The following is a 57,671-nucleotide window of genomic DNA, read 5'->3' on the forward strand; positions in this document are numbered from 1 at the left end:
ATTCAGCGCGCTCGCAAATGGCGGAAGCTATTTTGCGCACCAAAGCAGGTGATTATTTTGAAGTCTTCAGCGCTGGTACGCACCCTGACGGCGTTGACGAGCGCACTTTGGCGACACTGACTAAATTTGGCTTAAGCACTGATAATTTGCAGTCAAAGTCAATCGAGGATATTGAATCGCTAGCGTTTGATTATGTGATCACCTTATGTGATCAGGCGATGCAGGAGTGCCGCTCATTTGATACCGATGGCGAGCAAATAGCTTGGGACTTCCCTGATCCTAAGTCGCGCCAAGGCGTTGAGCCGTTTACTACAACCTATACCGAATTAACTAATCGTATTGAGATGTTTTTAAAGCTTAACGGCGAGCAGGGCAGTGAGCTGGAAGTTGATAAAGCACAGCAAATGACGCTTGAACCCATCGTTTTTTACAAATGCCTAACCGATGATATTCGCTTAAAAACCTTATTACTCACTAACTACTTTGGTGAAATTTGCGTGTGCGAGTTAATGGAAGCTTTAGACGAAGAAAGCCAGCCGAAAGTCTCACGTAACTTGGCAGTGCTTAAAAAAGCTGGCGTGTTGACGACACGTAAAAATGGTCAATGGGTGTTTTATCGTATCAACCCTGAATTGCCGCTCTGGGCGAAGCAGGTGGTTAGCCAAACCTTGGAAAACAATGTTGAGCTGATTAAGCCTGATCTCACCCGTTTAGTCACCATGGATAACCGACCAGATAAAGCGAGCTTCTGCTGTTAAGCCAGCCAGAGTGCTTAGCAGCTCAATTGCTTAGCTATCTGCATTTAAATAAGCGTCTATCTCTCGCTTAATAAAAGCGACGCGATTCGCCGCTTGCGCTCGTCTATGGTGGCAAATATAAACCTGCTCTGAGACAGAGTTTTCAAGGTGATGAATACGGATCGCGCTCTGCTCACTAAATGCGGATGCTGCGTGTAGCGGCAATACAGTAAAGCCTAAGCCCAGCGCAACGGGCGTTAAAATTAAGCTAATTTGGTTAGACTTACCTCGTATCGAAAACTGACTGATATGCTCAAACTCGCCAAAGTTAGCGGGCAGTAATAGCTGGGCATGATGCTGAGCATCTGGGTGGTCAATAAAGCCTAACGTTTGTAACACTTGCCAATCTGGAGCTTCGAATTGGCTAGGCGTCACTAAGACAATCGGCTCTTGGGTTAATGGTTGCGCGATAATATCACTGCCAATGGGCAGGGCGGTCATTAAACCAATATCTAACTGATGTTCAGTCAGTGCCTGTTCAATGCCACGATTTGATGAAAACTGATAATCAATACTTAATTCTGTGTGTGCTTTTTGAATCGACAAGAGGTAAGGGTACAGTTTTAGCCCCAAGCTGCCGGGCGACATTATCGAGACCTTACCTTGGTAATGGCTATCCTCAGTAAAGCTCGTTGATAGGGCGTTCGCATCGGTTAATAGTTGTTGCCCTTGTTGATAAAGCTGCTCGCCATTTTGGGTTAGGTAAAAACTTTTTCCTTCGCGAATAATCAGCTGAGCTTTTAGCGACTGCTCCAGCTTTTTGATCTGTTGGCTAACCCCAGATTGGGTCATAAACAAACGCTCTGCGGTCTGGGTAAAATGCCCAACCTCAACAAGCGTGCAAAACGTTCTTAGCAAGTTCAGATTAATCATTACAAAATGTACTCAATATCATTAAAAATGATAATTTTTTGTCTGTGATTATAGCCTCTATACTTTTTCCTACCAGTTAATTGTTATCAGTTAGTAGCTAGCTACTCATTTAGACAGAGGACAAGATCATGGCAAATGCCTACCCAAGAACGTTTTCACATATTGGTATTTCAGTGCCAGATGTTGAAGCTGCTGTTAAGTTTTACACTGAAGTACTCGGTTGGTACTTAATTATGGAGCCAACGGAGATCGTTGAAGACGACAGCCCAATTGGTGAAATGTGTACTGATGTGTTTGGTGCCAATTGGAAAAAGTTTCGTATTGCCCATATGGCAACTGGCGATCGTATTGGTGTTGAGTTATTTGAGTTCGTTAATCATGAAACGCCTGACAATAACTTTGAGTACTGGAAAACGGGTGTTTTCCACTTCTGTGTTCAAGATCCTAATTTAGAAGAATTGGTCGAAAAAATTGTTGCTGCCGGTGGTAAAAAGCGCATGGCTGAGCCACGTTACTACTATCCGGGTGAAAAGCCTTACCGCATGATCTATATGGAAGATCCGTTTGGTAATATCTTAGAAATTTACAGCCATAGCTATGAGTTAACTTACTCGGCAGGTGCTTATTAAATTTATCGCTAAACAAGACGATATCGAAAGTTAGTTAAAGGCCACGTTACGATATGCGGCCTTTTCTAGTTCTTTCAGCACAAAAAGAGTGTGCTTTTATTCGCTTTAATTAACCCGCTTCTAATTCAAATCCTTCATCAAGCCAGCCAGTAATGCCTCCGGCCATAAGTTTTACTGATCTGCCAATCTGCGCCAGTCTGACTGCTGCTTTTGCGGCGCCATTACAATGTGGGCCGGCACAGTAGACAACAAACAAGGTTTCTTGCGGCCATTGTTGCATTTTACCCTCGACAATTTTGCCATAGGGCAAATGCACTGCGCCTTTAATATGACCTTGTTGAAACAGTGCCTCATTGCGCACGTCTAATAGCACAAAGCCTGGCTCTGCTTGTTGCAGGGCAAAATGCGTATCCCAACAATCGGTTTCAAAACTAAACATTGCTTGAAAATGTGCTAAGGCTTGTTCGCTGTTTGCCGCTGGTATTTGGGTAACTGGGTTGGTCATTGCTATCTCCTATTGTTTTTAATTTTTTCAGCGCTGTTATGACGATTCTATGGTGAAATTTTATTCGACAAAATTGGCGTAATTGCCAATAATCGATTAAATGCCGCCAAAGTTAATAAGTGTTGAAACGATTAACCGAGGGTCAAATCTGGAGCGCTGAAAATAATGGAAGATTGCGAAATCACTAATTTGCACAATACTGGCGAAACGCTCAAAGCGAGCTCTAAAACTAAGCGCCAACAAAAACGTATCGCCGCTTTAGTTTACGATGGTTTATGTCTGTTTGAGTTTGGCTGTGTGGCTGAAGTTTTTGGCTTAGCGCGCCCAGAGCTGGGGGAGGACTGGTTACGCCATGGTTATCGTTTTGATACTTTTTCGTTTGATGGTAATAGTGTTAATACTCAGTATCACGCGCAAATTCAGCCTAGTTTACAAGCCGATGAGTGGCACGAGTTGGATACGCTGATTATTCCCGGCTGGTGCGGCGCAGAGCAGCCTGTGCCACAAGCGCTTATTGCCATTATTCAACAGGCCCACAATGCTGGTATTCGCTTGGTTTCGATATGCTCAGGCGTATTTGTATTAGCGGCAGCAGGTGTGCTTGATGGCAAAATGGCAACAACTCACTGGCGCTATGCTGAAATTTTGCGAGCAAAATACCCCAAAATTACCGTAAATACCGACGTGCTTTATGTGGATAACGGCTCAGTGCTAACTTCGGCGGGCAGTGCGGCGGGTTTAGATTTATGTTTACACTTGGTTAGGCAAGACTATGGTCAGCAGGTTGCCAATACCATTGCTAGACGTTTAGTGATCCCACCTGTTCGTGAAGGCAGCCAAGCGCAGTTTATTGAACAACCGCTAGCGCGCAGCAATCGCCAAGCGATCACGCCTTTACTCACCCATTTACAGGCAAACCTAATCAAGGCTCATACTAATGCCGAACTTGCTGATTTTATGCATATGAGCGAGCGCAGCTTGCTGCGTCACTTTAAAGCGGCAACAGGTACGACACCCGCGGAATGGTTAATTGAACAACGACTTCAATTGGCAAAAACCTTGTTGGAAGAAAGTCAGTTTTCGCTTGACGCTGTTGCGGAGCAAAGCGGTTTAGGCACAGCCATGACCTTGCGTCATCATTTTCGCCATCGACTTAATATTTCACCTAGCGCCTATCGCAAAAGATTTAGTATTCAGCTAGATAAAACAATAAGTTAATAGCAGCTGCTAGCGAATTAGTACTTGAAATTTAAACGGCTGATACCAACCTCTACCGTTAAACGTTCAAGGATTTATTTTATGAGTCGCTCGATGTTTAAGCGAATGATTAACCTAGTATGGAAGCTATTGTTAGTACTTGCTGTGTTCTGGCAGACCTTTGTAATAGCTGCTGAGCAACAAGTAAACTCTTTTCAACAACAAGCTGTTGTTGAAGCGTTAAGCCAAGTAATTACCCAGAATTATCCAGACAAAGAAGCGGCAAACAAAATGGCTTTGGCGCTAAAAGGGATAACTTGGCAAGCGTCTTACCAAGCGCCGACAAACCGAGAGGAGTTGCTTGAATTACTGCGTCAAACAATAGCCTCTGCAAACCATGATAGTTACGTGGCATTAAGTGTTCATGAGCAAAAGGGTTTAAGCATACTTTCCAATCATTCAATGCTCGCTTCAGACAATTCAACAATTAACGCTGAACAGGCATACATAAATCAAGACGGCATTGGCTATTTTAAACTCAATAACTTTGATTCTGGTGCTCAAGCAACTTTAGCCATTGATAAAGCAATGCAAACCCTGCAAAAGAGCTGTGCACTGATACTCGACTTTAGCACGCTAGATGGTGGCGATATTGAAACGGCTGAATATCTGCTGAGTTACTTTTTTGCATCTGAGCACAGCTTTGGTGGCTTAGTGAATGAAAGCAGAAACGAACAACTAGCCTTAGCGAACAATAAAACAATTGGTGACCAGCGATTTAGCGAGCAAGTCCCTGTGGTTTTGCTAACATCGCCTTTTATGCAAGCCAGTGGTGAGTTTTTTGCCTATCAAATAAAGCAACGGCCACAAACCGCATTGATTGGTCGCTCAACTATGGGCGTCGCCACATGGTTAAAAACTTTCAACTTACCGCTTGGCCTGCAAATAGTACTACCGGTTGCCTACTACCAAGATAGCAATGGCGAAAATTGGCAGCAGATTGGAGTAACGCCGGATATTGATATCGCGATTGAAGATAGCTTGGCTGAGGCACAGCGCTTAACAACGCAGTGGTGTAACGCTTCAAATTAATGAGTCACTACAAGCTGATATAAAACAAATACTAAAGCGCCTTTTTCCGCTTAAACTTTTTAATAATCACTTGCTGCTGATAGCGTTTAAGTTCGTCAAATGAGGCTTTGGTAATGTCCTCAATGGCGGTGCGGTAGCTGATATCACGCAGTAGCTCGATGTTGTAGGGGCATTTATCAATCAGTGATTTGATGCTGTCTAGTGAGTCGGTTTGGTTGGCGATTTGCTGATGAAATAGGGCTTCGGCAAAGGTGGTTGGGGTTACAGCAATTAAGTAATTAGCATCAGGTTTTAACATTTCAGGGAAGTAACTAGACAATGCTAACACTCGTTTTGGATCGGGGAAGTGAACCTCAATTTCACCATTGACCATGACCTTTCCCGTTTTTTGTTTAAAGCCTTGTTGATGGAAAAAGGTTTGCAGGTAGTCCCGTTGGCCGCGCGATAAAATATCGTAGTCGTTACGGACAAACCAGTTGTCATCATAAATGGTCACTAGCGATAAACCCGATTGTGCGTACATGTGTTTGTCTTGCAAAATCGGGTAGATCTCGGTGATATCGACGGTGTTCATTCTAATAAGTTTAATGCGGTATAACTGACATGTTAGTTGTTAATACCAATTTGCTTCACGGAAAGATCAAAGCAAATTAAAACTCAGGCGCTACCTCAAAGTGCAGTCGCTGCTGCGAGATCGGGTGTAAAAAGCTCAGGTGTTGGGCGTGCAGGTGTAAACGCTTGTCGCTAGTGCCGTAAAGCTTATCGCCAACAATGGGGATATTTAATCCGTCTGGGTGTGCGCAGTGCACCCGTAGTTGGTGCGTGCGGCCAGTGACAGGGGTGAGCTTTACTCGCGTGCGGGTATCAGTGCCATGTTCTTCATAACCCAACAATTGCCAAAGCGTTTCAGCTCGTTTGCCATCAGTAAAACAGACTTTCTGGCGCGGTCTGTCGTCAATATCCAGAATCAGTGGTAAGTGAATTTCACCGCTTGCTTGTTTGGTTGGTTGGTTACTTAGCTGCTTGCTCGGTTGCTTGCTTAGTTCGCTGTTAGCTAAATTATCATTAGCTACTTCTTTATTTGTTAGTTTCCCTTCAAGCAATGCGACGTACTGTTTTTGCACTACCTTATTAATAAACTGTTTTTGCAGATGCTTGTGAGCTCGTTCGTTCAGCGCTAATACCAGTAAGCCAGAAGTTGCCATATCCAAGCGATGTAAGACTAAACCACCAGTTGCCTCGGGAAATTGCGCTTGAATACGTGTTGCCACTGAATCGGCAATGGTAACACCTGGCACCGATAGCAAACCCGCAGGTTTGTTGACCACCACCAAATGTTCATCTTGATAGACAATAGGTAGCGGCTTTTCTGCACCAGGGTTGATCAGTAGAGGGTTATCATCTAGCGCTAGCCCTTGCAGCATAAAGGTTAAAATAGGTTGGCATTTACCTTGGCATGCTGGGTAGTAGTGGCCGTGTTTGCGAATTTCTGAGCTAGGTTGTTGGCCCCACCAAAACTCCGCCATACACACGGGCGTTAGCTGATGTTCAAAGGCATATTGCAGCAATTTGGGCGCGGCACAATCACCGCTGCCTGCCGGTGGTGTTGGCGATTTCGTTTCAGCAAACAAGCTGATGAGATCAGCATACTCACCTTTGCTGTTGAGCATCTTGTATTGCTTAAATAACCGCTTTTGCAGCATGTTTGACAGCTTACGACGAGCTTTCTTTAACGCGGCGATTTTGTCTAGCTTTACTTGTAAAGCGGAATTGGCGAGCTCAATGCGTTGTTGCCAATAAGCTTTTAGCGCGGCTAGCGCTTTTTTATCACTAACACTTTGGCGTGAAAGCTCAATACTCACTTGTTTAGCTTGCGCAGGCGATAATGTGCCTTGCGTTAGTTGCGCTTCTATATGCTGGCGCTGTTGTTTACGTTGCTGACGATTATCTCTGTGTTGTTGTTGTAATTGGCCAATTTGCCAATCAGCGGCGGCTTGTTCGGAATCTGCGGTTAGCTGCAACATCTTAACGACTTTGGTGGCACAAAGCGCCGCGATTTTAGCATTTATTTCGTTTACTTCCCGCTGCTTATCCACAAAGAATTCATCTTGGCGTTCGGCATCAAAAACCGGCGGCACAAAGTTGATTGATGGTGAGTTTTCTATGCCTCGCTCTGTACCAGATTCCTTAACTAGCTCTTTACCCGAGAAGGCTGCCAGAAAACCTAGCTGATCTTGGTGATTTCTGACCACCAATACTCCATACATTTTACCTGCTTGTTCACTGGCAAGCGGATGAGTATCGCTTAGGGCGCTTTGCAGTTGCTGCGCCGCTAATATCGCTAATTGATGTGGTTGATAGCAAAATGGATAAGTGAACTTTTTCGGCGGCGCTATCGTACCGAGCAAAGGTTGAAAGGGAATAAAGTAGCTAGGCTTAACAGACAAAGGAAATGCTCGCTCATTGATAACACTGCAAAGCACCATTTTACCTGCATCTACCGCAGAGATCAGCCGGCTTAATTTAATGCAGGCTTAACGCTGGTTAAATAGTGGTCAGTAATTCGCTATCTTGTTAAAGTAATTGAAATTTCTAGCAGCTAGGCTGGTTGTTGAAATAAGGTTATGCGAATTTGATGATGCTACTGGCGATAAGCCAAGCAGCGATAAGCTTACTAGCGATAACAAGAGCTATAAAAAGAATAATAACGCCGACATTCTGCGGCAAAAGAACAGAAAAGTGATATGGGAAGGGATATGCAACAGGCACAAGAAACAGCAGCAAGCGATTCAATGAAAGACAAAACCGTACTGATCACCGGTGCATCAGCCGGCGTAGGTGCTGAAGCAGCGCGCGTATTTGCGGCACAAGGCGCGAATTTGGTATTAATTGCCCGTGGTCAGCAGGCCTTGGATGAGATCACACAAGAATTAAGTGCTCAGGTGAAGGTGATGAGCCAAACATTGGATGTTAATGATCTGAGCCAATTTGAACCCTTGTTAGAAAGTGTGATGCAAGAATTTGGTCGTATCGATGTGCTGGTCAATAACGCGGGCTATCATCAACGTGGCGATGCCATTGGTATTGCGCCGGAAGATATTGCGCAAATGGTTGATGTGAACTTACGTGCACCACTGGTGTTTTCACGGCAAGTTATCCCTTATATGAAAGCCAATGGTGGTGGCGCGATTGTCAATATCGGCTCGCTTGCTGGTCGTATGCCTCTGCAAGGTGGAGCGGCTTATGGGGCGACCAAAGCGGGTTTACGCTCATTTACCTATGCACTGGGTGACGAGTTAAAGCCGTTTAATATTCATGTGGGCGTGGTGTCGCCAGGGCCAATTGATACAGGCTTTATTATGTCGAATATCGACCAAGTGGAGGATATTGTTTTTTCACAGGAAATGAGCAGCGCTCGACAAGTGGCTGACGCTGCACTGACCGTGGCACAAGGCAAAGAGCGTGAAGTCTGTTTGCCCGCAAGTGGCGGCTTACTGACGACTATCTCGTATTTGTTTCCATGGCTGCGCACTAAGTTACGACCAGCTATGTATCGCAAAGGCGCGAAACTCAAAGCAAAGTATAAAGCTCGCAACCTAGCGCTTAAACAAGCACTTAAGCAAGCCAATAAGCAGGCCTAGCCACATCAGCTAGCTGCAGCTTTCTTACTAAACACAAATTCGACGATAGCAAGGTTAATCGCAATTCCTAACAGGCGATCATATTGATGATGAAGCGAGGCGGCTGTTGAGAAGAGTTGGTCAAACGAACTAAACATTAGCATCACCACCAGCCCAGTAAATATTGGGGTGACAGCTGCTAAAATTATCGCGACAGCGCGCGCCATCCAACGTTGATGTCGCGTGATATTGCGATTAACGATATGCCAAACAGCCATCAAGAAACATAAACAGATAGCAAAGCTCATGATTATTAATATGAAGTAGCGTGCGCCTTGCTCGTCTGGTGTTAGTTGCTGGTGCATCCAAATACCCGAAAGCGCCATCACACAACCCGCAATAACGGCAATGCGACCAGCGACTTTATGCCAACTAACATATTGCTGGCGTAACCTTGGCGAAAATTGCCAAGGCATGGTTAGGAAAAACAAAATACCTGATCCACCGTGAACATAAACTGCTGCGGGTGCATCAAAATAGGCGCTGTTGATCATGGCGGCAAGTTCCGGATTGTTACCTGCGATAGCAACAATGAGCAAAATAAATATCGCCGGAATCGCGGGAATGGCAGTGAGTAATGCTAACGTACTTACGACTGGCCAATTAAATGGAATAGTCGCTTTGTTTTTTTGGGCGATTGGGTTTTGGTTGATTGATTTACGGCTATTTGGTTTCTGGCAGCTCGCTTGCCTAGTTGCTGTTAATGCTTGTCTCATTATTTTCCCGCTTTCTATCAGTGAATCGGTTAGGCTGTTTATTTACCTAACGGATATATTTCGCTAGGGTGAATTTGATTATCGAGAAAACGACGTGTTTAGGCGTCCGAATGGGTTGGCGCGAACGGCTAAATACTTATTTTTTGCGCTTGTGACAAAGGAAACGTACTAGCCAGTAGGATCGGACACTCACGATTCACTAACAGAATAGACTGTCAGAGTGGTTGATTTTAAAGGGAGAAGTAGAGTTTATGGTTGCAGGATCCGGAGTATTTGCTCTAAACCTTATCACGCTAACGGTGATTGTTTTTAGCGCCCATTTATTATTGTTGCGGGCAACAAAGTTGCAAGCCTATTTGCCATTAGCCGTCTGTTTAATCTCTGTTGGCGTGGTATTAAGTCAACCTGTGCTGGCCAGTTTAGCAACGCCTTGGCGGGTCAGTTTTTTAATATTATCACTACCCGCGCTGATGCTGATTGCCCCGAGTTTTTGGTGCTATGTTTGTGGCATTACCGCCCAGTCGCCATGGCAGTTTAAACAACTCTCTAAGGTACATTTTCTGCCTTTTGCTATTGCTGGCGTGGTTGCATTGACTGCGCTGTTAATGCCCAGTGAAATCCAATATCAACTATTGGTTTTGGGGGATGATAGCCTGCTTACCAGCTTATCTACACCCATGCAATGGCTGGTTGGTGGCACCTTAATTGTGACCTTTTTGCTGGTCATTGCTTGGGTAATTCAATCAGGCTATTACGTTTATCAAGTTGTTGGTCGGTTACATCAGTATCGCCGCCATCTAAAGGATTTATTTGCCAGCACTGAAGAAAAGGAAGCACGCTGGTTAACTTGGTTATTGTTGGCGATTGGCGTTGTTTGGGCTTTAACAGCAATTAGCTTGTTGATTGATAATCTGCTGTTCTCCTTTCACTTTGATGGCTTGATAAGCGGCGCTGTCACCTTAGTGATGGTGTGGAGTGTTGCCCTGTGGGGGCTGCGTCAAAAGCCGGGTTTTGAAGAGCTTTACACGAGCCAAATGGAAGTTGAACAAGTATTAACAAGCAGTGAGCAGCAAACTAAATACCAACGTTCAGCATTAAGTAGTGAGCAGGCAAATACAATTGCTACTAAAATTGAACAGGCGATGCAGCAAGACCAGCTATATTTAGATTCGTCGTTATCCCTGCAAAAGCTGGCCAGTCATATTCATACTTCGCCTAACTATATTTCCCAAACCCTTAATGAATCCTTGGGTGCGAACTTTTTCGATTATGTAAATCGACATCGTATAGAAGCGGCCAAGCAGACATTACAACAATCCAATGATACCGTTGTTGATATCGCCATGGCGGTTGGTTTTAATGCCAAATCCTCCTTCTATACCGCCTTTAAAAAAGAGACTCAGCAAACTCCAAGTCAATATCGAAAATCAGTGCATGTTGAAGCCGCTAATTAGTTAACCTTTAACTTTCTTTATGAACAACACCCACTAACTAGTAACTTTATCAACGCTTAATCTCTGACGATAGTTATCGAGAACAGATGGCATATGGGTGATTAAGCCGCCCAGTAAAATTAACGTTAGTGCCGCCGCCATTTCGATTGACCAGGTAGCCATGGCAAAGATAGCTAATAGCAGTGACGCGCAAAGCGGGGTAAAAAAGCTCAGGCTGGCTAAAAGGCGATGATTACCCTTGGAAAGGCCATATTCCCATAGATAAAACGAACCACCCAGCGGACCTAAGCCAATCAGCAATAAGTAGAGCCACTTTACTGTAGTGAGCTGTTCGATATTGATGGCAGGCTCAAATAATAGGTGACAAATTGCTGCAAGCAGAGCAACCGCGAGTGACAACCAACCAATGTCTGCAGTATTACTCTTGCCTTTTGATAGATAAGCGGAATAACTTGCCCAAATAATAGCTGCGCCTAATGCCAGTAAATAGCCGACAAGGTCTTGCTGTGTGAATGTCGCTTGTCCGCCAGACAGCAGAACGACAATACCGATAAAGGCGGTGATACCGCCTGACAAGGCAAATAGTCGCTGTCCACGTTGAGCTAGAAGCAATGTCAGCAATAACGGCCATAAATAGTTAATTAACGTGACTTCCAATACAGGTGCAAACTGCAATGCGAAAAAGTAGCAGAAGTGATAGCCAAACAAACCTACTATGCCGAACAGCCATTGCTTAACGGTTAACTTGGGGCTGGCAAACCAATGTTTTTCTTGTTGATAGCGCCATAGTAGCGACAGACCAAATGAAACAAAGAAAGCACAACTTAAAATAAAAAAGGCGGGAATATTGGTAGTTTTAGCCGCCAGTAATGCTAAAGATGACCACATGAACAGTGCTAGGGAGCCTAAAATACTTGCCATAAGGTGTATGTGACTTAGTGAGAAGGTGATAAAAGTGGTCATTAGTGTACTGGATTTAGCGAGATATAATGTGCCCAAAAGCCGGTTTATTGTTTGATTTAGCTTTAATTCAGCTTTAATTTTCTTAAAATTTTGTTAGGTGAAGTCAACATATTTGTATAGTGTTGAATCTTTCAGCAGTTGCTAAATCTAGTCGTTGATATTTGCCAACCTGATATTGACAAGTTCAGACTTTACCTTGAAGATTAGTCGCCTAATCAATTGCTTAAGAATGTCTATTAAATTTTAAGGTAGATAGCGGTTGATCGTATATATCAATTAGTTTTCAATTTTTTAGTAGGGGTCAAGGATGACGGGTCGTACCTATTTTCATTCTAGTATTGTATCTATTTCTCTCTTTTTACTAACGGCTTGTGGTGGAGGTTCGGATTCGTCTGGCGAGTCTGTGCAAACTCAAACGGTCGTAACACCTAGCACGAAGACATACAGCGTCACGGTTATAGATGGCTATCTTAAATTTGCAACGGTTTGGTTAGATGTTAATGGCAACGGTGTCAAAGATGACGATGAGCCGAGCGCGATATCGCAAGACAGGGGAATTGCCAATCTGGAGGTGCCAAGCAATATTAATCCTGAAAATCACAGCGTCCTAGCATATGCAGAAGCAGGAAGAACTTTTGATGAGTCACTTAACACGACAATTAGTCAGAGTTATGTTCTAGCTACACCTAAAGGGGAAACAGTTGTTACGCCAATAACAACACTCATCTATATCCAAGCAAATGAGTCAGCAAGCATTGAAACTGCCAAATCGCAAGTCGGGCTTGCATTGAATATGGTAGCCGAAAACCTGTACCAAGACTTTATTGCTAACAAACATACCGGGCTGACTAACGCAGCGGCAGATCTAGTTAGGTTATCGATTATGCCGACAAGTGAACAAGAGCTATCAGAAATGCTTGTAGCCCCAAGCATGGTCATTGAATTAGTAAAGACATACGCGAAAATTGCGGCGAGCGGCGAAAATGGTACGCGCGTAATTCGAGATAGTAAGCAACAACTTGCCGGTGATACGGATCTAGATGGTATTGCAGATACAGATGATAGTGATATCGACGGCGATAATGTCACCAATGATCAAGATGCTTTCCCTTATTTAGCTTCTGAGTGGCAAGACCTAGATGGTGATGGAATTGGTAACAATAGCGATAGCGATATAGATGGCGACAACGTAGAGAATAGCAGAGATAAATTTCCGTTAGATGGTGGCGAATCTGAAGATTTAGATGGCGATGGTATAGGAGATAATAGTGACTCTGATATTGATGGAGATGGTATTAATAATGAGCAGGATAATGATCCTTTTGAGGCTGACTTTAATACCTTAAAAAACCCAGGAAACGTTATTGTTGATGAGACATTAGCTGGCAGTATAGTGCGTAACGAGTGGCAGTATTTCACTGTTGAAGCGCCAGCAGAGGTAATGCTCAATATTCAATTGTCGAACTTAAGCGATGATGTAGATCTGTACGTTGGTGAATCAGAATTTCCAACTAAATTTGACTACTTATGTCGTTCTAATATGAGTAGCAGCACAGATGAGCACTGCAGTATTAGAACTGAAAGTGCCGCCACCTACAAAATTGGTTTACTAGCGCGAGCTAATTCGAACTTTAGCTTGTCTGCCACAACAGCTGAAGTTGTTTATAAGAGGGCCTTGCTGTTGCTACACGGACTCGCTTCTGGTCCTGATACTTGGAACGGCATGATTAATGACGACAGCTTTTTCAACGGTTTATGCCATACCTTGACGTTTGATGAAGAGCCGCTTTCCGTGCTTGGTACGAACAATGATGGTATTAGTTGTTTCAATCTAGAGTTTGGAGCACTTGATAGAGGTTCTCAATATTCTGCCACTGGCCTAGACGGTAAAACATGTAATAGTGTGTTGGGGTGCGATGGAGATTATACTACTTTTGAAGGGTTAGGCTTTGAGGTCGAAGCGGCAATTACCCGTATTACTGAGTATTTAGGACAAGATGTTGAGATCTTTTTATTTGGCCATAGCCGAGGTGGCCTTGCGGCACGCTCATATCTTCAACATTCTGATACCCGCTTGAAGAGCCTTGTTAAGGGCTTTGCCACTACAGGTACGCCACACCAAGGTTCGCCACTGGGACGTTTTTATCAATATATGCAGGATAATTGTGTACCGGAAAGTCTTTATCGCCAAGATGGCAGTAAATGCGAGGATAATTGGGAGTTAGTAGAGCTATTAGATGGCACTCGTGAGTTTTTCGGATATCCAGTAGGTGAATATCTATTGGATCTGCAAGCACCTAGTATTCACTTTCTTTCGCCAGAGTCAGAAGCAATAAATCGTTCCAATGAAACTTTAGCTGAGTTAAATGAATTGATAATTGGTCAATTAGCTTACGAGGGTACTAGATTTGGATTATTGGCAAAAGATGTAGTTTTCTTGTTTGACTACGATTTGTACCGTTACCAAATTGGGATAGGCGACCACCCACATCCAGACACATTACGTTATGTTGAAAATGGTCAGAGTCGAGAATTTTATGTTGGCGATGGCATTGTCCCCGCCTTTAGTCAAAAATTAAGCTTATTGTTAGCGCTAGAGGGGATAGACATAAACCGAGCCAGAACCCAAACCGCTGAAAATATCTTACATACGGAAGAAACACAGCAAGTGTCAGATATCCACTGGTTATTTGAAGGCTTGTTTCAAGCGTTGGAATGGAACTAATCTTGATGACTAGAGTAGTTGTTGTTCTAGCTGTTTTGCTGGCAGCCATCTCGGCTGCCTGGTTTTTTACTTATCAGGCCGGTAGCGCTGAGGTGACAGAAATCACTATGCCGGATGATACTCCAATTATCGGTCATAAAACGGTAAGTGGTGGCGGTACAGTGGCAGAAAACACAGTTAACCCCAAAACTAAGCTTGCGAAAACAAAGCACCCAAAGAAGCCAGAAACTGGCGAACAAGGTAAGAGTTTAACCAGTGACGATGCACTGGGCATTCTGACAGAACTCTTGGACAATATTGCCTCTGGAACAGCAGTAGATATTGCTTCAGAAACATCACTTATTGCGTATTTAAAAGAAACGAGTGGCAAGCGAGCGTTAACGTATCTGGTAGAGCGACTTAAAGCACTCGATTTAGGTGCGGCTTATGGCAATAGAGTTATTGAGTATGGGCTAAGCTTACTAGCTGCTGTTAAGTCTACAGGTTCTACAGAGCTAATGCTTGAGATCATTCGTGAGCAAAATTGGCAAGGCTCGGACGCTATCTATTTAGCAAAAAAATCTATCACAAAAGTGAATCGCCAAGGAAATTACACTGCACTTATGCAACAAACTTTTGAAGAGATAGATGGAAAAAGTCCGTTTCTAGATGAGTTGGCTAGCTCAATTGCTAAAAATGCTCAACAGGAGCAGGTCAAATTTTTATTTAACTATGTAGATGAGCAGGCATCAGCCAAGGGAAACTCTGCAACTAATGCATTAAAAGCAATACAGACAGAGTCGCTTGTACCTGTTATTAGCCAATACTTAGTGGGGAATTCGAAGCCCAAAACCAATGCTGCACTCAATACGTTGGCGAATATGGGGCAATATGAGGCGGTTTCGATATTGATCTCTTGGAGCGCGGGGCAACCAAAAGCAAACACAGCTCAGATAGCGGGGTTATTTGATATTGCTACCCGTCGAAGCCCCTCTGCTGTAAGAGCCATAGAAAAAGAAGTTAACTACCACAGCTTTGTTAGTGCTGATATCAAAAATTTATTATTGAGCTACCTTGATTAAGGTTCTAACCCTAACCCATTAGTTTATCGCTGGGTAAATGCTTTAGGAGATTGGCCATAAACTTGTTTAAAGCGCCGACTAAACGCAGAAGCGTTTTGATAACCCACTTGCTCTGCTACTAGGCTGATGGGTAAATCGGTATAGCTGAGCAGGGCTTTTGCTTTTTCCATTCTTAGATTCGTTAAATACTGTTGCGGGCTGGTACCAAGTTGTTGGTGAAATACTGCTTTAAATTGACTCAAGCTTAAATGCGCTTGCTTGGCAAGGTCACTTAGGGTAAGTGGATTGGCAAGTTGTGTTGCCATGGTCTCAAGCACTGGCGCAAGTCGCTTATCGATTGCATGTGTGCTGGTTTGCGTAGCAAGTAGTGACCAAAATAACGGCGTTAGCGTATCGGATACGGCATCAAATTCAGGTTGAGCAAGCTGCTTTTCTACATACTGAATAAAGGCGTAAAAAGCGTCAGAAATACTAACATAGTGCTGATACTGTGGCAGATATTTGCTGGGCAAGTCGGTGAGATCGGCAACTAAGAAACGAGCACATTCATCGGCAGCAAAACTATGTAACTCACCTTGATAGATAATCGCACAACACTTTGGCCCAATAGTTTGTTTGTCGTTTGCGATGTCTAATTCAATATTGCCGTGCAGCGGCAGCACTAACTGGTGATGATTGTGGTGATGCTGACTAAGCTGTCGCGTATACGAGCGAATCGATAACGCTATGCCTAGGTTGCTGCTGACGCTTAGCTGACTTGTATTGTCTGAAGGCAAATTAATATGAATACTAATAATGTGAATAGTTAATTGATAGCGTTAACCATAACTATTAGCGGGTTTTATGACAACCTCGCGTTCTACTTAGAACACTGCTACTAATACCAAGGCAACTAGCACCTAAACCATCAGCACAGAAGCCACTAACTCCAGAGCCAAGCAGGCTATTGAAAACAAAAAAACAGCAGCCAATCGACTACTGTTTTCTAGGGGGCTCTGTTTTTGCTATTTGCTTTCACTGTCTGTTTTCGAGAGTAGCTAAGTAACAGCGTTATTTATACCATTCAATCTATTCGGTCAGCTGCGCTACGGCAGTTTTTAACTGATCATCTAATTCAGCATTGGTTAACTTCTGCGTTTCCATATCAAAGTTATCGTAAAAACTTGGAATAGATAACGATGCTTTTACGTCGGCAGCAAAGTACTGTGCTGAATTGGTTGCAGCTGCTAGCACGCTGGCGGCACCACCAGGGCCTGGAGACGTTGCCAAATACACGACAGGTTTATTTTGAAAAACTTTTTGGTCTATGCGTGAAGTCCAGTCAAATAAATTTTTATAGGCAGCGGTGTAAGTACCATTGTGCTCTGCAAAAGAGATAATAATCGCGTCTGCTTCACCGAGTTTAGCGAAGAAATCTTTTGCTGCTTGTGGCTGGCCTAATTCTTCCTCTCTGTCTTGGCTAAATAACGGCATTTCGTAATCATTAATATCAAGCAACTCGAACTCGGCGCCTGTGACTAGTGATGCGGCGTAGTTGGCCAAGGTTTTGTTGATTGACTTGGTACTGCTGCTGGCGGCAAAGGCTAAAACTTTCATATTGAATCCTCAATTTTCTGTTGCTGTTACCTGCTGCTATTCGCTAGCAGCAGCTGGGTAAATTTATGGTTAGCGATTGAGTTAATCACTAACTTGAAATGCATTCTATATTGTTTATATTTGATTATTAATCACGTAAAAGTTTAAAAACTATTTCCTAATGACTTCTAATAGCGCGACAAATTCTTCATTAAGTAGCACCGCAAATACCAAGTTATTTGATGGTGTGGTGGTATTTACCCAATTAATTAACAGCGGCAGTTTTACCGCTGCTGCCGAAGCAACCGGCCACTCGACTTCTTATATCAGTAAAGAAATTAACAAGCTGGAGGCGCGACTTGGGGTTAGATTAATTAATCGCACTACGCGTTCGCTAGGCCTAACGCCGGAAGGCAAACTCTATTACGAACAATGCGTGCAACTTGTTCAAGATGGTGAGCAAGCATTAGGCTTGATGCATCAGCATGATATGGTGCCACGCGGTACGCTAAGAATTAGCTGTCCAGTTGCGTTGTCGAACGATTATTTGCAGCCAATTTTGTCCCGCTTCATGGCCAAGTATCCGCAGGTAGAGCTGCTACTCGATCTCAATGATCGCAAAGTGGATGTAATTCAAGATGGCTTCGATGCGGTGATCCGCGCCACCCATCAACTGGAAGAGTCCAGTTTAATTTGCCGAAAAATTATGTCAGGTAAGGCATATACGGTTGCTTCACACGACTATGTGCAGCAGCGCGGCGAGCCTCAGCATCCGGACGAACTAAAACATCATCGTTGCCTGTGCTACTCCAACTTAAAACAGCCAACCCGTTGGCAGTATCTAGATAAAGAGGGGCAAACCTTCTCGGTGGATGTTAACCCCAGCATGATGTGCAACAACTCAGACATGGAATTGGCAATGGCGCTAGATGGTCATGGTATCTGTCGATTGCCAGCCTTTACCATGCAATCGGCGCTAGATGAGGGCAAACTCGCGATATTATTTCCAGACTATCCACAAGCTGATGTTGATGTTTATGTGGTTTATCCATCGCGCAAACATTTGTCGCCGAAAGTGCGCGCTTTTATTGATATGCTGGTGGATTGCAGCTCGGTTCACTCGCTGCCTTAATCACTACTCTGTCTTTACTTTTACGGATTTAGCCTGCTGAATAAAATTTATACTTGATAACTTACCTTGAGGTAAGTTATCGTAATTTTATGCAAACACGTTCCAAAAATCGCAAAGAGCAAATTATCTCAGTGGCTATGGATTTATTACAAACCCATGGTTTTGAGAATTTTAGCTATTTAGATATCGCCAATCGTCTTGCCATTACCAAGGCCAGTATTCATCATCATTTTCCAAAAAAAGAAGATCTTGGCGTGGCGCTATGTCAGGCCATTCAAGACTGGCACGAAGTGGAATTTCGCAAAATTTTACTGGCAAATATCAGTGCGCAGCAAAAGCTTGATACCTACATTAATGCCAATCTTCGCTATGCCTGTGGTAAGAATAAAATTTGCCCATTAAGTAGCTTGCAAGTAGATATCGCCTCCTTGCCAACGGCGATGCAGCCGGGATTAAAAGCGCTGGACGAACACGAGCTGGATTTTATTACCCAAGTGCTGGCGCAGGGCAGGCAACAAGGCGAGTTTAATTTTGCGGGTGAGACTAAAGGGCAAGCCATGGTGGTTGTCTTAGCTTGCAAGGCTGCGCTGCAATATTCACGCGTGCATGGCGATGATATTTTTGAACAAACCATGGCGCAAATTATGACGCTACTTGGCGTAACATCAATTGCCCAAACGGGCTTACAGCAAACCGGTTAAAAAATTTTACCCTGCTAACTTACCTTTAGGTTAGTTAAGAGGTTAGTTAGCTGGTTTACGGCGTAGTTTAAGGCGCAACAAGAAGAATAATAGTGAATTACATTGGATGCTCGCAAGTTGCCAATGAACATCACTCAGTATTACTAACAGGTATATAAATTAAAAACAAAGGAAGCAAACATAATGAGCAATGCACAACTTTTTGAACAAGTGTCATTAGGGCCATTAACCCTAGCAAACCGCACCGTAATGGCGCCGATGACCCGTACTTTTTCACCTGGCAATGTGCCAAATGACTTGGTGGTTGAATACTATCGTCGCCGCGCTCAAGGTGGTGTCGGTCTCATTATTACCGAAGGTACTTGTGTTGGTCACAAGGCAGCTTCTGGTTATCCGAATGTGCCGTTTATTGCCGGTGATGAAGCATTGGCAGGGTGGAAAAAAGTGGTTGATGCGGTACATGCTGAAGGCGGTAAAATTGCCCCGCAACTATGGCATGTTGGCGCCATTCGCAAGCCGGGCGTAGAGCCAGGTGGTGATTTACCGGGTTATGGTCCGTCTGGTATGGCATTCCCAGGCAAACAAACGGGTCATGAAATGACGCAAGCGGACATTGACGAAGTGATCCAATCCTTTGTACAAGCGGCAGTCGATGCCAAAGCCATTGGTTTTGACGCAGTTGAAATTCACGGTGCACATGGCTACTTAATTGATCAATTCTTCTGGGAAGGTACCAACCAACGCACTGATGAGTACGGCGGCGACTTAGCGGCGCGCTCTAAATTTGCAATTGAATTAGTCACTAAGATGCGCGCAGCTGTCGGTGATGACTACCCAATTATCTTCCGTTGGTCGCAGTGGAAGCAACAAGATTACAGCGCACGTTTAGTGGAGACACCTGAAGCACTAGAAGCCTTCTTAAAGCCATTAGCTGATGCCGGTGTTGATATTTTCCACTGTTCACAACGCCGCTTCTGGGAACCGGAGTTTGAAGGTAGCGAATTAAACCTTGCCGGTTGGGTGAAAAAAGTCACAGGTAAACCAACCATTACTGTTGGTAGTGTTGGCTTAAACCAAGACTTCCTGCCAGAAGATGGTACTAGCAATTTTAAAGATGCAGAAACTGTTAGCTTAGATAACCTACTAGATCGCATCGGTAAGCAGGAATTTGACTTAGTTGCGGTTGGCCGTGCCTTAATCTCTAACCCAGACTGGGTAAACAAAGTGAAAGCTGGCGAATTCGACAGCCTGAAAGCTTTTGATAAAGCCCAGTTGGCAGAATTAGTCTAGCGGAACTAGTGTAGCAAAATTAGTCTAGCTCATTTGGCTTCGCAAAACTCGTTTAGCCATAATCTTGAATTGGTTTAGTGAAGGGTTAAGCAATGCTTAACCCTTTTTATTCTACTAAACAAAATCATGTGGTTATTGGCAGTAAGAGGCTGAATAAAGCCTCATAACTTTACTTTTTTGGGGACACAGTTTATTTTGGTTGTTTAAAGCAACATCGACGAATTAGTCGACTTTGATAGCTTAACAAGCCTTTGCAAATTACACGGAAGTACGGAATGAAAAGGGATAGTTTACTGGTCGTCCTAATGACCATTGTATTGTTTAGCACTAGCATTTTTACGGTTAATGCTAATGTGCTTTCTGCCTGCCAAACCGATCTATGTATCGACTACTTTAAGCAATATAAAAAAGCGGCTAAGCGCGGTCATGCGCAAGCAATGGCGATGCTGGGTGAATTTTATTACCAAGGTTATGGTGTGAATCAAGATAAAGTCATGGCTTTAAAATATTATGAACTTGCAGCAAAGAAGGGGATAACTTCTGCGCAATACAAAGCAGGCTTAGTCTATCTAACCAATCAAGACTATTCGAATCACAAAAAAGCAATTCACTGGTTAACCAAGGCAGCAAAAGCTGACTACAAAGAAGCGAACTATTTATTGGGCCGAATTTATTTGTCGAATGAATTTGGCCTCAAAGATTTAGACAAAGCAGATCAATTTCTTACACATGCCTACAAACAGAAACACAAGGACTTACCTAAAATATTGGCAGCACTAGCGAGCCGCTATCCAGAAGACTTTTCAACTAAATTTCCTCTGCTCGATAGAGCCTATAGCCTGCAACCTTTAGTGGCTAACGGTGAGACACTAACTTGGCCTATCACGGCTAATGTTGAAGTGATAGAAGTGACGGGTTATGCACCGGAATCATTGTTTGAAGCACAACTTAACAGCTACCGAAAACCAATAAAAAGCTTAGGCAGCAGGCTGAACGGTCATTCCTGTGCCGATACGGCAGGCTGTTATCAAGTTAATAATATGCAAGAGCTAGGTGACTTTCTGTTTTAAGCGGCTCTCGCTTTGTTTTCTTGTTTTATTCTATTGTTTTATTCTACTGCTTTAATGTCTAGTGACTAAATAACGGGTGATTATAATGTTAATGATTGCCCAACCACCTCCCTTGATCACTTTACTTGCGTATTCAGTGAAGAGTTTTGCTGTTTTAAGGCTAGTTTAATAACACTCGCACCAAATCGGTACCAAAGTACTAACTTTAGTAACTTAGACTATACTGAAATCCGTCTTATCAGTCCTGACAGTGAAATAATTAACAATAAAGCCTCTTCGTGGGACTAATACCAAGCTAGTCCCCGTGCCATAAATACATACGACCCGACTGCGGTATTGTCGCTTCCAGTATTTCAAATTGGAGAGCAAGCAGGGAAAAGGGATCGCCATGAATAACCGCCTTGAGTCCGCTTTAACTAAACCAGCCATGAAACTAACAGTGTTAGTTTTTTTCTTTCTTTTATTAATTGTTAACTTGAACGCCGCCCGTGCGCAAGCCGTTGGGCCAGCAGATATTGTTGGTACCAATGGCAATGATGTGCTCAGCGGCGACAGCACCGACAATATTATCGACGGTTTGCAAGGAAACGATCAAATCAACGGCAATGGGGGGAATGATATTTTAATCGGTGGTTTAGGGAGTGACACGCTTAATGGTGGTGAAGGTATTGATACGGTGAGTTATCACAACGACATAGCCGCTGTAAGTGTGAACTTAGCGACAGGTGTTGGAGGAAATGCCTTTGGTCAGGATGCGTTAATTAGCATTGAAAATATTGTCGGCAGTATGTTTAACGATGCTTTGGTTGGTAATAGTCAAACCAATCGAATTTATGGCTTAGCAGGCGATGACGCATTTAGTTATTCACCAGGCAGTGATTTTCTCGATGGCGGAGAGGGAATTGATACCGTTAATTATTCAGCAGCAGCTGAAAGTGTGAATGCTAACTTGTTTAATCAGCAAGCAATTGTTGGCTCAACTACAGATACCATTGTGGCAATTGAAAATGTTATCGGCACTAATGGCGATGATGTTCTTGGCGGTGACAATGGCAATAATGTGCTGCTTGGGCTAGCGGGTAATGATGTGTTTCTCGGCTCACGTGGGCAAGATGTTATTGATGGTGGGCAAGGGATTGATACGCTGACATTTGCCAGTTACTTCGAGCCGTTTCTCGTGACAGGTTTGACGATTGATCTTTTTGCAGGCACCGCGACAGGTTTTGAGGTAGATACTGCCTTTACCGGTATAGAGCGAGCTACTGGCAGCATCTATAACGACACCATAACCGGTAATTTGGGAAATAATTTGCTGAATGGCGGCGCGGGTAACGATGTCCTTGATGGGTTGGCGGGTAATAATTTCCTCGATGGTGGTAGCGGTAACGATCAACTTACGGGCGGCAGCGGTCGTGATGAGTTACGCGGTGGTATTGGCAACGATCAGTTAAATGGTGGAGAGGGGCAAGAGAGGCTGTTCGGTGGCGAGGGAAACGACATCTTGTCCGGTGGTTTAGGCAATGACGTACTCGATGGGGGAGAAGGCGAAGATACGGCAAGTTTTCAGTATTCAAGAGTAGGTGTCGACATCAATCTATTGACGAATGTTACCGTTGGCGATGTTGGCGACTTTAGCGACTTTATATCGATAGAAAATATTATTGGCAGTAATTTTGATGATGTGATTTACGGCGATAACCTTCGCAACCGACTGTTTGGCGAGGATGGCAACGATACGATTATTGGCGGGTTAGAGCGCGATGAAATTGATGGTGGTGGTGGAATTGACACCGCCAGTTATATCGATGCCTTGGCCAGCGTAACGGTAGACCTTTCAACTAGTAGAGCAAGTGGCGCAGATGGCCCAGACGTCCTGATTTCGATTGAAAATGTTACGGGATCTGATTTTGCTGACACCTTAGTCGGCGACCAACACAACAATGTTTTAACGGGCGGGCGTCATGGCGATACTTTGGATGGTGGCGACGGCGAAGATACCGCTAATTATGCTCAAGCAAGCGGCGGGGTGGATGTCAACTTAAGCACTGGTCAATCATTTGGTGCGGATGGCAGCGATACCTTAATTTCAATAGAAAACCTTGCTGGCAGTGATTTTAACGATAACTTAACGGGTGATAGTGGTAACAATAAACTGCTGGGCGGTGCCGGTAATGACGTTTTACAAGGTAACTTGGGAGATGACCTATTAATAGGCGGCACAGGCAATGACACCGCGCGCTATGCCGATGCCAGCGACAGTGTCACTGTTAACCTAGCAGCAGGTACTGCCAGTGGTGCAGATGGCAATGATACCTTATTGCAGATTGAGAATGTTATTGGCTCAAGCCACGACGATACCCTTATTGGTAACGCGAATAATAACCAGCTGTTAGGTGGACAAGGCAATGATATCTTGGCCGGACAAGGAGGAGAAAATCTCTTAAATGGTGGTGATGGCTTTGATATAGCCTCTTATCAAATGTCAGATAACGCCGTGCTTGTCGATCTGCTCTTGGGTCAGGCCAATACTGAAGGCACCAGTAACGATACCTTGGTCTCGATAGAGGGTGTATTGGGCTCACAATTTGACGATGTTCTGATTGGCGACAATGGTAACAACCTACTAGAAGGATTGGGTGGCAATGATTTATTGATTGGTCGCGCAGGCAATAATGCATTAGTTGGCGGCAGCGGCAATGACACTGCCAGTTATGTTGGCGCGACCAGCGGCGTACTCGTCAATCTAGCGATTGGCGAAGCGACTAACGGTGATGGTCGCGATTCCTTAACTAGCATCGAAAATGTCAGTGGTAGCCAATATAACGATATTTTAATTGGTGATGCGGGTCGCAACAGCTTATTTGGCGATGCTGGTGATGATTTGCTCATCGGTGGTGGTGGCAGCGACATTTTCAGTGGTGGCGATGGCTTAGATACAGTGAGTTATCAGCAAACGGTTAATAGCGTGGTCGTCAATCTCGCTGATGGCACGGCGCAAACCGCGACAGGTATTGATTTACTGGTCGAGGTTGAAAACGTCATTGGCACGGCGCAAAACGATATTTTAATCGGCAACAACCAAGATAATGTGCTTACTGGCGGCCTAGGTGACGATGTGATTAATGGTGGCGCAGGTACAGACACGGCAAGTTACCAACAAGCCAGTGGCAGTGTGAGCGTTAATCTAGCAAGCTTTAGCGCAACGGGTGCCGCTGGTAATGACAGTTTAGTGCTGATAGAGAATGTGATTGGCTCTGCTCACAATGACATCTTGATTGGTGATAGCCAAAACAATGTGCTTACTGGCGGCCAAGGCAATGATGTGATAAACGGCGGCAGCGGCGCAGATACTGCAGACTATCAAGATGCTGTTGGTAGCGTGAATGTGAATTTAACGGCTGGCACAGCTTCAGGCGGCGCGGGCAATGACGCCTTAATTGCCATTGAAAATATCACAGGTTCAGATTTTGACGATAGCTTGGTTGGCAACAGTCAAGACAATATCTTACAGGGTAATCTGGGCAATGATGTGCTCAACGGTCTTGCTGGTAACGATACGGTTTCCTATATCGATGCTGCTGGTGGCGTGAATGTAAATTTAACCACCGGGCAAGCCGCTGGCGCGGATGGCAATGACACCTTAATTTCTATTGAGAATATTATTGGCAGCCAGCACAACGATACGCTGATTGGCAATGATCAAGACAACACGCTAATTGCAGGCGAAGGCAACAATATGCTCGAAGGTGGTCGTGGCAATGATGTTTTACTGGGCGGCTCAGGCATTGACACCGCAAGCTATGAGCATGCAGCTGGCGCAGTTTTGATTAACCTAGCCAGCAATACAGCAACAGGTGCAGATGGCAATGACACCTTAGTGCAAATTGACAATGTTATTGGCTCTGCGCATAACGACATCTTAATTGGTGATGCCACTAACAATGTGCTCTCTGGTGGAATGGGTAACGATATTTTAGTTGGCGGTGCAGGCATTAACACGCTTGATGGCGGTGCAGGCAGTGATACCGTGAGCTATAGCAATAACGATGGGCAAGTCACTGCAGATTTAGTCACAGGTGTGGTTACTACTGCCAATAGTGTCGACTTGCTGACGAATATTGAAGGGCTGGTCGGCTCGAAAAATAATGACACTTTATTGGGGGATGATGCTGACAACGTGTTTGATGGCAGAGATGGCGATGATCTGTTGATGGGGCGTGGTGGCAACGATACGTTATCAGGTGGCTTGGGTAATGATACTGCCAGCTATGAATTTGCCAATGGCGGTGTTGTCGCGAATCTATCGACAGGACAAGCGAGCGGCGCAGATGGTACAGACACGTTAAGCTCAATCGAAAACCTCATTGGTAGTCAACATAACGACCAGCTAACGGGCAATACTGCAAACAACCTGCTAGTTGGCGGCGATGGCGATGACATGCTCACTGGTGGTCTCGGCAACGACAGTTTAATTGGTGGTACTGGCAATGACACCGCCAACTATAGTTCGGCCACAGGCAGTGTTGTTGTCGACTTGGTTGGTAACCTTGCACAAGGCGCAGATGGCACTGACTTACTGAGCAGTATTGAAAACATTGTCGGCTCAGCTCATAACGATGTGTTGTTGGGAAATGATGGCGATAACCTACTTACTGGTGGTCTCGGGAACGACAGTTTAGTTGGCGGTGCTGGCAATGACACCGCGAGCTACCAAGACAGTATCGGTGGTGTTGCTGTTGATTTAGCCAATAATAACGCGACCGGCGCTGCGGGTAATGACACCTTAGTACAAATCGAAAATGTTATTGGTTCAGCGCATAACGATAAGCTTATTGGCGATAGTCTGGCCAATACGCTCACTGGCGGACTCGGCAACGACATTTTAGATGGTGGCGATGGTATTGATACCGCTAGCTATCTTGAGGCAGGCACTGGTGTTACGGTTGATTTGTCCACTGGGCAATCATCAGGTGGGTCGGGTAATGATACCCTCTCGGCCATTGAAAATATTACTGGCTCGAATTTCAATGATCAGCTTAGTGGTGATGGACTAGACAATATGCTGACAGGGGGACTTGGCGATGACGTGCTCAATGGTCAAGGTGGCATTGATACAGCCAGTTATGCCGATGCCAAGGCAAGTGTCGCAGTGAATTTAGCGTTAGGTAATGCATCAGGTGGTGCAGGCAATGACACCTTGATAGCGATTGAAAATATTGTTGGCAGTGAGCACAGCGATAGCTTGCATGGTGACAGTGGCGATAATCGACTGGATGGCGGCGCTGGCAATGATGTATTACAAGGTGCGCAGGGTAATGATGTATTGGTCGGGGGGCTTGGCACGGACACGGCGAGCTACGCTAATGCTGACGGAGCTGTTGTCGTTAATTTAGCTAACGGCTTGGCTTCTGGCACCGATGGCAGTGATACCTTATTTTCAATTGAAAATGTCGTCGGTTCAGCCTTTGATGATCAATTAACCGGTAACGGCGCCAGCAATGTGCTGCGCGGTGGTTTAGGGTCGAATGTGTTAGACGGCGGCGCAGGCATTGATGAAGCTAATTATGACTGGAGCACTAGTGGCGTTGAGATTGACCTGCAAGCAAAAACAGCAATGGGTACAGGCTTTTCTGATCAGCTGGTAAGTATTGAAACCGCACGAGGAAGTGAGCATAACGACATATTGCGTGCAGGGCTGAACAGTAATCTTGTCGGGGGCAAAGGAAATGACGAGCTTTACAGTGGTACTTGCATTAATAGCCTCGATGGAGGCGAAGGAAATGACGTTATTAACATCCAGCTTAATGCGGGCGATGAGAGTACCAGTAAGGCTGCCGGCGATGAAGGGAATGATTGGCTCAAACTGACCAGCGATGCTGGTGCTGTTATTAATCTCACATCTGGCGAAATCACTATAGATAACTCACTTCGCTACAACGTTAATACCATTGAAAACGTCCAAGCAACGGCTTTTGCCGATGAGATTGTCGGCAATGAACAAGACAATACCTTGATGGGCATGGCAGGTAATGACCGCCTGATAGCAACGGCAGGTAACGATATGCTGGATGGCGGCGAAGGCAATGACTGGCTCGATTACTCTGGAGTAAATAACAGTGCCAACAGTGATAATACTGCTAACGATCAGGGGGTATTTGTTAGCTTAGCGAGCGGCCAAGTTATAAAAAATAGTGGTGTCGACACTGTTATTAACGTTGAAAATGTTAAAGGCACAGCGCAAAACGACACTTTAATTGGCGATCAAGGCAATAATCAATTACTTGGCATGGCTGGTAATGACACGCTAATTGGTGGTGCTGGCGATGATTTACTCGAAGGTGGCGAAGGTAATAATCAACTTGATGGCGGTAGTGATCAAGATACGGTTAGCTACGCGTGGTCAAACATCGGCGTGACTGCGGATCTGTCAACCAGTCAAGCGCATGCAGAACATCTAAGTGATAATTATCAAAGCATTGAAAATCTTATGGGATCGCAATCAGGTGATACTTTAATTGGCGATAGTCAAGCCAACAGGCTTAGCGGTTTAGCGGGTAATGATACCTTGCAAGGTATGGCGGGTGATGATTGGTTAAGTGGTGGCAGTGGCAATGATCACTTGCAAGGCGGCACGGGAAGTGACGTGTTACTTGGTGGCAGTGGCGACAATATACTTGACGGTGGTGAGGGAGTTGACTGGGTAAGTTATGCGAACTCGGACGAGAGCACCCATGTCGACCTACTAAATCGTGGCGGTGGCGGCGTTAACAGTAATGATGTGTTGATAGCCATTGAAAATATTCGTGGCTCTAGATTTGATGACACACTTATTGGCGACAATACCGATAATCACTTAGCCGGTTTAGGCGGTGATGACATGCTTTATGGTGGGCGCGGTAACGATACTTTAAATGGTGGCTCGGGTATAAATATCATAGATGGTGGCGAGGGCAGCGATTGGGTGATCTATGTTGATGCAACCAGCGCAGCAAGCGTCACATTAAATGAGAATGAAGTCAGCTTTGGCAATGCCGGCGGTCGCTCAGATTTATTGACGGATATTGAAAATATCAGAGGCTCTGCATTTAATGATCGACTAACAGGGAATGATCAAGACAATATTTTTGAGGGATTATCAGGTATCGATACATTAAATGGTGGCGGTGGTCGCAACATACTTTACGGCGGTGAAGGCAACGATAGGTACGTTGTTGAACTTGGCCGCGAAGGGCAACATACCATCCGCGACAGTGCTGGAGAGGATAATCTATTGCTTTATAGCCCAACTGTTGCCCTGAGCAACCTCGCAGCAACTTACACACAGCAACAAGGATTGTTACTCGAATTTAATGACCAAGATAGTGCCTTAATAGAAAATCAATATTCAGGTGCAGGTTCCGTGATTAATTCCTTGTCAATGTCTAATAACAATCAAGGAGTGATAGCATTAAATGTAAGCTTTGAGCAGTTGATTACCGCTGGCGAGTTTGATCAATATGCGATTGCAGGCGATTTTGCGACGAGTAGCCAACTTGCTAATTCCAGCCAACTGACAGTTGCAGGCAAATTGACTAATCAGCATACTCTATCCAATGTCGGGCAACTAACAGTTAACAATGGCGGCAGTATTGATAATGTCGTGGGCACTCTGAATAACCAGCAAGGCGCTACGATTGACTTTGCCAGTAGCAATACCTTATCAGGTATGCTGATCAACAACGGCGTGGTTCGTGTGAGTACCGACGATATTTTAGCGCTGACAGATACTACGCTCTCAGGATCAGGTAGCTTTATTGGCCAAACGCTACTGACCAACGCGCAAATAAATGCAGGCAATAGCCCTGGATTGATGACATTTGGCGGCGATACGGTTTGGGACAATGTTGATTTGACGGTGGAGCTCAGCGTCGATGGTAATGGCGGCTTGATTCACGACACCATTAATATTCTTGGTAATTTAACCCTGCTGAGCGCGCTGGATATTGATTTTCAATTTCTGGGCGGCCTTGAATTACCTGATGTACTTGGGCAAACACTGGACTTCCTTAATATTAGTGGCGATGTGCTGGACGATGCGGGCGAGCTAATCAATCTTAGCGAATTTGATGTCAATTTAGTCTCTGGCTGGGCAGGCCAGTGGGTCAACGATGTGAATGGTTGGCGTCTAGCGCTGACATTGGCACAACTGCCAACTGACGTGCCTGAGCCGAGTACTCTATTTTTGTTATTGATCTCAAGTGTTGGGTTAGTGCAAAAAAGAAAAGCTGCTAGGTTTTACTGCCTCCGATGGATTATCTTCAGCCGTTTGACACCGGACAAAAATTCAAGATTAAGTACTTTTCAGTAACGCTTTGTCTAGTTGACTGCAAAGCCGTTTCTTTAACTAAATAAATCACTTATTCGTTTAAATGGAAGTACATTTTGTAAACGCAAGTTGTTGGATTATTCAACTTCACTTTCTCGTAATATTTTTCTAGTATGGTTCTGTTAACAAATGGTTAACACTGGACGGTGGTGTATCATTTCTATCAGAACAGCATCATGGCTCGGATAATAACGATAAAAATTAGAAGTATATTGGGGTGAAGGTATGAGTAATTTTACGCGTCGCGCGTTCATCAAAGCGTCAATGGCAGGCTTTGGTACAGCAGTAATTTCCACAGGATTAATGGGGTGTTCGGATGATGACGATGAGGTACCTGTCTCACCGATTATACCAGTAGCTTTCAACCACGGTGTTGCTTCCGGTGACCCACTAGATAACGCCGTTATTATTTGGACGCGCGTAACGCCTTTATCAGCAGTCGATAGCGTCAGTGTTAGCTGGCAAGTAGCCACTGATGCAGAGTTTAATGACTTAGTTCACAACGGTACAACCGAAGCTGAAGCTGGCTCTGACTTCACCGTAAAAATCGATCTTCAACAACTAGCCGCCAATACAAGGTACTATTACCGCTTTGTTTCTGGTGAAACTTTCTCTCCTGTTGGTATGACGAAAACCTTACCAGTGGGCTCAGTGGCACAAGTTAAATTAGCGGTATTTTCTTGCGCAAACTATCCTGCAGGTCAATTCAATGCCTACCACAGCGCAGCAAAGCTTGATGACTTAGATGCGGTAGTACATTTGGGCGATTACATTTATGAATATGGCGATGGTGGTTTTGCCACGGAAAATGCTGAGGCCATTGGCCGAGCATTACCTGCCGACAATAATACCGAATGTATTACCTTAGAAGACTATCGCAAACGCTACGCGCTTTATCGTAGCGACACAAGCTTGCAGCAATTACACCAGCAAGTACCTTTTATCACGGTTTGGGATGATCACGAGGTGACTAACGATGCGTGGCGTGATGGGGCAGAAAATCACAATGAAGGGGAAGGCGATTACCAAGTACGCAAAGCGGCAGGTTTGCAGGCCTACTTTGAGTGGTTACCTATTCGCCCTATCGCGACCAGTGACTACGAGCGCATTTTCCGCAGTTTCCAATTTGGCGATTTAGTTAACTTACATATGCTAGATACACGTTTGCTTGCTCGCGATGAACAGCTTGATTATCAAAACTTTATTGACCCAACAACGGGGCAGTTAGATGCGATTGGTTTTACTACGGCAATGAGCGCAAATCGCAGTTTGCTGGGGGCCGAACAAATTGGCTGGTTGCAATCGGGGTTAGTGGCGTCTTCTGCAACTTGGCAGGTACTAGGTCAACAGATATTGATGGGACGCATGAATGTTCCTGCTGAACTATTAGCAGGGTTTGCCAATCCATCACCCGCATTGTTGCAAACCTTTGGCGAACTGGCACAAATTAAAGGGCGTATAGCCGCTGGCGACCCGACGGTAACTGAGCAAGAGCGCGCGCGTGTTGCAATTGAAATTCCTTACAATCTAGATGCATGGGATGGCTATGCGGTTGAGCGTGAAGTGGTTTTAGGGACCGCAAAATCCCTAAATCACAACTTAGTAGTGCTAGCTGGAGACACCCACAATGCGTGGGCCAACAACCTAACCGACCAATCAGGAAGCAATGTTGGGGTTGAATTCGCCACCGCGGGTGTTAGCTCCCCGGGTTTAGAAACCTTTTTGAGTGTGCCAGAAAGCTTTGTTCCTCAGGCAGAACAAGCACTGCAAGTGCTAGTCAATGATTTGCAATATACTAATATCGCGAACCGCGGCTATATGGTAGTCACATTTACTGAACAAGCGGCAACGGCGCAGTGGGTACATTTAGATACGGTAGCCAGCACGAATTATCAGACACTTGAGGGGCGCAGCAATACCTTAACCGTAGCAGCAGGCACTAACGTTATTCAAAGCTAGCTATTTAGCGTTACGGTTATCGATGAAATGCCAGTCGTTGACTGGCATTTTTGTTTGATGGTGAATAATCAGGGGATTATTCAATACAACGTTACTAACGCTACCCTGGATTAGCGCTCTCCTTGAATTTCAAACGAATCACTTTTTAATCGCGCTTTTCCATCGCTTTCAACTACCCAATGCTCGCGATGTACTACGCCATAGGCTTTATTCATTTGCCAGCTTGAAGTCAGAATATAGCCACCATCTTCAGCTACTTCCCATTTTACATTTGAGTAAACAACATCAGCAAAACCTTGGTCAATGATATTTTGCCAGCACTGTTGGATTGCTTCACGCCCTGTAAAAGTGCCAATCGGCTTAGCTTCCATTACACAATCTTGCGCATATTGCGCCGCACAGCCAGCAGCGTCTTGATTGTTAAATGCAGTTTGCCAAGCGTTAATGCCAGCTTTACACAGTGCTAATGTTTCTTCATTTGTCATCGTATTTCCCGTTGTTCTTGGGTTGAATCAGTTGGGGATATCATAAAGGCATCAATTGTTATGAAAAACAAGGTTAATAGAATTGTGTGTTTGAAAATATGAAACAATAATAATTAACAAATAATTAAATACCGAAAGGTTGCAGCTAAGTGGATAGCAAAATGCGTGAGAGGTTGCTAACAAGTGAATAAATTACGTCATATGTCGATATTTGCACATATCGTTGAATCAGGCTCAATTACTGAGACAGCAGCGACACTTGGCTTGTCGAAATCAGTGGTTAGCCAGCACCTTAGCGCGTTAGAAAACGACTTAGGTGTTCTCTTGATCAAACGGACAACACGCAAGCATACGCTAACTGATGCAGGGCGTGCTTTTTATCACTCATGCCAAGAAATCAATAAGCTAACCGAGCATGCTTGGCAACAAGCGCAGGAATCATTAATTTGTCCACAAGGAAAAGTCAGGATAACCGCCCCAAATGCGTTAATGGATATCATCATTGCACCAGCAATTGGTGAGTTAATTCGCAAGCATCCGTTATTGGAACCAGAGTTGATTAGTTGTGATACCCCAGTTGATTTGTTGGCTGAAAACATTGATATCGCGATTAGAGTTGGTAGCTCTTCAATGAGTAATATTAAACAGCGAAGAATTGGTCAGTTTCGCGATGTGCTTTGTGGTAGTACAGAATTGCTACGTAAAAGTGATGCATCACAAGCAAAGTACATCGCAAATCATTGGCAAGGCCAGCAAATTGAGCACCGTTTTATCGATAAAAATGGTAAAACAGTAAGCTTTGAAGCAACTGCTCATTGTCGTGCAAACTCTTTCTATACCTGCCTTACCCTGCTCAAACAGGGAACTGGCATAGGGTTAATACCCGATTTTCATTTTTACCAATCAGCTCCGCAGTTACAGGAAGTTTTTCCAGACTTACAGCTTGAAGCGAATCCGGTTTATGCCTTACATACTTATGACCGCTATTTACCTGCTGGTATCAAAGCCTGCATTGAAGCGATAGAGCAACAGCTTACCGACTGTTACACGGTACAAGGCTACTAGGCGCTAGCGAAAGCTAAATCTTCAATCGCGGGTTTATTTGCTAGGTCTGAATTACGTATAATAAGCAACCGCATCGGCGCAGGTAAGGTGCCGGTGTTTGTTTTGACTAAAAAGGCTCGCAATTAACTTGATGATTTCTCATAAACTTTCTGTAGCACCTATGCTTGATTGGACAGATCGCCACTGTCGTTACTTCTATCGTTTACTTTCTGCCAGTACTGTACTTTACACCGAAATGGTGACCACAGGCGCTATTATCTTTGGTAAAGGTGATTATCTTGGTTTTAATGAAGAAGAGCATCCAGTGGTATTGCAGTTAGGTGGCAGTGACCCGCAAGCGATGGCTGAGTGTGCTAAACGTGCGGCCGCTTTGGGTTATGACGAAATTAACATTAACGTAGGTTGTCCGTCTGATCGCGTACAAAATGGCCGTTTCGGTGCATGTTTAATGGCAGAGCCAGCGTTGGTCGCTGAATGCGTTAAGCAGATGAAAGACGCCGCCGATATTCCGATCACGGTAAAATCTCGCATCGGTATTGACGATCAAGACAGTTATGAGTTCCTACACGAATTTATTTCGACAATTGAAACCTCAGGCTGTAATCACTTTATTATTCATGCTCGTAAAGCTTGGCTATCTGGCCTTAGCCCAAAACAAAACCGCGATATTCCACCGCTTGACTACAGTCGTGTTTACCAAATTAAGCAAGACTTTAATCACTTAGAAATTTCTATTAACGGTGGTATCAAAACCTTTGATGAATCACTTGAGCATTTAAATCATATTGATGGTGTGATGATTGGTCGTGAAATTTATCAAAACCCGTACCTGCTGGCGCAGGCAGACCAAGTGATTTACGGTCAAGATAAACCAATAGTCTCTCGTGCAGAAGTCATTGAGAAAATGGCCTTGTATATTGATAAACATGTTGCTGGCGGTAATAAGGCTAAAGCCTCACACGTGACCCGCCATATGCTAGGGTTATGCAACGGTTTACCGGGCGCTAAGCAGTTTCGTCGCTATTTAAGTGAAAATGCGATGTTAGCTGGCGAAACGGGTGATGTATTACGCCGCGCATTTGACCTCGTCAATGAAGATGCAGTCAGCATTGCTTCTTAAAAAAGATTAATGAGAGCCATTTAGCTAGAGCGAAAGTGGCTCAAAGCTCACTGAATGACGAGTTTATCGTGAATAATTAAATTAGCTAAATTTTGCACTAATAATTGGTGAATTTTACTAACATACACTGCAAATGTTAATGAGTCCACCTTAGCTTGTAACTAAGTTTAAAATTAAATTTCCTTAATTTACAATCACATAATATTTTTTTCATTGTCTGGCACAACCTTTGTAAAGGTAAATGCAACTTAACTAATAACGCAGTCGTTAGTTAACTTTTTACTTAAACAAATGGATATATTGGAGCCGAACATGAAATCACTAACCACTACCTTAGCAGCCGTCAGTTTATTATTTGGTGCGAGCGCATTTGCGACAGAAAACAATAACGCCGAGCAACTAGCTGCTGAGCTGATTAAGCAACAAAATGCACAAGTCAGTGAAACGGTTGCTAAGCAAGTAAACCAAGACATTCAGTTTACGCTACGAGCAATGCAGTTACCTGTAGTTGAATTAAACGACAGCATGCTGGCGAAGGCTGAGCAGGGCAAAGTGCCAAGCACAGCAGCTAGCAACGCTAAATTCGCTGAATAGTCACGCAGGTAATTGCCTATGTTTAGTTTAGCTACACTGTTTGCAATCATGATGGCACCAGCCATTGCAGCCTTGATGACATCATTAGTTGTAAGACTATTTGAACAACGCACATTTGAGCAAAAGTTTGATACCGAACGCAGTTTGTTTCGGTCAGACTTGGCAAAATCTGAAGTAAGCTAGAATAAGGTATGTTTGTTACCTATTGGCAGCCTACCTTATTTAGCGCTTTTTTTATTGGTTTTGCTTAATGTAATTCGCCCTCATTTTTCCATTTGGTATCGTTCATCGCCTCCTAGGCAAACCCTCTATAAAACTCATTAGTTAATTTCTAACCAGCTTAGACACTTTATTACAGTATATTCGCCTGTACACTTTGGAATAATTCGACTAGTTTGAAGTCAGTATTTTCCTATCTTCTGTTTATCATGCATAGCAACACGCCATTGATCAGTGTTCACCAATTAAAATCAAAATTAAACCAACAAAATCTGCTTATTCTTGATGCCAGTATGCCGCCTGTCGTGCCGCAAGAACGACCTCAAAATTGCTGGCCTAACACCATCATTCCCAATGCTAAACGTATGGATATTGAGCAAGACTTTTGTGACCAATCAGCGAGTTTTCCGCACACCTTACCTTCTCCACAAGCATTTGAGGCGGCGATTCGCCAGCTTGGGATAAATGGTGATGAGCATATCGTTGTTTATGATGATTTAGGGTTATTCTCTGCCGCACGTGCATGGTGGATGTTAACGTCGATGGGACATGAAAATGTGAGTGTGCTTGATGGTGGCTTGCCGGCATGGTTAGCAGCGGGTTTGCCCAGTGAAAAAGCGAATACTAATGGCATCGCCAAAGGTGAGTTTACGAGCCGTTTTAATGCATCGATGTTTGTTAATTATCAGCAGGTAGCGACGTACTTGGCGGATAAAAGTCATGTGATACTTGATGCGAGAGCTAGTGCTCGCTTTTTAGGACAAACTCCAGAGCCTAGAGTAGGAGTTCGAAGCGGTCATATGCCAGGGGCGGTTTCGCTGCCCTATGCTCAGTTGATGCGCGATGGATTGCTATTGTCATCAGATGAGCTATCAAGGGAGTTTAAAGCGTTAAACCCTGATAATTTACCTATGATAACAACCTGTGGTTCGGGTATAACCGCCTGCATTTTGGCGTTAGCTGCAACGCTCGCTGGCTATCAGGATATTGCTGTTTATGATGGCTCGTGGGCAGAATGGGGCTCATTAACTGGCTTGCCAGTTACACCGGGTTAATCGGTTTATGTTAGAGCCGAAAACTACAACAGGATAAAGTCCATTTAATGCTGGACAAATTACAGTGCTGTTTTTAACGGAACTTAAGTTTCACATCATCCAACGCTTAGCCACTTAATTTCATCCATCGTGTAACCACTTCATTGCTTGTCCAATTAACTGTTGCATGCGCCTTTGCGCTAAAACTTCATCAAGGGCTGATCGCTCTTTCCAAGTGTTGAATTAGCGTCTACTAACTGTGTTGCTATAGCTATCACACTGTTATACGTATCACACGCGCCGATAACGAATTTGCTTTTTATAGATAAGGGCACCCAGCAAAAGCGGCGGAATAATCTGTTTTGGTTGTTACTTTGGGCTTGTTACTTTTTGGTGATGGTGAATTTCACCAAGCTGGTGGTTAAATAAACTAAAATATCGTATGACATATTATGTCTTGATTGTGGTGCTTTCTGTAGTGATTTAATAAAACCCTTAATAATCAGCTGGATAAAAAATATTTAAGGATTGGCATATCACTTGTAATAACTAATACAAACGCAGCATGGGCTGCTGATTAAATTAGCTTAAAAAGGAAAGTGAGATGAACAAGTTAAAAACAATTTTAGTTGGTTCAGTAATGTCGATGTCTTTACTGGCGGTAACCGCAAATACAGCACAAGCCGCTGAAGTATCAACTGAACAAGCCATTACTCAGTTTGTTGTAGCACAAGGAAAACAAGTGGTTGCTAGTTTAGGAGAGCAGTTACAAACGTCTATCGCTGACTCAATTGCTGAAAGTATCGCTGAGTTTTCAATTGATGAAAGCTTTACTTGGTCAACCGATGAAGCGGAGGTTGCAGACGCAACTGATGAAGCTGACAGTGAGCCAAAAACAGAATCTAGTGAAGAAGAATAGGAGATTACCTCATGGGAATGTTTACACGATTTGCAGACATCATTAATGCCAACATTAACAGTATGTTAGATAAGGCCGAACAGCCTGAGAAAATGATCCGTTTGATCATTCAAGAAATGGAAGAGACCTTGGTTGAGGTGAGATCTACTGCGGCGAAACATATTGCTGAGCAGAAAACCATTAACCGCCAGGTGGCATCATTGGAAAAGAGCGCAGCAAGCTGGCAAGAAAAAGCAGAGCTAGCGATTAGCAAAGGCCGCGATGACCTCGCCAAAAGTGCCTTAGCTGAGAAGCACAAAGTGAAACAGCAAATGGTGACCTTACAAGAAGAAGCCGACAAGTTGGAAGAGTTCTTAGCCAGTGTGCAAGAAGATGGTCAACGATTACAAACCAAACTTGCAGAGGCTAAGCGCCGCCAAGAAGCGTTGTTGTTACGCCAAGAGTCAGCAGAAGTTCGATTAAAAGTGCGTGAAAAGTCAACGCAATACAATATTGACGAAGCGATTAACCGATTTGAGCGCTATCAACAAAAAATTGAGCGTGTAGAAGCGGAAGTAGAGGCCTACGACATGACCCAAAATCAAGATTTGGACAGTCAATTTAGAGCCTTAGAAAATGACGATAACATTGACCAAGAACTCGCGACATTGAAGCAGAAAGTGAGTAATGCCGCTTGAACTAAATCAAGTGAAAAGGATACGGGAACATGGACGTTGATTTGATGTTTATATTGATGTGTTTAATGCCAGTTATCGCTTTTGCTATTGCTGGCCTGATCATCAACATCACCCGTAAATACCGTTATCGCAAGTTTATTAATAAGTGAGAAAGACCATGAGTTACAAGCCAAGTTATTTAACCCGAAAGCAGCTAACGAAGGATGTTCTTCATAAAAAAGTGTCAGGGGTTTGCGCAGGTATTGCCCGCTATTATCAATGGCCGCGCTGGGGTATTCGCGTAGCAGCCATCCTAGCATTACTCACTTTTCCTGTGGCAACGGGCGTTGCTTACCTAGTAGCTGCAATGTTACTGCCGACCAGAGCTTAAGCTAGTTTAAATAGCTTATGAATAAGGGAATATAAAAAGGCTAGGTTAAAACGCACTAGAAAATTAGCTAAACAAGGACGTTGAGCTTAAAAGCTACATAGCTAATAAAACACATAGTCAAAAAAATCACACAGTCAAAAAACCATAGTGCCAAAAGGCCATTTACACCAGAGCGCAAGGGGATATAAGGAAACCATCATGTCATTTTTCAAATCGTTATTACTCGCTATTCTTGCCACTTTATTTTTAACTTACGTGTTGGGCATCAGTATTCTCGATTTGTTTGATGTTGATGTTTATATGGGTGATGAGCTCATTGAACCGTTAAAAGCGATCAGCTTTGCTGCTTTAGTTGCGGTTGTCTTAGTGATTGTTGCCATGGCAATCGTGTTGACGGTATTTGGCTCGATCTTATTTGTTGGTTTACTTGTTGTTGGTGCATTGGGGTTAGCGGCGATTGGCGTGTTTTGGCCGGTATTAGTCGTTGCCTTTATTTTGTGGTTAGTACTAAGGGAGCCAAAGAAGGCACCAGTGAACTAACCTAGAGGTGTGCACTGATTCGCAGGTAATTGAAGCTTTTAAAATCTGTTCAAGTAAATTCAACTAAATTCAAGTAAAGCATAAACAAATCAAGCGGCTTGTTAAGCCGCTTGAGTGCAAAGTAACAATTATTTTTTTAAGAAGCCGTTGAGAATTGTTTTACAGTCATCGGTTTGCATTAATCGAGCAAAAGTTGGAAATTCGCGCTCAAGTGTTTCGTTAAGTAATGATTGATTCGCTTGTTTGAGCAATCGTCGAGCGCTCATCACTGCATCATTAGGCAAACTAGCGATATGTTGTGCATAGTGGTTTGCGCTAGAAAGCAATTCAGCTTGGCTGACCTTTTTATTAATGAGTTGCAAAGAAAGTGCGGTGTCAGCGTCAAAAGTGTCACCTAATACCATTAACTCGAACGCTTTTGCATGACCAACAAGCTGCGTGAGTAACATGCTAGAGCCTGCTTCAGGAGACAATCCTAGCTTGGCAAAAGGCATTGCAAATTTGGCATTGTCTGCCGCGATAACAAGGTCTGCGTGTAGTAACAAGGTACAGGCAACACCAATGGCGGGGCCTGCTACTGCCATTACAATGGGTTTTTCAAAACGGGCAATAGCACGAACAAAATCGAAAGCGTCTGGCTCTTGGTCTGGCGGGCAGGCGAGAAAGTCATTTAAATCGTTGCCTGCGCAAAAGCAATGCTCATTACCTTGGATTAATAAACAGCGAATATCATTATCGCTATTGGCTTGATTCACATAATCACTTAAGGTGTTGTACATTGACGTCGTCAACGCATTTTTTTTATCTAAATTATTCAAGGTGATAGTTAACACACCTTGAGCTTGCTCGGCGAGAATTAAGTTATCCATTTTAAATTGGCTTAGTTACAATAGCGTCACAAAACACTAATCGTTATATCAAAGGATGTATAGCTAAGATGAAACTTTTTGTTCAACTTATTACCGCAGTAACACTGTTCACAGCCAGCTTTCACAGTGTTGCGAAAAGCGCTGAAATTGTGGTTGAAGATGCTTACGTACGCGAAGTGATTCCCGGAAATTCAGTTACCTCCGCTTATATGACGATCACCAACCAAGGCGGGCAGGCAATAAAACTCGTTGCCGCTAAAAGCGATGATATTCCTCTCATCGAGATTCACGAACATACAATGCATGACGGCATGATGAAAATGGGGCAGGTAGCCTTTGTTGAGATTGATGCTAATGCGCAAGTTAAATTACAGCCGATGGGGCTGCATCTAATGATGTTTGATCTAGAGCAGCCGTTAGCTGCGGGCCAACAAATTGCTGTCACATTAGTGTTTGATAATAATACGAGCCTTGATGTGAACTTGCCTGTGCGCAGTATTAAAACAATGAAAAAACAAGCAAAACACCATCACCACTAGAGGGTACTATGAACGTAAACATCTCCACCAAAACCGTATTGGGCACTGTTGCTGGTGTCTTTTTTCTATTTTATTTAATCGGCGTGTTTTGGAGCTTCGAGCCAGATAGCTTTGATATCAAAGAGCGTGTTACTAAAGATGCAAGTGCAGAAAATGTTGCACCAGTTATTGGCTACACCACAACGACAGCATTAATTACCGTGACAGAAACCTTGTTAGACAAACCCGGTGGTTATTTAAGTAATGACGTTCTGCCGCCGTCGGTATTTCTGGATAACATTCCATCATGGGAGTTTGGCGTATTGGAAATGGTGCGTGATATGGCCCTTGTTATGCGCCAAGAGCTGAGTCGCTCGCAATCACAGTCATTGGAAAATCAGCATCTTAAAAATGCTCAGCCACAGCTGAATATCGACCATACTAGCTGGGCAGTGCCATCAGCTGAAAGTGAATACAGCAAAGCGGTTGCTGAATTATACGCGTACCGCTCAGCATTGGCAGATCCTGCTACGCAAACCGCACAATTTTATGCACGTGCCGACAACCTGCGTGCGTGGTTAAGTGAGGTAGAAAAACGTTTAGGTAGTTACTCGCAGCGCCTAAGTGCAAGTGTTGGTCGTGAAGTAGTGAACACTGATTTAGCTGGCGACAGCGTGGCACAACAATCTACTTACTCAGCACCAAACATTGCGATTAAAACCAGTTGGTGGCAAATCGATAACGAATTTTACGAAGCGCGCGGTGCTTGCTGGGCGTTATTACATTTCTTAAAAGCCGTTGAGATAGATTTTAACGACGTGCTTGAGAAGAAAAACGCGAAAGTCAGCCTACAGCAAATTATTCGTGAGCTAGAAGCAAGTCAGCAAAGCGTTTGGAGCCCAATGATCTTAAATGGTGATGGTTTTGGTTTCTTAGCAAATCACTCGTTAGTGATGGCGAACTATATTTCACGCGCAAACGCTGCGTTAATCGATTTAAATGAATTATTGAGTCAAGGGTAAATCATGAGAAAAACACTAATCGCCGCTGGATTAGCAAGCTTAATGTCGACAGCTGCGCATGCTGATGTCGTCGGCCTTTATATCGGTGCTCAAATATGGGACAACGAGGCTGAAGGTATTTTTGGTGAAAGTGGCCAGCAGCGAGATTTCAACTTAGGTGACGAGCAACAGGGCAGTTACTTTATTGCGGTAGAGCATCCGATCCCTTTGATCCCTAACTTGCGAATTGCCAGTACGACACTCGATACAACAGGTTCAACACAAATCACTGAGCCGTTAGAATTTGACGATCAAAATTTTGCTGCTGGTGCTCAAGTTGCCGCTAGTTTTGATGTAAGTTACATCGACTACACGCTTTATTATGAATTATTCGACAATGGTTTATTCAGCTTTGACTTCGGTTTAACCGCACGCGATTTTGATGGCGATGTTACGCTTAGCTCGCAAGTGACCAGCAATGATTCAAGTGGTAATCCTGTAAGCAATACCGTCGAAGGCAAAATCAATACCTCTGAAACTGTACCTATGCTGTATGCATCGACGGAAGTAGGTTTAATGTTTACTGGCCTAAGCTTATTTGCCAATGGCAACTTCTTATCGATTGATGACCATACCTTGTATGACTACCAGTTAGGTGTGAACTACGCCGTGGTAGATAACATTGCTATCGATGTTAACTTGCAAGCAGGCTATCGTTCAGTCAAATTAGAGCTTGATGATTTAGACGACCTTTATTCAGATCTTGAATTTGATGGAGTGTTCGCAGGAGTGACCGTTCATTTCTAGTCTATCGACTAACCGATAACGTCACTTAGTTAACAAGCTAAAAAGCCTTACTCAGTAAGGCTTTTTTTGTGTCTGAATGACAGCTATTCAGCTATTTGGGCAAGTGATTTTTAATTGCAGCGTTTCAAAGAGCTAGTGTAGCTCTAGCCGCTGTCGTTCACCGTTTAATTGCGCCTGCCAGAGCATTAAATTCTTTTCAAATAGCTGAGCAATTGTCTCGGTTTTTATTAGGCTGGCTAAGTCTTGGTTAAAACGAGCTAGTAGCTTGTCGCAACCCGAGTCTTTCACAAAACCAAAATGAATGTAGCCGTCAACGGCAAATGGCGTTAGGGCGACGATTTCATCCTTTAAACCACTGTTGGAAAGGTATGATATACCGGGATAATACCCAGTAACAAAATAGTCGGCACGGCCACGCAATACCATCTGAAAATTCTGCGCTAACCCTTTTACTTGCTGAATATTAAGGTACTGGTTGGCAAAGTTATCAAAGGCTTCGCCATGGCTATCGCCCAAGTTGATATTACCGACTTTTCCTATCAGGCTGCGCCAGTCGATAAATGAAAACTCTTCACCTTTTTTAACAAATACGGCCACGGGGTTATTTAGCACAGGTGCACTAGTAAAGTTCAAAAATTCACGGCGTGCAGGGGTATCTTTAAGCCCCAACAGTAAATCAGTTCGACCATGTTTTGCCATTTCTAACAAGCGCTTCCATGGTACGGGTGAGCTAACTTGATAATCGACCTGATAACGCTCTAGTAGTTGCTTTGTGATATCTATGGTAACGCCATAGAACTCACCATCGTGATACCAATGAAAAGGCGGGTAGTTTTCATGGGCACTAACCGTGATTGATTGGCATGGCTCAGCTTGTGTTGTTGGTAACACCATAATACACAGCAGCAAAGCAAAAAATAATCTTACCAAATTCAATCAAAACACCTTTTACGTCTAATGTTGATGAAAAAGAGTACGGTTCGGGCACTCATGTTGTCAGGGGGAGCGCATCCTAACGTATGCTGAACAAAAATTACACTGTTTTGATGTTTTTTAGAACCAGTGGTTACATATTAATACAGTCTGTTAGTGAATACCTTAATAGCCTTAAGTTATAGCCTGTGGTCGTGATTAACACAGCCACATAATTAAATTGCTGTTATACATGGTTAACTTATCTTGAAGTCAGAGACTTTGGTTTTGTCTATTTGGCATTAGATGAATAATGGTTATGTTGGCTATATGAACGGCAAGTTGACGAAGTGGTTGACCTTTTCTACTTTCACCCCCTAGTATAGAAGTGCTGTTAGGATCGGCTACAGGCTAAGGACAGTAACGCTTATTCGATTTTTTGGTATAGCCTACAAAGTATTTTCACTTACTACTCGCTGGCTCCTCAATTACTGTCCGGTGTTACCTTTTCTAATTATGAAAGCTCGTGATAAGTTTTTACCGCTTAAGGAAGTAATATAGAAATGACTATTATAAATATAAAGACACTAAATGATGTCGAGTCGTTAGAGCAAGCAAATCCGGGGGCGAGTCATAGTGAATTTAATAACACTTATGACGCGATTAAACATAGTGCCGCTCAGCGTCCTGAAAAAACGGCCATTTCGTTCTTTTTACAGGGTGATGCCTACAACAATGCCCACGATATTTCTTACCAAACACTACTCAGTAAAATTACCCAATCTGCCAACTTCTTTGATTCAATTGGTCTGACTGAAAATGACGTAGTTGCGTTCTTTTTACCGAATACGCCAGAAGCGCATTATGTGATTTGGGGTGGTGAAGCAAGATGCCAAATTTTAGCTATTAACCCGTTGCTTGAGCCTAAGCAAATTGGTGATTTAATTAACTCAGTGCGAGCGAAAGCTGTGGTTACCATGAACCCAATGCACCAAATTGAATTGTGGCCTAAGCTTGAACAGCTATTGCCTGATCTTATTCATACTGAGCATGTCATTGGTATTGATATCGCACATCATGTGACGGGGCCAATGGCGGAACCTGCACAAGCAATGCAAGCGCAAATGCGTGGCGGAATTAGTTTGCCAGAAGGCAAAACGTACCATAACTTTACTGCGGCAATCGCTGAGCAAAATGGTGAAGCGTTAAACTTTACTCGCGAATATACTGATGAAACTATTTCATCACTTTACTGTACAGGTGGTACGACAGGGCTACCTAAAATTGCGCGTCGTACCCATGTTAATGAATTAAGCAACGTAAAAGCGGTTCAGCAATCTAACTCGCAGATGCTTAACGAGGAAATGGTCGTACTTGGCGGTTTACCTTTATTCCACGTAAATGGTGCCTTGGTAACTGGTTTATTACCATTTACCGTGGGTGGTACAGTGGTAATTGCAACCCCGCAAGGCTATCGCGAACCGAATGTTATTCCAAATTTCTGGGACATCGTTGAACATCACAAAGTTACAACCTTTAGTGCAGTACCAACGGTTTACTCTGCCTTGATGAACTTCCCAATTGAAGGTAAAGACTTATCGTCGTTGAAGTTCGGTATTTGTGGTGCAGCGCCAATGCCTGTTGAAACCTTCAAGTCTTTCCAAGAAACCACAGGTATTAAAATTTTGGAAGGTTACGGCTTAACCGAAGGTACTTGTGTTAGTAGTTTGAACCCATTCCACGGTGAGCAAAAAGTCGGTTCAATTGGTCTTCGTCTACCTTACCAGCAAATGAAAGCGGTAAACATTGATGGTGACAAAATCACGCGTTACTGCGATACCGACGAAATTGGTGTGTTAGCTGTTCGCGGCCCGAACGTATTTTTGGGTTATCAACTTGAGCACCAAAATAAAGGCTTATGGCTTTATGATGAAGACGGCAATCGCTGGCTAAATACTGGTGATTTAGCGCGCCAAGATGAAGAAGGTTACTTCTGGCTAACAGGTCGTAAGAAAGAGCTTATTGTTCGTGCGGGTCACAATATTGAGCCGAAATTGATCGAAGAAGCAATGTGTAAGCACCCTGCGATTAACTTAGCAGCTGCAGTTGGTAAGCCTGACTTACACGCAGGTGAAGTACCTGTTTGTTATGTCCAGGTGGAAGATCCAAGCAGTCTCGATCCAGAGGAACTACTGAGCTTTGCAGCTGCTGAGATTTCCGAGCGTGCGGCGATTCCAAAAGCAATTCACATCGTAGAGCAATTACCAGTGACAGCGGTAGGTAAAGTATTTAAGCCTCAGCTGGAAATGCAAGAAATAGACAAGTGTATTAATGCACTAGCAAGTGAGATGCTTCCAGAAACTCAAGCAAGTGTTTCAGTTGCGCAAGATCCTAAACACGGTATTTTAGCGAGTATCGAGTTAGGTGAGTGTGATGGTGAAGCGAAAGCTGCGTTTGTTAAGAAGCTAGGTGAATATACCTTTAAGTCATCGTGTAACTAGTACCGGTAACTAATACTGCTTGTTACGCCAAGCGGCAACACGTAGCTTGGCGTCATTTGGTTTAGCTTGAATTAGTTTAGCGTTAAACGATAGATTAAAGAGTTAAGCCCAACTGCATTCAGTTGGGCTTTTTTATGGCTGCCTCAATCCAATTGGTATTAGTTCAATTGGTATTAGTTCAATTGTTATTAGGCTTGTGGGTAAAATAGCGGTTTTAAACCATCGAGCTTATCAAACAAGTGCCAAATGTAGTTCTTAGTACCTTGCTCTCGATGCGGGTGCAAATCGGCTAAGTCAGGATCATTACAATAATGATCAAAAGCATCTTTCGACTTCCATTCTACTAAAATCATCACGGTTCTGGGCTCCATGTCGCCGACCAATGCGCTGTCATATTTGCCCAGTGCTAATACTTTACCACCGTGCTTTTCTACTTCTGCTGCCGAGCGCCTTGCATATTTGAGGTATTCGTCATTATCAGCTAAATCAAATAGGTTTAGTGCATATACCGCCATGGTTAGTTCCCTCTTTGTACTTATTGTTAGTCAGTTTTCTTAGTTAGTTGTTATTTATTCTAAGCCCTTAATTACTTGTTTAGAGTGCAGCTTGATGGTTTTTTATGCAAGCCTTGTATTTAATGCTATGCAAAATATTAACAACCCTTAGACAATCAAATAATTATTCACACTATGCACTTTTTAATAGTCTAAACGCGTACAACTTTATGGTAATACCAAGTGAATTAAATAATTGACCAATTCAGAGCGCTGTCAGCGGTGAGAGAATAAGTCAAATTTGTGCCGATATAGTTATTCTACATCTAATAAATTTGGCGCAGTTATCGCGACGCTGACACGCTCCCGAAGGGCGAGTTTAAAAGGCTCATATGCTGCGTTATTGATTTTGACAAGGGAATAACCAATCTCTGCAATCAATGCCTTGCCTCTAAGCCTTTTAATTCTCGCTGAATGATTAAGTATTTATTTCAATTGGTATCAGTGCGTATTTAATAATAAAAACAAGAACAGAATGCGCCCACTAAATACAAAATTATAACAGGGGGAACTATGGGGACTGTTGAAAACATTAATACCAACACTGAATTTGGTTATTTAGAAGAGCAGTTAGTGGCGCAAAAAGCGTCTTTTCTTCACCAGCCAATGCCTAGTGCGCAAGAGCGTATCGACAACCTGAATAAATTGAAATCTGTGTTAATTGAGCACACTGATGAAATTGTATCAGCCATTAGCATGGACTTTAGCAATCGACCAGAGGCAGAAACTTTACTTGCCGAGATCTTTCCTTTACTTGATGCGATTGAATACAGCAAAGGGCGCGTTAAGCGCTGGATGAAGCCAAGCAAAAGAAAAACGCCATTAACGTTACAGCCAGCTAAGGTTGAAGTGCTTTATCAGCCAGTTGGTGTAGTGGGCATTGTTGTCCCGTGGAATTTCCCAGTATTTCTTGGTTTATCGCCACTTGTCTCGGCACTCGCTGCTGGTAACCGCGCGATGATTAAAATGTCAGAGTTTGCGCCGCGTACTGCCGATTTAGTACAACGTATGCTTGAGTCAGTATTTAGCAAAGACCAAGTAGCGGTATTTACCGGTGAAGTTGATGTCAGCTCAGCTTTTACCAAGCTACCTTTTGATCATCTTGTCTTCACTGGTGCAACATCGGTTGGCAAAATCGTGATGCGCGCGGCGGCTGAGCATCTAACGCCAGTTACGCTAGAGTTAGGTGGCAAATCTCCGACTATTATTCATGATTCATTCCCAATTGAAGAAGCGGCACAGCGTATCGCGTTTGGTAAGGGGATGAATGCTGGTCAAATTTGTGTATCACCGGATTATATTTTTGTTCCGAGACACAAGGTTAACGCCTTCGCACAAGCGTTTGTGAAAGCGATGAGCAAGGCCTACCCAAGTATTCGCGCGAACGATGATTACACTGCGATTATTAGTGACCGCCAGCTCGTACGCTTAAAATCTTATTTGGATGATGCGAAAGCAAAAGGTGCTGAGTTAATCACGATTAACCCTGAAGATGAAAGCTTCGAAGACACCCGCAAGATGCCAATGACCTTGGTACTTAATACTAATGAGTCTATGTTGGTTGAGCAGGAAGAGATCTTCGGTCCAATTTTACCGATCAAAGCGTACGACGATATTGAAGAAGCTATTACCTATGTTAATGATCGTGCTCGTCCGCTAGCACTTTACTATTTTGATTGGGATAAAGAACGTGCGGCGAAAATTCTCGCGCGTACTCATTCGGGTGGCGTTTGTTTAAATGACACCCTTAGCCATGTTATGGCAGACGATGCGCCATTTGGTGGTATAGGCCCATCTGGTATGGGTCATTATCACGGTAAAGAAGGCTTTGTGAATTTCAGTAAAGCTAAAACTGTGGTAACCAAAGGCCGCTTCGACAGCATTAAATTTATTGCTCCACCGTGGAACAACCCTGTCCACAAATTACTTACGAAAATGTTATGGTTTAAATTTAAACACTTAACTCGTTAGTCAGGAGCGATACATGAAAAAGCATACAACAAAGGCGACGGATTACGATTATGTGATCGTCGGCAGTGGCTTTGGTGGCTCAGTTAGTGCACTAAGGTTGAGTCAAAAAGGCTACAAGGTTCTAGTGATTGAAAAAGGCCGCTGGTACAAAGATAGCACCTACGCCCATAGCGCTTGGGATTTAAAACGCTGGCTGTGGATGCCGCTATTAGGCTTACGCGGCATTATGAAAATGACCGTGCTCAAGCATATCACCGTTTACTCAGGTGTTGGCGTTGGCGGCGGTTCTCATACCTATGGCGCGACATTGCCGACCCCGAAAAAAGCGTTTTTTAATACCGGCTCTTGGGCAAATTTACAAAACTGGGAAGAAGTGCTTAAACCTTATTACAAAGAAGCACTGCGTATGTTGGGCGCGCAAGACAACCCCAACTTCACGCAAGCTGATTTAGTGATCAAAGAGCTCGCGCAAGACTTAGGCAAAGAAGATGAGTTTCACCCATCGCGTGTTGCGATATTCTTTTCCGACAAAAAAGATCATGGTTCTTTCGTTAAAGATCCTTATTTTGATGGCGAAGGGCCTGAGCGCAGAGGCTGTATAGAGTGCGGAAGCTGCTTTACTGGCTGTCGGTTTAACGCCAAAAACACACTCGACAAAAACTACCTTTACCTTGCGCAAAAGTTAGGTGCTGAGATTGTTGCCGAGCAAGAAGTGCATGATATATACCCTGCGGGTAAGAAAGATGGTAGTGAGGGCTACTTTGTCTCATTTAAGAGCTCAAAACCCTACAGCTTCAAGAAAAATCACGTGGTACGAGCCAAAGGCGTGATTTTCTCTGGTGGTGTGCTTGGTACCGTGCCGCTGTTATTAAAGCTGAAAGAAAAAGGCTCTTTGGCAGGCTTGTCAGATAAAGTCGGCGACGATATTCGCACCAATAACGAGACGATCAGCACAGTAACCTCGTTCAAAGAAGATATTAACTTTGCCCAAGGGGTGTCGATTGGTTCGGTGTTACATACGGACGATCACAGTCATTTAGAGCCGATTAACTACAACGCGCAATCAACCGTAGTTAAATTTTTGCACGCCCCCAATGTTGTTGGTCGAACCATTTTAAGTCGTGCCGCCTCTTTCGTTAAGTTGATGGTGACTGAGCCGAAAGAAAACTTGAAAGTCTTATTCACCAAAGACTGGAGCAAGAAGTCAATTATCTTGTTGTTTATGCAACACTTGGACAGCACCTTGTCGTTAAAACGTGGTCTGGGGGGGCGACTCACCAGTAACTTAGGTCAAGGCCCTGCGCCATCGCGTTACATCAAAGAATCAACTGCGATCACCGAAAAGATAGAAAAGATTGTTGATGGTAAATCTAGTACCGGTATTACTGAAGCGGTTTTTGGTACACCATCGACTGCCCATATTCTGGGGGGCTCTGTGATGGCGGCAAGTGCAGATGAAGGTGTTATCAATGACAAGGCAGAAGTGTTTGGCTACCACAATATGTACGTTTGTGACGGCTCTGCGATTTCTGCAAACCCTGGTGTCAATCCATCGCTTAGCATCACGGCGTTAAGTGAGTGGGCAATGAGCCATGTTCCTGATAAAAACTCAGAAAAAAAAGATAGCGCTTAGCCCACTAGCAGGCGCTGATCATTAATTAATATAAAAAGAAGTAAATTACTATGGAATCAGCAATTACCTTTGCATTACTTGTTGCCCAAGGGATTATTATGTTTTCGCTTGGCATTGGCCTTGAAGTTAAAGACTTTAAGCGTGTTATAGAGCGACCCTATGTTTTCTTTGTCGCCATGCTTAGCCAAGTGGTGCTCTTACCCATACTGGCGTTTGGCACTGCGTACTTGTTTGACTTCCCACCCGTGTTTGCGGCGGGCTTAATGCTATTGAGCTTTTGCCCAGGCGGCGTGACGAGTAACATTATTTCTAAGTTATCAAAAGCTGATGTTGCTTTGTCGGTTTCGCTAACCGCTGTGGTCAGTGTATTGGCGTTTATGACGGTGCCAGTGCTTGTTGCCATGTCGATGAAACACTTTCTAGGTGAAGAAGCGGTGACTTTCTCATTATTTGATTTAGCGTTTGTCACCTTTCTTATCACCACAACCCCAGTGCTACTGGGTGTGTTAATTCGTCACTTTAAAGAAAACATTGCTAATGCGATTCAAGGCGGCTTAGAGAAAACCGCCATCGTACTCTGGGTGATTATCGTGGTCTTAGCGATTGCTAACTCGTTTGAGCGTTTAGTTGATAGTTTCGCCGTGATTGGCGGAGGTTTATTATTCTTGCCATTTATCATGATGGTGATTGGTATCGTTGTCAGCCGCCTGTTTGCGCTGAACAAGAAAGAAAGCAAAACCTTGGGTATTGAAACCAGTATTCAAAATGGCCCGTTAGCCATTGCTATTGCTGCGACCATTAACGATGCAGATTTAGCTATTACTGAGTTGGCACTGCCAGCAGCGGTATACTCGATTACCATGTACTTTGTTGCCTTGCCGTTTATCTTCATTTTTAGAAACTGGGGTGAAGAAAATAGTGTTACTGGTGCAAGTGCGGTGGCTTCAAAGTAGCTAAGCCATCGCACTGATGTAGTCGCCGGCCATTTTGAGCCACAAAGCGGCGTTACTTGCTAAAAGTAACGCCGCTTTTTTATTGAATTTCTCATCCTAAATGACAGCTTATAAACTGAATTTACATTGCTGGCGGTGGAAACAAGGCCTTTAAATGGTGTGTGCCGTTGGGGTGCATGGCAATCATAGTGCCGTCTTGCCACATACTATTGATGGCTTTATTAATGGTTTCGATAAAGGCTTCGGTTTTGTCGCTGCGATGACAAGAAACGACTAAGTAGTCTGTTGATAACACGTGCTCTGCGTCAAAGCTTACACGCTCGCTATTACGTGCTGTTGCTAGCATATTGACGACAGGATACCAGCCGACAATTAGTTCAGTGCGGCCAAAATGCAGCATATCAAATAGGTGTCTGTGATGGCTGGCAACAATATGGGTTGCGTTATCAAATGGTGGCATATTCAGTGCGTTAAACATCTTAATATTGCGCACATAACCGATATTAACGTCAGCCAAGTCTTGAGCTGCTAACAATGCTTGATTACGCTCAAAAGTAAACTTGAATAGCAGTAGGGCGGATATGGCCTGTGAACGCACAATATCGTGTTGTTTGGTTCGATCAAAATAACGGTTAGAGGAGCCAGGCAGTAAACAGTCGATTTTTTTATGATCGAACAAACTCATGGTTCTCGCCATCGGCATAACGTCATAATTTATTGTTAAATTAGAGCGTCTAGCAATCTCTTGATAGATCTTATCCAAGTAACCTTGTTTGTCGTGTTGTTGAATTTTCTCGGCAAGCACGCCTGCAAATTTGATTGGCGTTTCGGCTTGGCAATATGAAGTAAATAAGCCTATTGCAAGAATTAAGGGATAAACAGCTCGTTTCATTCTACTCCTACAATACGTTAAAGGCTAAATAGCTTGAAAATCACGGGTTAACTGCCTAATTCCGTTGGCTATTTATTCTTAAATAATTTGTATGAGAGAAATTATAGCTGTAATTTGTTGCCTTACTTTGATCAAGGCAGGCTAATGAGCAGAAATTTCTGATAACAACATTAGAGTGGAAACAAAAGCGTTTCAATACAGGTACTAATGTTTAAAAAATTGTGTTTTCCAGCTGTACTAATATTGCACAAAGTATCACAGCATTGCCATAAAGCAAAGCTGGAAAATCTTAGTATTATGCGCAGTTTCGTTCTAAATTAACGGCTGAGCATAAAAAGTTAGAGAAGTGTTAGTTGTGGCTAAGCGTGTTCTTTTTGCAGCCATTCACAAAGCGCTTCTTCACCTGGCTCTGGTAAAATTTCACCACCTTCCATTACCCATTGGGCAGGCACTTCGTGCAATGAAAGATCAATTTCATAAGGGGTTAATTCAAGTAAATTAGCAATGCGCTGTGTCATATCTGCCGATAGCGTATCGTTCATGTCCGGCGTTCGACCTTTTCGTACAGCACCTAATACATTAACCGTCGCGCGCGGCTGTAAAACAGCGTTGTGTGCAAACGTTACATTAACAAAGGTTTCTGGCGCACCGGTAATACCACAATGAACATCCATAATTAACACGGCTAGCTTTTCTCTAGTCGCTTCCGGTAGCGGGTTTTTCGTTGACACGGTATAAAGTGGCATAGTGTTATCCCTCAAATATTTAGTATTACTATTAAAATTGTAGATGGATTAAAGGTCTGTGCTAGTGGTCAGATAACCTTTTTTGAAATAACCAACAATTAAGCGCAACATCATTTTCAGCTTAGTTTTCTTACGTACCTTTTCATCAACACGTGCATCAAAGGCTTCGTGCATTCTTTCGTACTCTGACATGTCTGGCGATACTAGGATGATTTCATTCTTGCTACAGCCAGTAATATGTTGCCATTTCGCGCAAATCTCGCTCATAAATGGGTGACGTTTGTCAGCTGGCATACCATCTTCTACTGGTAACTGCACGGTTGATGCACAAGACAGCTTACCTGCTATGTAGGATTGTCGATAAGGCAAGTCTAACCAAGCAAATACTAGGCGATAGTCAGCACCAAAGTGGGCTTTATAAGTACTCGAGATAACTGCCTCAAGCTGCTTAATATTGTTATAGCCAAGTGAACCTTCTTGTATTGAGCAAATTACTCGAACCGTTTTCATTTACAAATCCACCTAAAACAAATCAATGTTTAAATTACTGTTTGATTACATCATAGGTAAGGAAGCTTAATTTCGAACAGTGAAAAAATTTACTCACCCTTAATAATTTATCGAATATAAGCTTTTGATATATGGATATTTCATAGAGTAATAACTCTAAAAATAACCTCAAAAATAATGAAAAACTTGGCCATTCAAAATTTTCATAACGTAGCAAAAATAAGTTCATTACCTTGACTAAATTTTATTAAGTACTATCGTGGCACGTTAAACCCCAAGGTAAGATGGATTTAAGATGTCAAACACTCCACTATCAGAAGAGCTTAAACTACGTTCAGGTTCTGTTCTTAAAAACCGAATTTGTAAGTCTGCAATGAATGAAGCCATGGCAACTGGCGATGGCCGAGTAGTAAGACAGTTTGAAGTCTTATACCGTACTTGGGCAGAAGGTGGTTCTGGCTTATTGGTGACTGGTAACGTTATGGTTGATAAGCGCCATGCTAACGAACCATTAGCCGTTGCTGTTGAAGATGAACGCGACATGCATTTATTAGAGCTTTGGGCTCGTGGTGCAAAGTCAAAAGGCGGTCAAATTTGGGCACAGCTAAACCACCCTGGTAAGCAATCACCTAAATTTTTAAACGGTCACCCTGTAGCCCCATCTGCTGTGCCACTAGCTAGCGATATGTTCTTCCCACCGCGTGAGCTAACGGAAGAAGAAATCTTAGATATTATAGAGCGTTTTGCTAACACAGCGAGCATTCTAGAAAAAGCTGGCTTCGATGGTGTTCAGCTGCACGGTGCACACGGTTACTTAATTAGCCAATTCTTATCACCAAATCACAACAAACGTGAAGATAAGTGGGGCGGTAGCTTAGAAAACAGAATGCGTTTCGTTACTGAAGTGTACAAAGCCATTCGTGCTAAGCTAGGTCAAAACTTTGCTGTTGGTATCAAACTAAACTCTTCAGACTTCCAAAAAGGTGGTTTTACGCAAGAAGAGTCAATTGAAGTATGTAAATGTTTAGATGAGCTTGGTATTGATATGATTGAAATTTCAGGTGGTAGTTGGGAAAACCCAGTAAACCGTAAAGGTAACCTGAAAGAGAGCACGAAAAAGCGTGAAGCTTACTTCTTAGAGTTTGCTGAGCAATTAAAAGAAAACGTTTCTGCGCCAATTATGGTAACGGGTGGTTTCAGAAGCCAGGCAGCTATGGAAGAAGCGGTTAATTCTGGTGCAGTTGATGTAGTAGGTATTGCACGCCCATTAGCCGTTGACCCTGATTTAGCTAACAAAGTACTTAACGGCCAAGGTTTCGTTTCAACAGTTCAGCCAATCACAACGGGTATCAAGAAAATTGATCAAATGGCGATCATGGAAATTAGCTGGTACACCGATAACATTCGCCGTATGGGCGATGGCAAAAGTCCGAAGACCAAAGTTCGCGGTATTTGGTCAGTGATCGCGGTACTGTTTAACTTCTGGAAACGTGGTCAAACCGTTAAGCGCGTTCGCGCGTAGTAGGAATAAAGCGCCTACTAAATCTTTAAAGAAAGCAGTCAGAAAATGGGCAAAAGGTGTTAAACCTTTTGCCCATTTTGCTTTTTACAACATTTAATTTTTTAAATTTTCGACAGTTTAACTGTTCTAATCTAGTGATCACCCGCCATTGATGTAGCGCAAACTTCACTCGCTATAGCGCAAGCTTATATACGTTATTCCTATACATTCTATTAACCACATACTATGCTAGCGGGCACAAAAAATTATACACAACAGGCATTTGATGTGATCGATATTTCAGATATCCACATGATCAAGGTGATCAGTGAGGTTGGTAGTATCAATAAAGCTGCTGAATTATTGAGTGTTTCACAACCCACGTTAAGCAAAAAAGTTAGCCGCCTAGAGCAAAAAATTAATATGGAGTTGTTCTTCCGCGACAGCGCCGGCATGATCCCAACGGAAACGGCTCGCCTATTGTTGAGAAAGGGCGATGAGCTGAAAAGTCAGCTTGATATTATCGAGCGCCAGCTGGAATTAATGGCCAATTTAGTCGGCGGCACCGTGCGCGTTGGTGTTGGCCCGATAATCGAACAAGATATTTTACCTAAAGCACTATTAGATTTTGCCGAGCAAGATTATAAATTTAAGATCTCAGTCGTCACCATGTCGTCTGAAGGTTTACTCGACGCGTTAAAGAAAAGCCAAATTGATATTGCGATTGGGCCATTTGCCGCAAACGACGTACCGAACGAATTTATTACGCCGTTTATGAATTACGACAAGCTAGTTGCCGCTGTTCGTAAAGATCATGAGCTCGCGAAAGAGAAGAATGTCAGTCTTGAAGTACTGATGAAATACAAATCCATCACGCCAAATATCCCGAAAAGCCTGGGTAGCCAAGTGACGGATCTACTGCGTGGCCGTCCGTTAGATCCGATGATCATTTGCGATAATTACAATATGGCTAAAACCATAGTGGCTAATTCTGACTACGTCACTGCTGGCCCAGAGACCTTATTCCATAAGGAGTTTGCTAGCGGAGAATTGGTAAAGCTCGACTTTCAAACAGAAGTCTTCTGGCAATGTCGTTGTTTATTAAAACCAGAAAATTTATTAATTCCCGTCGTTAAAGAAGTGGTCGAATTATTCTCGCAATATATGTTGGCCGAAGGTGGTGATGACGATTAGTTGCTGATTGCAAACTCCCTAGCCGAGTGAGTTTTGCTTGGCTAGTTCACTCCCTACTTATCAAAAAATTTTATAGCTGTTGTAAAATAAATTTATTATTAAGATTCATGAATTTCGCATAGCATCCCCGCGTGGAATTTATGGCAAGAATCGGTCTATTCTTCGCCATCTTTATCAGAATTTACCCGATACCCAACTGGTATGGCTTCATTACTTAATGAAGCTGGGGTAGAATGCTCCGCTTTTTGGCGTCGTATGTTGAAGTTTTTTAGTTGTATCGCATACTTTTTCTCTCAGTGAAAGCTAGGATTTTTCTGGCTTGCAGTACACATATCTCTTCTTTTCAAGCATTTCGCTAAATCAATCGTTAAGCAAGGTGAGCCGCTAGTTTTCTAGCGTGTGAATGGACTTTTTGCGACTCTAACGAGTACTTTGCTTTTCAACGAGGTTGCCGCCTTCAGGCTTATGCAACCATTAGAAAACACGAAAGAGTTATTATTAAATCAATGAAAACCAAATCTTTTAAATTAAATCTTATTGCAGCGGGCTTACAAGTTGGAGCCGTTTTATTATCTACTTCTGCAACAGCAGCAGGTTTCTACCTGCACGAGCACAGTGCTAATGGCTTAGGCCGTGCATTCGCTGGTCAAGCAGCACTTGCTGAAAATGCGACAGTGTTATACTCAAACGCTGCCGCGATTACGGAATTCGATAAGGCTCAATTAAGTGCCTTTGCTAGCTACATTGATCCAGGTATTGATATTGACGGCACAGTAACTGTAGGTACTGCCGCGGGTACAGTGACTCACGACGCATCTCATGATGATGTTAGCCCAAGTGCAGTGGTTCCTGCATTTTTCTACGTACAGCCACTAAATGACAAATGGTCTGCGGGTCTAGGTGTATTTGCTAACTTCGGTTTATCAACTGACTTCGATTCAGATTTCAACGCGCTACACTTCGGTGACAGAGCTGAAATCACGAGCTTAGGCATCAACCCAACTATCGCTTATCAAGTGTCAGACGAGTTAAGCTTAGGCTTAGGTGTTACAGCAAGCTTTGTTGAAGCGGAATTAGGTTCTGCTGTTTCTAACGTTATTTCTGATGCCGTTGGCGGTTTAGTACCAGCTGGTGCTCAAATTGCCCAAATGGAAGGTGATGACTGGGGCTACAGCTGGAATGTTGGTGTACTTTGGAAGCCAACAAGCTCAACTAACATTGGTTTAAGCTACCGCTCAGAAACTAAGTTAGAAGTATCAGGTGACTTGTCATCACAAGTGATTGCAAGTGCAAACCAGTCGGGTACGGTTGATCTAGATTTACCTGCAATTGCTGAACTTGCAATTAGCCAACAAATTACTGACGCGCTATCAATTCAAGCAAGTGCTAACTGGTTTGGTTGGAGCAGCTTTGATGTACTAGAAGCTGATTTAGCTGACGGTACTATTTTCCCAATTGCTGAAGAGCACTTTGAAAATAACTGGAAACTAAGCTTAGGTGCAACTTACGAATTATCTGACGCATGGACAGTTCGTGCAGGTTACGCGTACGACGAAGGTGCGGCAACAACTGAGCATCGCACACTAAACATTCCAGATACTGATCGTCAATGGTTCAGTGCTGGTGCGACTTACACTATGGATGAGTCAACGACAATCGACTTCTCTTTATTGAAGGTTTACGGTCGTGAAGTTAGCCTTTCAGAATCTCGTGCCGTTGGCCCGATCAGTTCAGAATTGAATGCTACACAAAGCTCAAATGCGACTATCCTAAGCGCGCAAGTTAACTACTCGTTTTAATTAGCACATTGTCGTTTTAACTAGCACTTTGAAAATAGGCTAAAGTACTAGTCGATTAAAACCGAGTGCTATTGAAGCGATAGAAGCTAGAAAGCAGACAAATTAGTATGTCGGTTTTCTAGCTTTTTTTTATGCGTTTTTATCGGTTTATGCTTGCGAACTACTCGCAACGATAAGTCAGACTAATTTATCCCAAAAACCGACAGCTTCGCTGACTTGTTGATTAGGGCGTGTTGATCTTTCAGGGTTGTTTTTGCAGCAGTCTGTTTGGGTTTTATACAAGGCGGCACTTGTGCAGTGTAGTTATTCTCCATAAATAAGTGCTAACACAGTAGAAAATTCAAACAGGCGCTGCCCTGCGGGTTCATCTAAACGCTTCCTGCTCATTGTTGCTCACTTTTTACATAGAACGACTATGCGACAAAGCGAGCGCCGCGGTCAGAAAGCGTTTAGATTGAACAAAATTCAATCTCGAAAGATCAACACGCCCTAGTACTTGTCAG

At 43.5% G+C, this 57,671-nt stretch carries 48 protein-coding genes (1 of these 48 running past the window's edge); 33 read left to right on the forward strand and 15 right to left on the reverse strand.

Annotation, left to right across the window (positions count from 1 at the left end):
• Positions 1–758: the 3' portion of a metalloregulator ArsR/SmtB family transcription factor gene (locus DXX92_RS02070; RefSeq protein WP_281269064.1), read on the forward strand. The gene continues 58 nt to the left of window position 1, outside the view; the window shows 758 of its 816 coding nt (coding positions 59–816); the start codon falls outside the window, past its left edge; the stop codon is at positions 756–758.
• 30 nt (positions 759–788) lie between these two features.
• On the opposite strand, the gene DXX92_RS02075 is transcribed toward DXX92_RS02070, so the two are convergent.
• Positions 789–1,670: a LysR family transcriptional regulator gene (locus DXX92_RS02075; protein ID WP_115998904.1), complete on the reverse strand. Its 882-nt coding sequence runs from the start codon at positions 1,668–1,670 to the stop codon at positions 789–791.
• Between the two features lie 128 nt (positions 1,671–1,798).
• Between DXX92_RS02075 and DXX92_RS02080 the strand changes: the two genes are divergently transcribed.
• Entirely contained in the window at positions 1,799–2,299 is a 501-nt protein-coding gene (locus tag DXX92_RS02080; protein ID WP_115998905.1) for a lactoylglutathione lyase family protein, read from the forward strand.
• Positions 2,300–2,408: 109 nt separating this feature from the next.
• Here the strand turns inward: DXX92_RS02080 and DXX92_RS02085 are convergent, their stop codons facing one another.
• Positions 2,409–2,804: a rhodanese-like domain-containing protein gene (locus DXX92_RS02085; RefSeq protein ID WP_115998906.1), complete on the reverse strand. Its 396-nt coding sequence runs from the start codon at positions 2,802–2,804 to the stop codon at positions 2,409–2,411.
• Positions 2,805–2,969: 165 nt separating this feature from the next.
• Between DXX92_RS02085 and ftrA the strand changes: the two genes are divergently transcribed.
• On the forward strand, positions 2,970–4,022 hold the full coding sequence (ftrA, locus tag DXX92_RS02090; protein ID WP_115998907.1) for a transcriptional regulator FtrA: 1,053 nt from the start codon (positions 2,970–2,972) through the stop codon (positions 4,020–4,022).
• 81 nt (positions 4,023–4,103) lie between these two features.
• The gene (locus DXX92_RS02095; RefSeq protein WP_115998908.1) at positions 4,104–5,093 is read left to right on the forward strand and encodes a S41 family peptidase; all 990 of its coding nucleotides are present in this window, start codon (positions 4,104–4,106) and stop codon (positions 5,091–5,093) included.
• A gap of 31 nt (positions 5,094–5,124) precedes the next feature.
• Here the strand turns inward: DXX92_RS02095 and DXX92_RS02100 are convergent, their stop codons facing one another.
• Complete coding sequence (locus DXX92_RS02100; RefSeq protein ID WP_115998909.1) at positions 5,125–5,667, reverse strand: hypothetical protein; 543 nt, start codon at positions 5,665–5,667, stop codon at positions 5,125–5,127.
• 76 nt (positions 5,668–5,743) lie between these two features.
• Positions 5,744–7,579: an RluA family pseudouridine synthase gene (locus DXX92_RS02105; protein ID WP_115998910.1), complete on the reverse strand. Its 1,836-nt coding sequence runs from the start codon at positions 7,577–7,579 to the stop codon at positions 5,744–5,746.
• Between the two features lie 270 nt (positions 7,580–7,849).
• On the opposite strand from DXX92_RS02105, the gene DXX92_RS02115 reads away from it, so the two are divergent.
• Positions 7,850–8,734, forward strand: a complete 885-nt coding sequence (locus DXX92_RS02115; RefSeq protein WP_181901671.1) for an SDR family NAD(P)-dependent oxidoreductase — start codon at positions 7,850–7,852, stop codon at positions 8,732–8,734.
• A gap of 5 nt (positions 8,735–8,739) precedes the next feature.
• On the opposite strand, the gene DXX92_RS02120 is transcribed toward DXX92_RS02115, so the two are convergent.
• Positions 8,740–9,489, reverse strand: coding sequence for a DUF2306 domain-containing protein (locus DXX92_RS02120; RefSeq protein ID WP_115998913.1), 750 nt, complete (start codon positions 9,487–9,489; stop codon positions 8,740–8,742).
• A gap of 251 nt (positions 9,490–9,740) precedes the next feature.
• On the opposite strand from DXX92_RS02120, the gene DXX92_RS02125 reads away from it, so the two are divergent.
• Positions 9,741–10,943 (forward strand): helix-turn-helix domain-containing protein, encoded by a 1,203-nt coding sequence (locus tag DXX92_RS02125; protein ID WP_115998914.1) that lies wholly within the window; start codon positions 9,741–9,743, stop codon positions 10,941–10,943.
• A 33-nt stretch (positions 10,944–10,976) separates the two neighbouring features.
• On the opposite strand, the gene DXX92_RS02130 is transcribed toward DXX92_RS02125, so the two are convergent.
• Positions 10,977–11,906, reverse strand: coding sequence for a DMT family transporter (locus DXX92_RS02130; RefSeq protein ID WP_342768026.1), 930 nt, complete (start codon positions 11,904–11,906; stop codon positions 10,977–10,979).
• A gap of 307 nt (positions 11,907–12,213) precedes the next feature.
• Between DXX92_RS02130 and DXX92_RS02135 the strand changes: the two genes are divergently transcribed.
• Both DXX92_RS02135 and DXX92_RS02140 read left to right on the forward strand, forming a co-directional pair.
• A complete protein-coding gene (locus tag DXX92_RS02135) occupies positions 12,214–14,631 on the forward strand; it encodes a pre-peptidase C-terminal domain-containing protein (protein ID WP_115998916.1) in 2,418 nt (805 codons plus the stop codon).
• A 5-nt stretch (positions 14,632–14,636) separates the two neighbouring features.
• Positions 14,637–15,692: a hypothetical protein gene (locus tag DXX92_RS02140; RefSeq protein WP_147301915.1), complete on the forward strand. Its 1,056-nt coding sequence runs from the start codon at positions 14,637–14,639 to the stop codon at positions 15,690–15,692.
• Positions 15,693–15,715: 23 nt separating this feature from the next.
• On the opposite strand, the gene DXX92_RS02145 is transcribed toward DXX92_RS02140, so the two are convergent.
• Both DXX92_RS02145 and DXX92_RS02150 read right to left on the reverse strand, forming a co-directional pair.
• Entirely contained in the window at positions 15,716–16,468 is a 753-nt protein-coding gene (locus DXX92_RS02145; protein ID WP_115998918.1) for an AraC family transcriptional regulator, read from the reverse strand.
• A 292-nt stretch (positions 16,469–16,760) separates the two neighbouring features.
• On the reverse strand, positions 16,761–17,288 hold the full coding sequence (locus tag DXX92_RS02150) for an NADPH-dependent FMN reductase (RefSeq protein ID WP_115998919.1): 528 nt from the start codon (positions 17,286–17,288) through the stop codon (positions 16,761–16,763).
• Positions 17,289–17,448: 160 nt separating this feature from the next.
• Between DXX92_RS02150 and DXX92_RS02155 the strand changes: the two genes are divergently transcribed.
• The 6 genes from DXX92_RS02155 (at position 17,449) to DXX92_RS02180 (ending at position 31,784) form a co-directional block, all read left to right on the forward strand.
• The gene (locus DXX92_RS02155; protein ID WP_115998920.1) at positions 17,449–18,399 is read left to right on the forward strand and encodes a LysR family transcriptional regulator; all 951 of its coding nucleotides are present in this window, start codon (positions 17,449–17,451) and stop codon (positions 18,397–18,399) included.
• Positions 18,400–18,488: 89 nt separating this feature from the next.
• Positions 18,489–19,100, forward strand: coding sequence for a TetR/AcrR family transcriptional regulator (locus DXX92_RS02160; protein ID WP_115998921.1), 612 nt, complete (start codon positions 18,489–18,491; stop codon positions 19,098–19,100).
• A gap of 183 nt (positions 19,101–19,283) precedes the next feature.
• Positions 19,284–20,390: an NADH:flavin oxidoreductase gene (locus tag DXX92_RS02165; protein ID WP_115998922.1), complete on the forward strand. Its 1,107-nt coding sequence runs from the start codon at positions 19,284–19,286 to the stop codon at positions 20,388–20,390.
• Positions 20,391–20,665: 275 nt separating this feature from the next.
• Entirely contained in the window at positions 20,666–21,460 is a 795-nt protein-coding gene (locus tag DXX92_RS02170; protein WP_115998923.1) for a tetratricopeptide repeat protein, read from the forward strand.
• Positions 21,461–21,848: 388 nt separating this feature from the next.
• Entirely contained in the window at positions 21,849–29,807 is a 7,959-nt protein-coding gene (locus DXX92_RS02175; RefSeq protein WP_115998924.1) for a beta strand repeat-containing protein, read from the forward strand.
• A 243-nt stretch (positions 29,808–30,050) separates the two neighbouring features.
• Complete coding sequence (locus DXX92_RS02180; RefSeq protein WP_115998925.1) at positions 30,051–31,784, forward strand: alkaline phosphatase D family protein; 1,734 nt, start codon at positions 30,051–30,053, stop codon at positions 31,782–31,784.
• A gap of 110 nt (positions 31,785–31,894) precedes the next feature.
• Here the strand turns inward: DXX92_RS02180 and DXX92_RS02185 are convergent, their stop codons facing one another.
• Positions 31,895–32,269: a YybH family protein gene (locus DXX92_RS02185; protein ID WP_115998926.1), complete on the reverse strand. Its 375-nt coding sequence runs from the start codon at positions 32,267–32,269 to the stop codon at positions 31,895–31,897.
• Between the two features lie 183 nt (positions 32,270–32,452).
• Between DXX92_RS02185 and DXX92_RS02190 the strand changes: the two genes are divergently transcribed.
• From DXX92_RS02190 to DXX92_RS02225, 9 genes are all read left to right on the forward strand, one after another.
• Positions 32,453–33,334, forward strand: a complete 882-nt coding sequence (locus DXX92_RS02190; RefSeq protein ID WP_115998927.1) for a LysR family transcriptional regulator — start codon at positions 32,453–32,455, stop codon at positions 33,332–33,334.
• 130 nt (positions 33,335–33,464) lie between these two features.
• A complete protein-coding gene (dusA, locus tag DXX92_RS02195) occupies positions 33,465–34,454 on the forward strand; it encodes a tRNA dihydrouridine(20/20a) synthase DusA (protein WP_115998928.1) in 990 nt (329 codons plus the stop codon).
• A 312-nt stretch (positions 34,455–34,766) separates the two neighbouring features.
• On the forward strand, positions 34,767–35,048 hold the full coding sequence (locus DXX92_RS02200; RefSeq protein WP_115998929.1) for a hypothetical protein: 282 nt from the start codon (positions 34,767–34,769) through the stop codon (positions 35,046–35,048).
• An 18-nt stretch (positions 35,049–35,066) separates the two neighbouring features.
• The gene (locus DXX92_RS19065) at positions 35,067–35,231 is read left to right on the forward strand and encodes a hypothetical protein (protein ID WP_181901522.1); all 165 of its coding nucleotides are present in this window, start codon (positions 35,067–35,069) and stop codon (positions 35,229–35,231) included.
• A 245-nt stretch (positions 35,232–35,476) separates the two neighbouring features.
• Positions 35,477–36,322 carry a sulfurtransferase gene (locus tag DXX92_RS02205; protein ID WP_115998930.1) on the forward strand — a complete coding sequence of 282 codons (846 nt, stop codon included), beginning with the start codon at positions 35,477–35,479 and terminating at the stop codon, positions 36,320–36,322.
• 583 nt (positions 36,323–36,905) lie between these two features.
• A complete protein-coding gene (locus DXX92_RS02210; RefSeq protein ID WP_115998931.1) occupies positions 36,906–37,220 on the forward strand; it encodes a hypothetical protein in 315 nt (104 codons plus the stop codon).
• Between the two features lie 11 nt (positions 37,221–37,231).
• Positions 37,232–37,897 carry a phage shock protein PspA gene (gene pspA, locus DXX92_RS02215; RefSeq protein ID WP_115998932.1) on the forward strand — a complete coding sequence of 222 codons (666 nt, stop codon included), beginning with the start codon at positions 37,232–37,234 and terminating at the stop codon, positions 37,895–37,897.
• Positions 37,898–38,054: 157 nt separating this feature from the next.
• Positions 38,055–38,267: a PspC domain-containing protein gene (locus DXX92_RS02220; RefSeq protein WP_115998933.1), complete on the forward strand. Its 213-nt coding sequence runs from the start codon at positions 38,055–38,057 to the stop codon at positions 38,265–38,267.
• 198 nt (positions 38,268–38,465) lie between these two features.
• The gene (locus DXX92_RS02225; RefSeq protein WP_115998934.1) at positions 38,466–38,807 is read left to right on the forward strand and encodes a hypothetical protein; all 342 of its coding nucleotides are present in this window, start codon (positions 38,466–38,468) and stop codon (positions 38,805–38,807) included.
• A 128-nt stretch (positions 38,808–38,935) separates the two neighbouring features.
• Here DXX92_RS02225 and DXX92_RS02230 read toward each other — a convergent pair whose 3' ends face one another.
• Positions 38,936–39,676 (reverse strand): enoyl-CoA hydratase, encoded by a 741-nt coding sequence (locus DXX92_RS02230; protein WP_115998935.1) that lies wholly within the window; start codon positions 39,674–39,676, stop codon positions 38,936–38,938.
• 68 nt (positions 39,677–39,744) lie between these two features.
• Here DXX92_RS02230 and DXX92_RS02235 point away from each other — a divergent pair, with 68 nt between their 5' ends.
• Genes DXX92_RS02235 through DXX92_RS02245 form a run of 3 tightly spaced genes read left to right on the forward strand, consistent with a single transcriptional unit; the run spans position 39,745 to position 42,002 of the window.
• Positions 39,745–40,215: a copper chaperone PCu(A)C gene (locus DXX92_RS02235; RefSeq protein ID WP_115998936.1), complete on the forward strand. Its 471-nt coding sequence runs from the start codon at positions 39,745–39,747 to the stop codon at positions 40,213–40,215.
• Between the two features lie 8 nt (positions 40,216–40,223).
• Positions 40,224–41,216 (forward strand): DUF2333 family protein, encoded by a 993-nt coding sequence (locus DXX92_RS02240; protein WP_115998937.1) that lies wholly within the window; start codon positions 40,224–40,226, stop codon positions 41,214–41,216.
• A gap of 3 nt (positions 41,217–41,219) precedes the next feature.
• The gene (locus DXX92_RS02245) at positions 41,220–42,002 is read left to right on the forward strand and encodes a TIGR04219 family outer membrane beta-barrel protein (RefSeq protein WP_115998938.1); all 783 of its coding nucleotides are present in this window, start codon (positions 41,220–41,222) and stop codon (positions 42,000–42,002) included.
• Between the two features lie 132 nt (positions 42,003–42,134).
• On the opposite strand, the gene DXX92_RS02250 is transcribed toward DXX92_RS02245, so the two are convergent.
• Entirely contained in the window at positions 42,135–42,938 is an 804-nt protein-coding gene (locus DXX92_RS02250) for a substrate-binding periplasmic protein (RefSeq protein WP_147301916.1), read from the reverse strand.
• A 539-nt stretch (positions 42,939–43,477) separates the two neighbouring features.
• On the opposite strand from DXX92_RS02250, the gene DXX92_RS02255 reads away from it, so the two are divergent.
• Positions 43,478–45,415, forward strand: coding sequence for an acyl-CoA synthetase (locus DXX92_RS02255; RefSeq protein WP_115998940.1), 1,938 nt, complete (start codon positions 43,478–43,480; stop codon positions 45,413–45,415).
• Positions 45,416–45,603: 188 nt separating this feature from the next.
• Here the strand turns inward: DXX92_RS02255 and DXX92_RS02260 are convergent, their stop codons facing one another.
• Positions 45,604–45,930 (reverse strand): DUF1330 domain-containing protein, encoded by a 327-nt coding sequence (locus DXX92_RS02260; protein WP_115998941.1) that lies wholly within the window; start codon positions 45,928–45,930, stop codon positions 45,604–45,606.
• Between the two features lie 570 nt (positions 45,931–46,500).
• Here DXX92_RS02260 and DXX92_RS02265 point away from each other — a divergent pair.
• The 3 genes from DXX92_RS02265 to DXX92_RS02275 are packed head-to-tail and all read left to right on the forward strand — an operon-like array spanning position 46,501 to position 50,526.
• On the forward strand, positions 46,501–47,940 hold the full coding sequence (locus DXX92_RS02265; RefSeq protein WP_428977353.1) for a coniferyl aldehyde dehydrogenase: 1,440 nt from the start codon (positions 46,501–46,503) through the stop codon (positions 47,938–47,940).
• 13 nt (positions 47,941–47,953) lie between these two features.
• Entirely contained in the window at positions 47,954–49,573 is a 1,620-nt protein-coding gene (locus DXX92_RS02270; RefSeq protein WP_115998943.1) for a GMC oxidoreductase, read from the forward strand.
• Positions 49,574–49,623: 50 nt separating this feature from the next.
• The gene (locus tag DXX92_RS02275; protein ID WP_115998944.1) at positions 49,624–50,526 is read left to right on the forward strand and encodes a bile acid:sodium symporter family protein; all 903 of its coding nucleotides are present in this window, start codon (positions 49,624–49,626) and stop codon (positions 50,524–50,526) included.
• 121 nt (positions 50,527–50,647) lie between these two features.
• Here the strand turns inward: DXX92_RS02275 and DXX92_RS02280 are convergent, their stop codons facing one another.
• From DXX92_RS02280 to DXX92_RS02290, 3 genes are all read right to left on the reverse strand, one after another.
• Entirely contained in the window at positions 50,648–51,418 is a 771-nt protein-coding gene (locus DXX92_RS02280) for a transporter substrate-binding domain-containing protein (RefSeq protein ID WP_115998945.1), read from the reverse strand.
• A gap of 359 nt (positions 51,419–51,777) precedes the next feature.
• Positions 51,778–52,164: a tautomerase family protein gene (locus tag DXX92_RS02285; RefSeq protein ID WP_115998946.1), complete on the reverse strand. Its 387-nt coding sequence runs from the start codon at positions 52,162–52,164 to the stop codon at positions 51,778–51,780.
• A 48-nt stretch (positions 52,165–52,212) separates the two neighbouring features.
• Positions 52,213–52,674, reverse strand: coding sequence for a hypothetical protein (locus DXX92_RS02290; RefSeq protein WP_115998947.1), 462 nt, complete (start codon positions 52,672–52,674; stop codon positions 52,213–52,215).
• A gap of 295 nt (positions 52,675–52,969) precedes the next feature.
• Here DXX92_RS02290 and DXX92_RS02295 point away from each other — a divergent pair, with 295 nt between their 5' ends.
• The 3 genes from DXX92_RS02295 (at position 52,970) to DXX92_RS02305 (ending at position 57,168) form a co-directional block, all read left to right on the forward strand.
• Complete coding sequence (locus DXX92_RS02295; RefSeq protein ID WP_115998948.1) at positions 52,970–54,196, forward strand: NADH:flavin oxidoreductase/NADH oxidase family protein; 1,227 nt, start codon at positions 52,970–52,972, stop codon at positions 54,194–54,196.
• A 267-nt stretch (positions 54,197–54,463) separates the two neighbouring features.
• On the forward strand, positions 54,464–55,369 hold the full coding sequence (locus tag DXX92_RS02300; RefSeq protein ID WP_181901672.1) for a LysR family transcriptional regulator: 906 nt from the start codon (positions 54,464–54,466) through the stop codon (positions 55,367–55,369).
• Between the two features lie 506 nt (positions 55,370–55,875).
• On the forward strand, positions 55,876–57,168 hold the full coding sequence (locus DXX92_RS02305; protein WP_115998950.1) for an OmpP1/FadL family transporter: 1,293 nt from the start codon (positions 55,876–55,878) through the stop codon (positions 57,166–57,168).
• Positions 57,169–57,671 lie beyond the last annotated feature (503 nt).

Source organism: Thalassotalea euphylliae, assembly GCF_003390395.1.
In the GTDB taxonomy this organism is placed as follows: Bacteria; Pseudomonadota; Gammaproteobacteria; order Enterobacterales; family Alteromonadaceae; genus Thalassotalea_F; species Thalassotalea_F euphylliae_C.

Excerpts from the sequence above, each read along its gene's own strand:
- DXX92_RS02075 (WP_115998904.1), bottom strand. The coding sequence starts at position 1,670 with ATGATTAATCTGAACTTGCTAAGAACGTTTTGCACGCTTGTTGAGGTT.
- DXX92_RS02080 (WP_115998905.1), top strand. The coding sequence starts at position 1,799 with ATGGCAAATGCCTACCCAAGAACGTTTTCACATATTGGTATTTCAGTG.
- DXX92_RS02085 (WP_115998906.1), bottom strand. The coding sequence starts at position 2,804 with ATGACCAACCCAGTTACCCAAATACCAGCGGCAAACAGCGAACAAGCC.
- ftrA (WP_115998907.1), top strand. The coding sequence starts at position 2,970 with ATGGAAGATTGCGAAATCACTAATTTGCACAATACTGGCGAAACGCTC.
- DXX92_RS02095 (WP_115998908.1), top strand. The coding sequence starts at position 4,104 with ATGAGTCGCTCGATGTTTAAGCGAATGATTAACCTAGTATGGAAGCTA.
- DXX92_RS02100 (WP_115998909.1), bottom strand. The coding sequence starts at position 5,667 with ATGAACACCGTCGATATCACCGAGATCTACCCGATTTTGCAAGACAAA.
- DXX92_RS02105 (WP_115998910.1), bottom strand. The coding sequence starts at position 7,579 with ATGGTGCTTTGCAGTGTTATCAATGAGCGAGCATTTCCTTTGTCTGTT.
- DXX92_RS02115 (WP_181901671.1), top strand. The coding sequence starts at position 7,850 with ATGCAACAGGCACAAGAAACAGCAGCAAGCGATTCAATGAAAGACAAA.
- DXX92_RS02120 (WP_115998913.1), bottom strand. The coding sequence starts at position 9,489 with ATGAGACAAGCATTAACAGCAACTAGGCAAGCGAGCTGCCAGAAACCA.
- DXX92_RS02125 (WP_115998914.1), top strand. The coding sequence starts at position 9,741 with ATGGTTGCAGGATCCGGAGTATTTGCTCTAAACCTTATCACGCTAACG.
- DXX92_RS02130 (WP_342768026.1), bottom strand. The coding sequence starts at position 11,906 with ATGACCACTTTTATCACCTTCTCACTAAGTCACATACACCTTATGGCA.
- DXX92_RS02135 (WP_115998916.1), top strand. The coding sequence starts at position 12,214 with ATGACGGGTCGTACCTATTTTCATTCTAGTATTGTATCTATTTCTCTC.
- DXX92_RS02140 (WP_147301915.1), top strand. The coding sequence starts at position 14,637 with ATGACTAGAGTAGTTGTTGTTCTAGCTGTTTTGCTGGCAGCCATCTCG.
- DXX92_RS02150 (WP_115998919.1), bottom strand. The coding sequence starts at position 17,288 with ATGAAAGTTTTAGCCTTTGCCGCCAGCAGCAGTACCAAGTCAATCAAC.
- DXX92_RS02155 (WP_115998920.1), top strand. The coding sequence starts at position 17,449 with ATGACTTCTAATAGCGCGACAAATTCTTCATTAAGTAGCACCGCAAAT.
- DXX92_RS02160 (WP_115998921.1), top strand. The coding sequence starts at position 18,489 with ATGCAAACACGTTCCAAAAATCGCAAAGAGCAAATTATCTCAGTGGCT.
- DXX92_RS02165 (WP_115998922.1), top strand. The coding sequence starts at position 19,284 with ATGAGCAATGCACAACTTTTTGAACAAGTGTCATTAGGGCCATTAACC.
- DXX92_RS02170 (WP_115998923.1), top strand. The coding sequence starts at position 20,666 with ATGAAAAGGGATAGTTTACTGGTCGTCCTAATGACCATTGTATTGTTT.
- DXX92_RS02175 (WP_115998924.1), top strand. The coding sequence starts at position 21,849 with ATGAATAACCGCCTTGAGTCCGCTTTAACTAAACCAGCCATGAAACTA.
- DXX92_RS02180 (WP_115998925.1), top strand. The coding sequence starts at position 30,051 with ATGAGTAATTTTACGCGTCGCGCGTTCATCAAAGCGTCAATGGCAGGC.
- DXX92_RS02185 (WP_115998926.1), bottom strand. The coding sequence starts at position 32,269 with ATGACAAATGAAGAAACATTAGCACTGTGTAAAGCTGGCATTAACGCT.
- dusA (WP_115998928.1), top strand. The coding sequence starts at position 33,465 with ATGATTTCTCATAAACTTTCTGTAGCACCTATGCTTGATTGGACAGAT.
- DXX92_RS02200 (WP_115998929.1), top strand. The coding sequence starts at position 34,767 with ATGAAATCACTAACCACTACCTTAGCAGCCGTCAGTTTATTATTTGGT.
- DXX92_RS19065 (WP_181901522.1), top strand. The coding sequence starts at position 35,067 with ATGTTTAGTTTAGCTACACTGTTTGCAATCATGATGGCACCAGCCATT.
- DXX92_RS02205 (WP_115998930.1), top strand. The coding sequence starts at position 35,477 with ATGCATAGCAACACGCCATTGATCAGTGTTCACCAATTAAAATCAAAA.
- DXX92_RS02210 (WP_115998931.1), top strand. The coding sequence starts at position 36,906 with ATGAACAAGTTAAAAACAATTTTAGTTGGTTCAGTAATGTCGATGTCT.
- pspA (WP_115998932.1), top strand. The coding sequence starts at position 37,232 with ATGGGAATGTTTACACGATTTGCAGACATCATTAATGCCAACATTAAC.
- DXX92_RS02220 (WP_115998933.1), top strand. The coding sequence starts at position 38,055 with ATGAGTTACAAGCCAAGTTATTTAACCCGAAAGCAGCTAACGAAGGAT.
- DXX92_RS02225 (WP_115998934.1), top strand. The coding sequence starts at position 38,466 with ATGTCATTTTTCAAATCGTTATTACTCGCTATTCTTGCCACTTTATTT.
- DXX92_RS02230 (WP_115998935.1), bottom strand. The coding sequence starts at position 39,676 with ATGGATAACTTAATTCTCGCCGAGCAAGCTCAAGGTGTGTTAACTATC.
- DXX92_RS02235 (WP_115998936.1), top strand. The coding sequence starts at position 39,745 with ATGAAACTTTTTGTTCAACTTATTACCGCAGTAACACTGTTCACAGCC.
- DXX92_RS02240 (WP_115998937.1), top strand. The coding sequence starts at position 40,224 with ATGAACGTAAACATCTCCACCAAAACCGTATTGGGCACTGTTGCTGGT.
- DXX92_RS02245 (WP_115998938.1), top strand. The coding sequence starts at position 41,220 with ATGAGAAAAACACTAATCGCCGCTGGATTAGCAAGCTTAATGTCGACA.
- DXX92_RS02255 (WP_115998940.1), top strand. The coding sequence starts at position 43,478 with ATGACTATTATAAATATAAAGACACTAAATGATGTCGAGTCGTTAGAG.
- DXX92_RS02260 (WP_115998941.1), bottom strand. The coding sequence starts at position 45,930 with ATGGCGGTATATGCACTAAACCTATTTGATTTAGCTGATAATGACGAA.
- DXX92_RS02270 (WP_115998943.1), top strand. The coding sequence starts at position 47,954 with ATGAAAAAGCATACAACAAAGGCGACGGATTACGATTATGTGATCGTC.
- DXX92_RS02275 (WP_115998944.1), top strand. The coding sequence starts at position 49,624 with ATGGAATCAGCAATTACCTTTGCATTACTTGTTGCCCAAGGGATTATT.
- DXX92_RS02280 (WP_115998945.1), bottom strand. The coding sequence starts at position 51,418 with ATGAAACGAGCTGTTTATCCCTTAATTCTTGCAATAGGCTTATTTACT.
- DXX92_RS02285 (WP_115998946.1), bottom strand. The coding sequence starts at position 52,164 with ATGCCACTTTATACCGTGTCAACGAAAAACCCGCTACCGGAAGCGACT.
- DXX92_RS02290 (WP_115998947.1), bottom strand. The coding sequence starts at position 52,674 with ATGAAAACGGTTCGAGTAATTTGCTCAATACAAGAAGGTTCACTTGGC.
- DXX92_RS02295 (WP_115998948.1), top strand. The coding sequence starts at position 52,970 with ATGTCAAACACTCCACTATCAGAAGAGCTTAAACTACGTTCAGGTTCT.
- DXX92_RS02305 (WP_115998950.1), top strand. The coding sequence starts at position 55,876 with ATGAAAACCAAATCTTTTAAATTAAATCTTATTGCAGCGGGCTTACAA.